Here is a 56,770-nt window from a genome sequence, read left to right as displayed (position 1 = left end):
AGCAGCACCGCGGAAAGGTAAGTGCAGAGCAGCGTCTGCTTCGAATCCGCGACCGCGCTGGCCGAGCCGAGCTCCCGTCCGGCACGTCGTTGCGCGGTCGACAGCACAGGCATCACCACGAGCGAGACCGCGGCAAGCACGATCCCGGCCGTCGAGTGCGCCGCTTCGCCGCCGCCGAAAAGGGACCACAGCGCATCGCCGGTGATGTAGGCGGCCAGCAGGAAGAACGACACCGCGATCACGCGCAGCGCAGCCCGCTCCCGCCGTTCCGGGTCCGCGCCGGAGAACTGCCACGCCACCGCGAGCGCGGAAAGCACCTCGGCCACCGAGTCCAGCCCGAACGCGACCAGGGCGGCCGACGACGCGACGGTCCCAGCGGCGACGGCGACCACTGCCTCGACCACGTTGTACGTGATCGTCCCGGCTACGAGCCACCGCACCCGCCGATGCAGCACCGCCCGCCGCGCTCCGGACGGGCCACCAGCGGCGCAACAACCCTCCACCGGCAGATCACCGCTGGTCACGACGTCACCGACCCGGCATCGTCGGCGCAACCGACCGCCAGCACCACCTGTGTCAGCTCGGTCAACGCGCGCGCGAGGTGCGGGTCCGCGATCGCGTAGCGGACCTGACGGCCCTCGTACGTCGCGACCACCAGCCCGCAGCCACGAAGGCACGCGAGGTGGTTCGAGACGTTCGACCGGCTGAGTTCCAGATGCTCGGCCAGCTGCGCCGGGTACGTGACCCCGTCGAGCACCGCCACGAGAATCCGGCAGCGCGTCGGGTCGGCCAGCGCGCGACCCAGCCGGGCGAGCGCCCGTTCCCGGGTTTCGGAGATCAGCATGGAGGCAATAGTACAGCCTTCACTGAATCATCAGGCAAGCCCTCGTAGACTGAACACGTGGACAACCTCCTCGGCGACTTCCTGCGCGCACGGCGTGAACTGGTCTCCCCCGGCGACGTCGGACTGCCCGACCGCGGGCGCCGCCGCGTCCGCGGACTGCGCCGGGAGGAGCTGGCGCTGCTGGCCGGGATCAGCAGCGACTATTACGTCCGGCTGGAGCAAGGCCGCGACCAGAATCCGTCCGCGCAGGTACTCGACGCACTCGCCCGCGCACTCCAGCTTGACGACCCCGCTCGCGCCCACCTCCATCAGCTCGCCGCGCCGTCGCGAAGCCGGGTCACGCCGCGGCCGCAGGTGCCCCCGAGCATCGTGGAGCTGATCGCCACGTGGGCGACGAACCCGGCGTACGTCCAGGACCGGCTCACCAACGTCCTCGCCGCAAACCCCATCGCCGCCGCGATTTCGCCGAACTACGCCGCCGGGCGCAACCTGCTCCGCGCAATCTTCCTGGACCCGGCCGAACGCGACCTCCGCCCCGACTGGAACCAGACGGCCGCCGACGGCGTCGCCGGTTTGCGCGCCGCGCTGGGCCCGGACGTCGGAGACCCCGCGGTGACCGAGCTCGTCGCGGACCTCTCCGCAAGCAGCGAGCACTTCCGCAACCTGTGGTCCCGCCACGACATCAAGCCGAGAACCGGCCACCGCGTCCGGTTCCGGCACCCCGGCGCCGGAGACCTCACGCTGCAGAGCGACAAACTGGACATCCCCGGCCCGGACGCGCTGCAGCTCGTGGTGTTCCACGCCGCACCGGACACCCGGGACGCGGACCTGCTCGCCGCGCTGGCCGAGCTGGTCCCGGTTCTCTGAACGGGGGCAACCTGACACGGGGGTTCGCCCTTGAGCCAGGCGCTTGAGTCCCGCCCCTTGAACTCCGCTACTTGAGTCCCGCAGCTTGGGTTCGCCGCTGACGTCCATCCTTGACGTCCGCCACTGAAGTCGGGCGCCGAAGTCGGGCGCCGAAGTCGGGCGGCGAAGTCGTCCTGGAGCCGGACATGGAGGTCCCGCACGGAAATCGGTCCTGGAGCCGGGCACGGAAGTCGGTCTTGGAGTAGGGCACGGAGGTCCCGCACGGAAACCGGTCCTCGAGCCGCACGGAAGTCCATGGCCGCAGGCTGCCTCTGGCAGCCTGCGGCTGCCCGAGGCCATCACCGGAGTCTGTCGCTGACGTCCGTCCCATACCTCTGTCGCCGGAGTCAGTCGGCCGGAGTCAGTTCGCCGGAGTCAGTTGGCCGGAATCGGCACCGAAATTCGTCGCGGCAGCCTGCCACCGGCAAGCCGCCGCCCGAGGCCGTCGCCGCAGTCCCTTGCTCGCGCCCGTAGGTGGAACGGTCACCGGGGCCTGCCACCGCAGTCCGGGAAAGAAGGGCCGTCGCCGCAGTCTGCCAATGGAGTCCGTCACCGGAGGCCGTAACCAGCGCCTGCGGACACGGAGTCCGTGGCCGAAACTCCTCACCGCAAGCGGGATCCGGGCCGGGGCGGGCCATCACAACCACACCCCGGCCCGGATCCGTCAACCAGCCGCCTCGAACTCGCGCACTGCGTCCAGTGCCGGGCCCATGGCGGCGTTCGCCTCGCGTTCGATCATGATTTCCACCAGTACCGGGCGGCGGGTGCGTTCCGCTTCCTTGCGGGCCCACTCCAGTGACGACCGGATGTCGCCCGGTTCCACGACCCTGGTGCCCGAGCAGCCGTACGCTTCCATGATCTTCACGTTGTCCGTGCCGTGGTCGTCGTAGTGGATGTCGACCTGGTAGTTCATGTCGTACGGCAGCTCCGACTGGCGGATCAGGCCCAGGTACTCGTTGTTCAGCATCACGAGCACGAACCCGACGTCGTACTGTGCGGCCACCGCCAGCTCCTCCACCAGGAACTGGAACGAATAGTCGCCCACGACGCCGACGACCTCCGCGTCCGGGCGGGCCTTCTTCACCCCGATCGCGGCCGGGATTTCCCAGCCGAGCGGGCCTGCCTGGCCGCACACCTGGTAGTGCCGCGGCAGGTGGGCGCGCTGGAACTGGCCGGACCAGATCTGGTACAGCCCGATCGCGGTGACGAAATACGTTTCCGGGCCGTAGAACTCGTTGAGCTCCTTGAACACCCGCGGGGCCTTGATCGGGGTGCTGTCGAAGTCCTCGCGGCGCGGCAGTTCCGCCTTCAGGTCGCCGAGCCGCTTGACCCACGCGCGGTCGCGGGCGGGGACCTCGCGCGCGGCTAGTGCGGACAGCAGCGCGTCCAGGAATTCGCGGGTGTCCGAGACGACGCCGAGGTCCGGGCCGAACACCTTGCCCAGCTGGGTGGGTTCGATGTCGACGTGGATGAACTTCCGGTCGCCGCGGTAGACCGACAGTTCGCCGGTGTGCCGGTCGCCGAAGCGGGCGCCCAGTGCGAGGACCAGGTCGGACTCCAGGAATGCCGCGTTGGCCCAGCGCTGTGACGTCTGGATCCCCGCCATCCCGGCGAACAGCTCGTGGTCCTCCGGGAAGCTGCCCTTGCCCATGAGCGTGACGCCGACCGGGACGCCCAGCCGTTCCGCGACCTCGCGCAGCCGGTCGCTCGCCTCGCCCAGCACGACGCCGCCACCGGCCAGAATCAGTGGGCGTTCGGCGGCCAGCAGCAGGTCCAGCGCCCGTTCGACGCGGGCCGGGGACGGCTTGACCGTGCTCACCGGCAGCGCCGAGTCGATGCTGGAGTCCCATTCGATTTCCTGCTTCTGGACGTCGATCGGCAGGTCGATGAGCACCGGGCCGGGCCGTCCGGAGCGCGCGATCCGGAATGCCTCGCGGAAGATCCACGGCAGCTGCGCGGCTTCCTTCACCTGCACGGCCCACTTCGTGACCGGACGGGCGATTTCGACGATGTCGACCGCCTGGAACGCTTCCTGGTGCAGCTTCGTCGTCGCGGCCTGGCCGGTGATGCACAGGATCGGGATCGAGTCGGCGTGTGCGGTGTAGAGGCCGGTGATCATGTTGGTCCCGGCCGGACCGGACGTGCCGATCGCGACCCCGACGTTGCCGGTGGTCCGCGCCCAGCCGTCGGCCATGTGCGTGGCGCCCTCTTCGTGGCGCACCACCAGGTGTTCGATACCGCTGCCCTGCAAGGCATCGTAAAGCGGCAGGATGGCGGCGCCGGGGCAGCCGAAGGCGACGTCGACGCCCTCGTCGGCCAGCACGTCGACGACTGCCTGCATAGCGGGGACTCGGGCCATGGTCAAACCTCCTGCGGCGATCGGCCGGACAGCTCTTCGACGACTTTCAGCAGCGCGGAATGATCCAGCGAGCCGTACCCCATCGCGCGCCCGGCCGCGATCAGCTGCGCGACGAGACCGGTGAGTGGCAACGCCACCTCGGACTGCCGGGCCGCGGCCAGTGCGATGCCCATGTCTTTGTGGTGCAGGTCGATCCGGAAGCCGGGCTGGAACTCCCGCGCGACCATCGACTTGCGCTTCAGCTCCAGGATCCGGCTGCCCGCGAGACCACCGGCCAGGACATCGAGGCCGGTACCAGCGTCCACTCCGGACGCTTCCAGCAGCACGATCGCTTCCGCGACCAGACCGTAGATCCCGCCGACCACCAGCTGGTTGGCCGCCTTCACGACCTGCCCCGCGCCGTGCGGGCCGACATGCACGATCGTCTTGCCGAGCACCTCGAAAACCGGTTCGGCAGCGGCGAAATCAGCCGCGTCGCCACCGACCATGATGGACAGCGTGGCCTGCTCGGCACCGGCCTGCCCACCGGACACCGGCGCGTCCAGCACGCGGATTCCCTTGGCCGCACCGGCTTTCGCGACCTCGATCGACGTCTCCGGCCGGATGGTGCTCATGTCCACCAGCAGCGTGCCGGACGCGACCGCGTCGAGCACCCCGCCGGGAGCGAGCACGACCTGCTCGACCTGTGGGTGGTCCGGCAGCATGGTGATCACGACGTCCGCTCCGGACACCGCGTCGGCGACCTCCTTCGCCGCGCGGCCACCGGCTGCCTCCAGTTTCGCCAGTGCGTCGGCGCTGAGGTCGAATCCGCTCACCTCGTGCCCGGCACCGGCCAGGTGCGCGGCCATCGGTGTGCCCATCACACCCAGCCCGATGAACCCGATCCTGCTCATCAGTTTCCCCTTCGCTCGTACGGCAGCCAGGCCAGTGAGTCCACTGTGGAACCGTCCGGTTTGTACTCGATACCCACCGGTCCGGCGTAGCCTGCCGCCTGCAGCTTCTCCAGATGTCCTTCGAGGTCCAGCTCCCCCGTGCCCGGCTGGTGCCGGCCCGGTGCGTCGGCGATCTGCACGTGCCCGGTGCGCGGGGTGTAGCGGGCGATGACGGAGCCGAGGTCTTCGCCGTTCACCGCCAGGTGATAGAGGTCCGCAAGGAGCCGTACGTTGCCGAGGCCGAGGTCGTCGAGGACGGCGACCGCGTCGGCCGCCGTCTTCAGCGGGTACGCGGCGGAGCCCGACAACGGTTCGAGCACCAGCTGCGCGCCGATGCCCGCGGCCGCCTTCGCTGCGGTGGCCAGGTGATTCCGGGCCAGATCGTCCTGTTCGGACGGTGCGACGCCGTCGATCCGGTTGCCGTACAACGCGTTGAAGCTGCGGCAGCCGAGCCGCTCGGCAATGCCGAGCGCAATGGTCAGGCTGGTCGCGAACTCCGCCTCGCGGCCGACCCACGACACGAGCCCGCGGTCGCCCGCCGCCATGTCCCCCGCGTAGAAGTTCAGCCCGGTGAGCCGGACCCCGGCCTGCTCGATCGACCGCACGAACCGCCCGACCTCGGCTCCGGCCGGGTCGGCGCTGTCGAAGGGCCACCAGAACTCCACCGAGGTGAAGCCCGCTGCCCGGGCGGCCTTGGCGCGCTCGAGCAGCGGGAGCTCGGTGAACAGGATCGACAGGTTGGCGGTGTAGGGCAGCGAGTGCCGCTCCCCGGCGGGACCGGTCATGGGTACGTCCGCTCCTTGCTTTTTCGCTTCGTGGAAGTTTTCTTCCGTAGTTCGAGAATAGCCGGGAGCGCGGGGGTGGGTCAACGGGGAGTTCGGGGTGGCCGGTACACGGGGGCCCCGTCCACCGGCGGCCGGAAGACCCGGCCACTGCCGGATGCCTGCTTCCGGGTGACAAAGGAAGCCGCCCGACACCGGGAAGCAGTGCCCGTTCGCGCTTTCTTGTTGCCCGGTGAGACGGTAATCCGAAAAACGGCAACGAAACCCGGCTACCGTCGGAAGAACTTCATCGACGAAGGGGGCGTGATCGGAATCGGCGGCTATACGTCGAACGCCGGACTGGGGCGCACGGTATCGCGAATGCTCCCCGCCGGTTGGTCGATCCGGCATTCCGATCCTTGGCTGCACGTCACGCGCGACGGCGAGATTTTGCCGGAGCAGGGCTGGAAACTCCACGTCTCCGCAACCCCGTCGAACGCCGCCGAAGTTGCCCGGCGCTGCGCCGCCGTCCTCTTCACCCGCGGCTGTTCCTTCAAATTCGCCGCGACTGCCGAAACTGTCCAAAGCCTCAATTCCCGGAACGCACAGCGCGGTTCTTCGGGAAAGTTCCTCACTGTCTACCCGGCCGCCGACGCGCTGGCCATTGCCACCGAACTCGATCAGGTCACCGACGGTCTTTCCGGCCCGAGAATCCTTTCCGACCGGCCATTGCGCACCGGCAGCCTGGTGCATTACCGATACGGTTCCTTCGTCCCCCGGATGCGCCTGACCGACCAGGGCGGCTACGAGCCGGTCCTGCTCGATCCGGACGGAAACCCGGTGCCGGACCGGCGCGAGGCCTGGTTCACCCCGCCGCCGTGGGCGCCGCCGCTCGGCATTCCCGCACCGGCCATGGAGGCACCCCGGCAGGTTCTCCTCGCCGACCGTTACCTGGTCCGTTCGGCAATCCGGCATTCGAACAAGGGCGGCGTCTTCCGCGCAACCGACACCGAAACCGGCGCCGACGTCATCGTCAAACAGGCCAGGGCGCACGTCGACGGGCTGGCCGACGGCAGCGACGTCCGCGACCTGTTGCGCGCCGAGGCAAGCATGCTCCAGAAACTCGCTGGTACCGGCGTCGCGCCCGGATTCGTCGACCTGTTCGACAACGCCGAGCACACCTTCCTCGTCGCGGAAGCCATCCCCGGACAGACCTTGCGCACCGCTCTCCGCGCGTGGCATCGGGAGCCGGCCTCACTCCGTACCAACGTCCTGCAGACCATCCGCACGCTGGCCCAGGTTCTCCAGACGGTGCACCGGCTCGGCATCGTCGTGCGCGACCTCTCGCCCGCCAACATCATCGTCTCCGGCGCCGATCTGAAGCTCGTCGACTGGGAGATGGCGGTCCGGCAAGGCTCGCGCGTAAGCGCCGTCGGCACGCCCGGCTACGCGGCGCCTGAGCAGGCCGGACCGGAACCGCTCTCGGCCACCGACGCCCTCGATCTCTACGCGTTCGGCGCGATCGTGTTCAGTGCCGCGGTCGGCACCGATCCGGTCCTGGCCAGCCAGGACGTCCCAGAACCGGCTCGGCAGCAACGACTGCAGCACTGGCTGGCGGCCGCCGCGGCAGAGTGTCCGCTCGCTGCCGAACTCGCCCCGCTGATCCACGCACTCACCGCCGACCGGCCCGCGGATCGCTGGCCGATCACCACAGTGCTGACCTGGCTCTCCTCCCCGGCGCCCGCGACGGCTGCGCCCAGCACCAGCGAAGCCGCCGACGACCTTGCCCAGCGCATGCTCGACGACGGCATCACCTTCCTGACCAGCACGATGGCCGCTCCCCGCGCACCCCGGCTCTGGGACACCGGCGACCAGGGAAACAAGACGGACCCGACCACGGTCTATTACGGCGCGGCGGGGGTTCTCGGCTTCCTCACCCAGGCGTTCGTCCACCTTGGTCGCGATGACCTCGAACCAGCGCTGCGAGCGACCAGTGAATGGATCGCCGCGCGGTGCGCCGCGGAACCGACGATCCTGCCCGGCCTGCATTGCGGACGGTCCGGCAGCGCACTGGCCCTGCTCGAATGCGCGGTAGCGCTGAACGACCCGCTGCTCATCGAGCACGCCTGCGAGCTCGCCGCGGAAATCCCTGCCGAGCACCACATTCCCGAGGTGTGCAGCGGGCTCGCCGGAGCGGGTACCGCGCAGCTCAGGTTCTGGCAGCTCACCGGCGACCACACCTTCCTCGACCTGGCCCGCCGCTGCGGCGAATCCCTCGTGCACCTCTCGAAGTCCAGCAAGTACGGCCGCGGATTGTGGCCGGTACCGGACGATTCCCGCGCGGCGAACCTGGTCTGCTACGGGTTCGCACACGGGACCGCCGGGATCTCCGCCTTCCTCCTCGATCTCGGGGCGGAAACCGGCGACGAGCAGTTCCTCACCGAGGCGTGCACGGGCGCGGATCTCTTGTGCGACAACGCACTCCGCCTCGGCGACCTGGTCACCTGGCCCACCGGACCGAGTACCGACGTACCGCAAAGCACCTGGTGCAACGGGGCTTCCGGGATCGGCAGCTTCCTCCTCCGGGCGTGGCTGGTGACCGGCTCGCCCCGCTACCTCGCCGACGCCGAAGGGGCAGCCCGTGCGGTACGGGCCGCGCAGTGGTCCCTGCCGCTGTCGAGCTGCCACGGAGTCGCCGGGAACACCGACTTCCTCCTCGACCTGGCCGCGGCCACCGGCGGCCCGGCCCCTGCCGCCGCGCTACCGGCGCTGACCTCGCGAAACACCGTCCAGAACGGCCTGCTGCTCCCGCCCGACGACAGTGGCGCCGCCGTGCATGCCGGTTACCAGACCGGCGCCACCGGAGTGCTCGCCACGCTGCTCCGGTTCGGGTACGGCAGCCCGCGCCTGTGGCACCCCAGGCTCCGCGGCGAAATCCGCCGTGCAGGAGAAGAAAGTTGAGGAGAACGCCCGTGACCGCAAGCGTGACCTGCGAAATCAACGACCTCGAGATGATCGAGGAAGAACTCACCGCCGAAGGCGTTCCTTGCGTGGTCAGCAAGGAAAGCGAGCGTCCGACGTGGCTGACTCCTGCCACCTGTTCGTTCATGCCGTGATTTCCCGCTGCCGGGGTGCCCGCTCCCGGGCGCCCCGGCAGCGCCGCGAACTCGCTTGACGCCACCCCGCCCGCGCACGCAGGGTGGGCAGGTGATCAATCGCCGGTCCGCGAGGAGTCGCTGATGCCCGACGTCCGGGGTTACTGCACGCTGTGCCGGTCGCGGTGCGGCGCCGTCTACACCATCGAGAGCGGTGCCCTGCGCGGCGTCCGGCCCGACCCAGCGCACCCGACCGGGACCGCGATGTGCCCGAAAGGCCGGGCCGCGCCGGAACTGGTCGCGTCCCCCGACCGGCTGCGGCGGCCGCTTCGGCGCACCACGCCCAGGTCCGACTCCGACCCGCGCTGGCGCGAGATCAGCTGGGACGAGGCAATGCGCGAGTTCGCCGGACGGCTCTCCGACATCCGCGCGACCAGCGGCGCCGAGTCCGTCGCGTTCGCGGTGACCTCGCCTAGCGGTACGCCGATGTCCGATTCGATCGACTGGGTCGAGCGCTTCATCCGCCTCTTCGGCAGCCCGAACACGCTCTACGCCACCGAGATCTGCAACTGGCACAAGGATTTCGCGCACGCCTTCACGTTCGGCTCGGCACTGCCCGCACCGGACTACGCGGGTACCGATTTCGCCGTGCTCTGGGGCCACAACCCGGCGAAATCGTGGCTCGCGCAGTCGGCCGCGCTGGCCGCCAGCGACGCGAAGCTCGCCGTGATCGATCCGCGTCGATCCACGAGCGCGGTGCAGGCCGACCACTGGCTGCGGGTCCGGCCGGGCACCGACGGCGCGCTCGCGCTCGGGGTCGCCCGGCTGCTGCTCGACCGCCGCGGCCACGACGAGGCCTTCGTCCGATCGTGGACCAACGCTCCGCTGCTCGTCCGCACCGACACCGGCCGCTTCCTGCGCGCCGCGGACCTCGACCCGGCTGCCACCGGATTCGTGGTGTGGGACGAGACTTCCGGACGACCTGAGCCGTACGACACCGCCTACCCAGCCACCTCGCCGGAGCGGTTCGCGCTCCACGGCAGGCGCCGCGTACCAACGCCGGATGGGCCGATCGAGTGCCTTCCCGCCTTCGAGTACTACACCGACGCCTGCCATGCCTGGCCACTCGACCGCACCGAGGCGGTGACCACCGTCGATGCCGCTGCGATCGAGGCCTTTGCAGCAGAGCTGGCCGCCGCGAAATCGGTGACGTACGCAGCTTGGTCGGGCGTCGGACAGCACGCGAACGCAACGCAAACCGAGCGCGCGATTGCCACCCTGTACGCGCTCACCGACAGTTTCGATACCCCCGGCGGCAACGTGGCTCTGCCGAAACTCCCGGTCGCCCCGGTCGCCGGGCAGCTGGCCCCCGAGCAGCGCGCGAAAGCCCTTGGCCTCGAAGAATTCCCGCTCGGACCGCCTGCCCAAGGCTGGATCACCGCGCGGAACTTTTCCCGGGCGGTCCTCGACGGAACGCCCTATCCGGTTCGGGCGCTGGTGTCGTTCGGCAGCAATCTCCTGATGTCCCAGCCGGATCCGCGCCGTACCGCGGAAGCCTTGCGCCATCTCGAATTCGCCGTGCACCTCGATCTGTTCGAGAATCCGACCGCCCGGTTCGCCGACCTGCTGCTCCCGGTCCAGACCCCGTGGGAACACGAGGCGTTCCGGGCGGGCTTCGAGATCAGCCAGGCCGCGCAGGAACGCGTCCAGCTGCGGCCGCGGATGGTCGAGCCGGTCGGTGAGTCGCGTTCCGACACCGAGGTCGTGTTCGACCTGGCTGCGCGGCTCGGGCTCGGCGCCGAATTCTTCGACGGCCGCATCGAGGACGGCTGGGACCACCAGCTCGCCCCGCTCGGGCTCACCACCGCCGACCTGCGCGAGCACCCGAGTGGCGTCGACCTGCCGTTGCAGACCGAGTATCGCAAGTACGCGCGCCTTGCCGAAGACGGCAAGGCAACCGGGTTCGCGACACCCACCCGGCGTGTCGAGCTGTACTCCGAACGACTCGCCGACCACGGGCAACCGCCGGTGCCGGTCGCCGTTCCCCCGGTCCGCGACCCCCAGCATCCCCTTGTCTTGACCTGCGCGAAGAACGGATATTTCTGCCACAGTCAGCACCGCGGGATTTCTTCACTACGGAAGCGGTTCCCCGAGCCGGTCGTCGAACTGAGCGCGGAACTCGCAGCCGAACGCGGGATTCAGGACGGCCAATGGGTCCGGATCACGACGGCACGGGCGAACGTCCGCATGCGGGCCAGGATCGATCCGGCCCTGCACCGGGATGTCGTGGTCGCGGAGTACGGCTGGTGGCAACCCGCGCCCGACCTCGCGCTCCCGGGGTCGGACGCGCTCGAAGACGGCGGGACGAACTACAACCTGCTGGTCGGCGACGACGAGCACGATCCGGTCAGCGGGTCCATCGCCTTGCGCTCCACGTCCTGCGAGGTCCGGCCGGACGAGCCGCCGCCGTGGTCCGGCCAGCGGGAGTTCGCCGTTGAAGACGCCAGGTTCGAGACCGCCGACATCCGTTCGGTACGGCTGCGCCCGATCGACGGCGGGCCGGTACCAGCGTTCCGCCCGGGCCAGCACATCACCGTCGCGTGGCCCAGCGAACCGGCGCTGACCCGCAGTTACTCGCTCATCGGACCGCCGGAAGACACCTACGCCATCGCCGTACGGAGGCTCGACGGCGGGCAGTTCTCCCCGATGGTGCACGACCGGCTGCAACCCGGTACCCGGCTGCTGGTCACTCCGCCGTCGGGTGGGTTCGCGCTCCCGGCTGCCCACACGCGGCCGATCGTGCTGTTCGCCGCGGGCATCGGGATCACGCCGTTTCTCGGCTACCTGGAGACGCTCGAACCCGGGTCAGCGCCGGAAATCGTGCTCCACCACGGCAGCCGCGACGGCTCCCGGCACGCGTTCCGCGACCGGATCGCCGAACTGACCGCGCGGCTCCCGTCCGTCCGAGTCGTCGACCACTACAGCCGTCCCGCGCCCGGTGACCGTTGCGATTACTCCGGACGGATCACCGCGGCCTGCGTCGAGGACGAGCTGATCCGCCGCCGCGCCCGCTTCTACCTCTGCGGGCCCGAAGCCATGCTCGACGAGCTCACCGCCGGTCTCGCCGAACGCGGCGTCCCCCGGTTCGACGTCTTCACCGAGAAGTTCCACGCCGCGCCCGCCCCGGTGGAGATCTCCCGCGACGCGACGGCGACTGTGCGGTTCGCCCGGTCCGGCCGCTCGCTCACCTGGCGGGCCTCCGACGGTGACCTGCTGCGTTTCGCCGAGGCGGCCGGGGTCGCGCTGCCCAGCGGCTGCCGGCTCGGCCAGTGCGAAAGCTGCGCGGTCCCGGTCCTCGGCGGCACCGTCGCGCACCTGGTCTCCGTCACCGGCGATCTGCCGCCTGACCAGTGTCTTACGTGCCAAGCAGTTCCGGTTTCCGACCTCGTGCTCGACGCGTGAGTCTCATCACCCGAAGCCGCCCAAACCCGTTCTGGGGGTGCGATTCCGGACATCCGGAAGGCATCATCGGCGGGTGAGTATCGACCAGACCTCCCGCGCCGTGTACGAGAACATCGTCGCCAAGAACCCGGCCGAACCGGAGTTCCACCAGGCCGTGTTCGAGGTGCTGGAGGCGATCCGGCCCGCGCTGCAGCGGGATCCGGGCCTGCGCGACGCGGCGATGCTGGAACGGCTCTGCGAACCCGAGCGGCAGCTGATGTTCCGGGTGGTCTGGACCGACGACGCGGGCAAGGTGCACGTCAACCGGGGGTTCCGGGTCGGGTTCAGCTCCGCGCTCGGACCGTACAAGGGCGGGCTGCGGTTCCGCAGCGACGTCACGCTCGGCACGGTGAAGTTCCTCGCCTTCGAGCAGATCTTCAAGAACGCGCTCACCGGCCTCGGCATCGGCGCGGGCAAGGGCGGGTCCGACTTCGACCCGGCCGGTCGCAGCGACAGCGAGATCATGCGGTTCTGCCAGTCGTTCATGACCGAGCTGTACCGGCACATCGGGCCGGAGACCGACGTCCCGGCCGGGGACATCGGCGTCGGCGGGCGGGAGATCGGGTACCTGTTCGGCCAGTACAAACGGCTCACGAACCGGTATGACGCAGGCACGCTCACCGGCAAGGACCCGCTGCTGGGCGGCATTCCGGCGCGGCCGGAGGCGACCGGGTACGGCACCGTGTACTTCCTCGAAGCCATGCTCGGTGCCCGCGACGACTCGCTCGCCGGGCGCACCGCCGTGGTGTCGGGCTCGGGCAACGTCGCCTACCACGCGATCGCGAAGCTGCGGGAGCTCGGCGCGAAGCCGGTCGCGTGCTCGGATTCCGGCGGTTACGTACACGATCCGCGCGGCCTCGACCTCGACGTGCTGCACGAGCTGAAGGTCGCGCGCCGCGGACGGCTCGCCGAGTACGTCGACCGGGTCCCGTCGGCCAGGTACATCACCGACGGCTCGCTGTGGGACGTGCCGTGCGACCTCGCGCTTCCCTGCGCCACGCAGAACGAACTCGACGAGCAGGCCGCGCTGCGGCTGGTGAAGAACAACGTCCGCGCTGTTGCGGAGGGCGCGAACATGCCGTGTACGCCGGGGTCGCTGCAGGTCTTGCGGGAGGCGGGCGTCGCCGTCGGGCCGGGTAAGGCGGCGAACGCCGGAGGGGTGGCGGTGTCGGCGCTCGAGATGCGCCAGAACGCGGCCCGCGACCAGTGGACGTTCGAGCGCACCGACCGGACCCTGCGCGAGATCATGACCGACATCCACACGACGTGCCTCGAAACCGCCGACGAGCACGGGGTCCCGGGCGATTACGTGAGTGGTGCGAACATCGCCGGGTTCCGGAAGGTCGTGGCGGCGATGGACGTGCTGGGGTATATCTGAGCCCGCCAGTGGTGTCCGACTTTCCGGAAGCTCTTTCCTCCGGCGCTGCGAGCGACTAGGAAAGAGCCTCATGAGCAAGGTCTTCAGCGCCCTCGCCGTTTCCGTCGACGGGTACATCAGCGGGCGGCGGCCGGACGGCGCCGACGAGGTCGGGAGCGGCCTCGGGGACGCCGGGGTGCTGTTCGACTGGTACTTCTCCGGCGACACCGACAGCAAAGTGCTCGGCGGGTTCAAGCTTTCCGAGGCCAGCGTGCGATTCTTCGACGCCGCCGCAGCGCGGGCCGGGGCGATCGTCGCCGGGCACACGACCTACGTGCACTCCAGCCATTTCCGGGACGGGGGTCCGCATCCGTACGCGCCGCTCTTCGTGGTCAGCCACCAGCCGGTCCCCGAGCTGAGTGGCACCCAGACGCACGTCAGCAGCGTCGAGGAAGCCGTCACCGCGGCCCGGGCGGTGGCGGGGGACAAGGACGTCGCGCTGATGGGCGGCGTGCTGGTCACCGAAGCGCTCAAGGCGGGACTCGTCGACGAGCTCATCCTCCACCAGATACCCATTCTGCTCGGCGGCGGGCGCAGGTACCTCAACGAACTCGACGACCACGTCGGACTCCGGCTGGTCGAGGCCGTTCCGGCGCCCGATGTCACGCACCTCCACTACGAAGTCCTGAGCTGAAGGGCACCCGAATGCTCGAACCGCACGTCCGCCGCGTACTCGACGGCACCTCCATCGCCCACCTCGCGACCGTGCTCCCGGACGGTTCGCCGCACGCGGTCCCGGTGTGGATCGGCTCGCACGGCGACCGCATCGTGTTCCTCACCGGACCCGGCAGCCGCAAAGCCCGTAACCTGCACCGGGACCCGCGGGTGGCCGTGTCGATCGCGCCGGCGGACAACCCGTTCGAGCCGGTGATCGTGCGCGGCCGGGTCGTCGAGTGGCTCGACGGTGACGCCGCCTGGGAAATCATCGATCAGCTGGCCGCGAAGTACATCGGCCAGCCTTACTCGCGGGACCTGGACCGGGTGGTCGGCGTGATCGAACCCGAACGGCAGACGGTCGGGATCACATAGTCACCAGTGGCCGCGTTCCCGGCGGCAGCTGCGCTACACCGCCGCCGAGGAACCGCACCACCGCCTCCTGCAGCGCCCGGACCGCGCGTGGCTGTTCGACATCGCGCCGGTACGCCAGCCGCACCACGCGGCTCAGACCCGGCGGGGTGAACTGCGTGCGGCGGAACCGGTCACCTACCACCGTGCTCGGCACCACCGCGAGACCCAGCCCGGCCTGTACGAGCTCCAGCACCGCGTCCATCTCGCCGCCTTCGATGGCGAACAGCGGGTCGAAACCCTCGGCGCGGCAAGCGTTCACGGTCGCCTCGCGCAGGTCGTAGCCCTGCCGGAACATCACCAGCGGCCGGTCCCGCAGCGCCTGGATCGGCATCCGGCCGCGGACCGGCGCCGGGGCGTCCTTCGGCGAGATCACCACCAGGTCCTCGACGAACAGCGCGCGGCTCTCCAGCCGGGAATCGTCGTGCACCCGGCTGTCCACGATCATCGCCAGGTCGAGCCCGCCTTCCGACAGCTCGGTCTGCAGATCCCGCGACCCGCTTTCGTGCAGGACCAGCTCGATCCCCGGGTAGTCGCGGCGGAACGCGGCCAGCATCGCAGGCAGCAAACCGGTGCACAGGCTCGGGGTCGCGCCGAGCCGCACCCGGCCACGGCCCAGCTCGTCCAGCTCGCGGATCGCCCGGTACGCGTTTTCCGTCTCGGCGAGGATCCGGCGCGCGATCGGCAGCAGCGTCTCCCCCGCCTCGGTGAGCGTGACATTGCCGCGGATCCGGTGGAACAGCCCCGCGCCGACGTCCCGTTCGAGCGCCCGGATTTGCTGTGACAGCGACGGTTGCGCCACCCGCATCTGCTCCGCGGCACGGGTGAAATGCCGCGTCTCGGCGACCGCCACGAAGTACGCCAGCTGCTGGAACTGCATGACCCGATCATAGGCTAATGCAATTGTCATGAGAGAAAGCATGTGTTTGCCCTCTCGTCAGCCGCGACCTACCGTCGAACCGTGGCAACTGCACCCGCTCCGGCCCGCCGCCGCCCGGCACTGCTGGTCTTCTGGCGTTCGACCATCGGCAAGAAGGTCGTGATGGCGGTCACCGGCCTGCTTTTCGTCGCGTTCCTGTTCGTGCACATGGCAGGCAACCTCAAGATCTTCTTCGGCCCGGAGGATTTCGACCACTACGCGGGCTGGCTGCGCACCATCGGCGAACCGGTGCTGCAGGAAACCTGGTTCCTGTGGGTGCAGCGCGCCGTGCTGGTGGTGGCGCTGGTGCTGCACGTCACCGCGGCGGTGCAACTGTCCAAACGCGACCGCCGGGCGCGGCCGGTGAAGTATGCGCACGGTCAGCGTCCGCGAGCCAGCTTCGCCACGCACACCATGCGCTGGGGCGGTGCCACGCTCGCGCTGTACATCGTGTGGCACATCCTCGATCTCACCGTCGGTGTGGCCAACCAGGATTTCCGCGCGGGGCAGCCGTACCACAACGTGGTGGCCGACTTCCAGGTCTGGTGGGTCAACGTCATCTACGTCGTCGCGCTGCTCATGCTCGGGCTGCACATCAACCACGGCTTCTGGAGCGCAGCGCAGACCCTCGGCATCACGAGCAAAACGCGTGACCGGGCCCTGAAGGCCGTGGGATCCGTGCTCGCCGTCGTGATCACCGGCGGTTTCCTGATCGTGCCGATCGCCGTGATGGCGGGATGGGTGGCCTGAGATGAGCGAGTACACGATCGGCGACCCGATTGCCGACGGCAAAGCACCGGACGGCCCGATCCAGGACCGCTGGGACAGCCGCCGCTTCAGCGCGAAACTGGTCAACCCGGCCAACCGGCGGCGGCACCGGATCATCGTGGTGGGCACCGGGCTCGCGGGCGCGTCGGCCGGGGCGACGCTCGCCGAGCAGGGTTACCACGTCGTCCAGTTCTGCTTCCAGGACTCGCCGCGGCGGGCGCATTCGGTCGCCGCGCAGGGCGGGATCAACGCGGCGAAGAACTATCGCAACGACGGCGATTCGGTGTACCGGCTCTTCTACGACACGGTGAAGGGCGGCGACTTCCGATCGCGCGAGTCCAATGTGTACCGGCTCGCGCAGGTGTCCACGCAGATCATCGACCAGGCGGTGGCGCAGGGCGTGCCGTTCGCGCGTGAGTACGGCGGGTTGCTCGACACGCGGTCTTTCGGCGGCGTGCAGGTGCAGCGCACGTTCTACGCCCGCGGCCAGACCGGGCAGCAGCTGCTGCTCGGCGCGTACCAGGCGCTCGCCCGGCAGATCGACGCCGGTGGCGTGGAAATGCATGCGCGCGCGGAAATGCTGGACCTGATCGTGTCCGGCGGCCGGGCCCGCGGGATCGTCGCGCGTGACCTGGTCACCGGCGAGGTCACCACGCATCTCGCCGACGCCGTCGTGCTCGCGACCGGCGGGTACGGCAACGTCTTCTACCTGTCCACCAACGCCAAAGGCTCCAATGCGACGGCGATCTGGCGGGCGCACAAGCGGGGCGCGTACTTCGCAAACCCGTGCTTCACGCAGATCCACCCGACGTGCATCCCGCGCTCCGGCGAGCACCAGTCGAAACTCACGCTGATGAGTGAATCGCTGCGCAACGACGGCCGGATCTGGGTCCCGAAACAGCCGCGCGATCCCCGTCCGCCACAGGAAATCCCGGAGGCCGGACGGGACTACTACCTCGAGCGGATGTACCCGAGCTTCGGCAACCTCGTGCCGCGGGACATCGCGTCGCGGGCGGCGAAGAACGTGTGCGACGCCGGGTTCGGCGTGGGTCCGGGTGGGCTGGGGGTGTACCTGGACTTCGCCGACGCCATCGCGCGGCTGGGCCGTCCGGCGGTGGAAGCCAAGTACGGCAACCTGTTCGAGATGTACGGGCGGATCACGGCGGAGAACCCGTACGAGGTCCCGATGCGGATCTATCCCGCCATCCACTACACGATGGGTGGCTTGTGGGTCGACTACGACCTGCAGAGCACCGTGCCCGGCCTGTTCGTGATCGGCGAGGCCAACTTCTCCGACCACGGCGCGAACCGGCTCGGCGCGTCCGCGCTGATGCAAGGCCTGGCGGACGGGTATTTCGTGCTGCCGCCGACGCTCAACGACTACATCGCGCGTGGCGGATTCGATCCGATCGACCAAGATGCGGTGACCGCCGCGGAAACCGCCGTGCAGGAACGGCTTTCGCGGCTCCTGTCGGTGCAGGGCAGCCGCAGTGTGGACTCGTTCCACCGCGAGCTGGGGCACCTCATGTGGGATCACTGTGGCATGTCCCGGACCGCGGAGGGGCTGCGGAAAGCCCTCGAACGGGTACCCGAGCTGCGGGCGGAATTCTGGCGTGACGTCCGCGTTCCCGGCACCGGCGCCGACCTCAACCAGGAGCTCGAGAAGGCCGGCCGGGTCGCCGATTTCCTCGAACTCGCCGAATTGCTGCTGCTCGACGCGCTGGTCCGCGAGGAATCGTGCGGCGGGCACTTCCGCGAGGAACACCAGACCGCCGACGGCGAAGCCCAGCGCGACGACGAGCACTTCACGCACGTCGCCGCTTGGGAGTACGGCGGCGGGAAACCCGTGCTGCACCACGAACTCCTGAACTTCGAGCACGTCCACCCCACCCAGCGGAGCTACACGTGAAACTCACCCTGCGCGTCTGGCGGCAGGCCGGTCCGGACGACGGCGGCAGGCTCGTCGAGTACCCGGTCGACGACGCGAGCCCGGACATGTCGTTCCTCGAACTGCTCGACGTCCTCAACCAGCACCTCATCGAGGACGGCGCCGAGCCGATCGCGTTCGACCACGACTGCCGCGAGGGCATCTGCGGCTCGTGTGGCGTGGTGATCAACGGCCGCTCACACGGCCCCGAGCAGACCACCACCTGCCAGCTGCACCTGCGCTCGTTCCGCGACGGCGACGTGCTCGACGTGGAACCGTGGCGCGCCAAGGGTTTCCCGGTGATCAAGGACCTGGTGGTGGACCGGTCGGCGTTCGACCGGATCATCGAGGCGGGCGGTTACGTCACCGCCCCGACCGGCAGCGCGCCGGACGCGCACGCGACGCCGGTCCCGAAACCGGCCGCCGACCTCGCCTTCGACAACGCGACCTGCATCGGCTGCGGCGCCTGCGTGGCCGCTTGCCCGAACGGGTCGGCGATGCTGTTCACGTCGGCGAAGGTGGCGCACCTCAACGCCCTGCCGCAGGGGCAGCCCGAACGCGCGCAACGCGTGCTGGACATGGTGGAGACGATGGACGCCGAGAACTTCGGCGGCTGCACCAATACCGGCGAATGCGTGGCGTCGTGCCCGAAGGGCATTCCGCTGGCGAGCATCGCGAACCTGAACCGCGAATTCCTGAAGGCGAGCCGCCGCTAAAACCGGTGGCACCGCGGGGCGGTACCTCGTTACCGTGCGGACGAACCCTGTCGTCCGGCCAAGGCGGTGCCGTTGTCCATCCGGTGAACTTCCCGACGCTGATCTGGTAGCGCGTTTTGCCGCGCTTCTTCGTGCTGCGGATTTTCTCACCGGAACAGGGATCCTTCTGTGCTCGAAAACTGGGCTGTCGTGCCCACCTGCCTGCCCCTCGTCCGCCGTCGCTGCCCCGCCTGCGGTACCGAGCGGTACCGCGCGAGCGGCAAATTTCGCGTCAACGCCCACCACAAGCTCCTCGACGCCTGGCTTCTCGTGCTCTGCACCGGATGCGGGGACACGGCCAAGCTCACGATCCTGGAGCGGGTGAACGTGCGTTCCGTGCGCCCGGACCTGCTGGATCGGTTGCAGGACAACGACCTCGGCCTCTTTTCCGAACTTCTCCAGGACCCGGTGGTACAACGCCGAAACCACGTCGCCCTCGATTGGACCGGGGCGTGGCGCCTCGACGTCGACCGGACAGCACGTCGAGAAGGGGATGCGATCGACGTCGCAGTCCACTTCAAGGCACGCATCCCGATCCGGCCGGTGCGCCTGATCGCCGAGGGCTGCGGCCTGTCCCGGGCCGAGGTCGGCCGGCTGCTCGCGGCGGGGAAGGTCGTGTCGGCGACCCGGCTGACCAGCAGGTTGTCCGGCGATTTCACCTTCACGCGCAAGCACTGAAAACCGGATGACGGAGTGAGCACCCACCGGCTAGCCTGCTGCCCATGGGTGCTTGTTACGCAACTTTCCGCTTCCGCCGCGCCTGAGCGCCGGAAGCTTCTCGCTCCGTCGCGCTCCTCGTGGTCCGTCCGGGCGGCCTTTGCCGTACCCGGGTCATTTCTTCCTGCCGCGGAGTGCTTTCACCCATGTCCGTCCACCCCTACGGTGGCCGCCACGAGCTCGGTCAGAACTTCCTGACCGATCCGGCCGCCATCGCCACCATCTGTGCCGCCGCTGCCCGCACGAAGGGTCCCCTCGTGGAACTCGCCGCGGGCGACGGGGCGCTCACCGTCCCGCTGAGCCGGTCCGGCCGTCCGATCACCGCCGTCGAACTCGACCCGCGCCGCGTACAGCGGCTGGCACAGCGGACAGCCCGCAATGTCTCCGTCGTGCACGGTGACCTGCTCACCCACCGGCTGCCCGCGGTCCCGCACACGGTGGTCGGCAACCTGCCGTTCCACCTCACCACCGCGGCGCTCCGCAGGCTGTTCCGGCAGCCGCACTGGGAACTCGCCGTGCTCCTGGTGCAATGGGAAGTCGCCCGGCGGCGGGCAGGCATCGGCGGAGCGTCGCAGATGACCGCGGCCTGGTGGCCGTGGTTCGACTTCACCGTGCCCGCCCGCGTACCCGCGCAGGCGTTCCGGCCGAAACCCGCCGTCGACGGAGGGATCCTCGTGATCACCCGGCGCACCGAACCCCTGGTCACCGAACGATCCGCGTACCAGGGGTTCGTGCGGGCCGTGTTCACCGGCCGCGGCCGAGGTCTCGGCGGAATCCTGCCCCGTACCGGCCGCCTCACCTCACGCTCGGCACACGCCTGGCTTGCCCGCGAACGCCTTTCGCCCCGGGCGCTTCCCCGCGAGCTCACCGCCACCCAGTGGGCCTCGCTCTGGGAACTGGTGCGCTAGCGCCGACATGTCCGGCGGGGACGCATCCAGGCGTTGCGTGCCGCCGCCTTCGGCCATGCCGTGCGCCTCGTCGACCACGGGGCGCACGGCCCGGTCGGCCGCCGTGATTTCCCGGGCGAGAACCGTAACCCGCCGAACAGGCCGGAGCGTGCTCGACCGCGGTCAGGCCTCGATGACCTGGGCCCGGTCCCACGCCGCCATCACGATCAAGGTTTTCGTCCCCGCCACGATTCCGGTGCCCCGGATGGCGTTGACCACCTTCTGCAGGTGGTCGACGTTCCGGACGCGGAACCGCACGAGCCCGTCGGGGTCGCCCGCGATCGTGAAGTACTGCCGGACCTCCGGCACCCTCCGCGCGATCTCTTCCAGCTCGCGCGTGTCCGTTCCGCCCGACAGCCGGATCTCCGTGAACGCGTCGAGCTCGCCGGTGTCCGAGTCTTTGATGATCGCCACGTACCCCTCGATGACCCCCTCGTTCTCGAGCCGTTCGATGCGCCTCGCGACGGGCGTGGCAGACAGTCCGACCCGCCTTGCGATCTCGCTGACCGGCATGCGCGCGTTCGTGCGCAGCACCGCGAGGATCTCCCGGTCGATGTCGTCCACCATGTCGCACTCCTTGGTCGAATCTCCTGCAGTACGCGTGATTCTAACGTCAACTATAGCGCGTCCGAGCATTGAGTGCGCTTTTCACGCGTTTCTCGCGCTTTCCGATTGCCTGCTCCGCCCCGTTTGGGAATGCTCCAGGCACCGCTGAGCCGAGGAGGAGCATGATCGCCGAGACGTCTTTCGCCACCCTTTGGTCGGTTCTCGACCAGACCGGGACGTTGCGGCCGGACGACCGGGTGCCCACCGGCGACGACGCGCTGGACCTGCGCGCGGCCTACCGCGACATGGTGCTGGCCCGCCGCATCGACACCGAGGCGATCGCCCTTCAGCGGCAGGGCGAACTGGGGCTGTGGCCCTCCCTGCTCGGGCAGGAGGCCGCGCAGGTCGGCGCGGGTTCGGCCGTGCGCCCGCAGGATGTCGTGTTCCCGACCTACCGGGAACACGCCGTGGCATGGTGTTCCGGCGTCGATCCGGTCCAGCTGCTGGGGCTGTTCCGCGGGACGACGATGGGTGGCTGGGACCCCCGGGAACGCAACTTCAACCTGTACACCCTCGTCATCGGCGCCCAGACCCTGCACGGCGTGGGCTACGCCATGGGCATCGTGCGGGACCGCGCCGTCGGTACCGGAGACCCGGATCGGGACCGTGCCGTCCTGGTGTTCCTCGGTGACGGCGCGCTGAGCGAAGGCGAGACGAACGAGGCCTTCGTCTGGGCAGCGGCGCAGCACCTGCCCGTGGTGTTCTTCTGCCAGAACAACCAGTGGGCCATCTCGGCCCCCTTCTCCGTGCAGAGCCGGGTCCCGGCCGCCGAGCGGGCGCGCGGCTTCGGCATGCCCGGCGTGCGGGTCGACGGCAACGACGTCATCGCGTGCCACGCCGTGACCCGCGAAGCGCTGGCGACTGCTCGTTCCGGGGGCGGGCCGACGCTGATCGAGGCCGTCACGTACCGGCGGAACCCGCACACGACGTCCGACGACGACGGTCGCTACCGCGCCGAGCAGGACAACCGCGAATGGGCGGCCAAGGACCCGATCGAACGGCTCCGGGCCTTGCTGTGCAACGAAAATTCCCCGCAACCGCTCGACCGCGCGTTCTTCTCGGACCTCGCCCGAGAAGAGGACGAACTCGCGGAGCGGCTGCGGTCCGGCTGCCGGGCGCTCCCGGTCCCGGAACCAGGCGACCCGTTCCGGTACACCCTCCGGGACCTCCCCCGCGACCTCGCTCGCCAGATGAACGAGCACCGTGCCTTCGTGGCCGGCGCGGAAGGGGGCCTTTCGTGAGCACCGCAATGGCACACGCCCTCAACGCCGGTCTGCGCACGGCAATGGAAGCCGACGACAAGGTCCTGCTGATCGGCGAGGACATCGGCAGCCTCGGCGGGGTCTTCCGGGTCACCGACGGCCTCCGGCAGGACTTCGGCGACGAGCGCGTCGTCACCGCGCCGCTCGGCGAGGCCGGGATCGTGGGCAGCGCGATCGGCCTGGCCATGGCCGGGTACCGGCCGGTGTGCGAGATCCAGTTCGACGGTTTCGTGTTCCCCGCGATGAACCAGATCGTCACGCAGCTCGCCAAGTACCGGCACCGATCCGAGGGCCGGGTGAGCCTGCCCGTCGTGATCCGGATCCCGGTCGGCGGCGGGATCGGCGCCATCGAGCACCACAGCGAGTCCCCGGAGGCGTACTTCGCCCACACCCCGGGGTTGCGGGTGCTGTGCCCGTCGAACTCCCAGGACGCCTACGACCTTCTGGGCCAGGCCATCCGCTGCGACGATCCGGTGCTCTTCCTCGAACCCAAGCGTTCGTACTGGGCCAAGAGCGACCTGGACCCGTCCGCCGCTCCCCCGGACCAGGACCGCGCCCGGATCGTCCGCCGCGGCGACGCGCTCACCCTCGTCACGTACGGCGCTCTCGTCCCGGTGGCGCTCCAGGCGGCCGATGTCCTTGCCGCGGAAGGCCGGGAGATCGAGGTGATCGACCTTCGTTCACTGTCTCCGATCGACGACCAGACCGTCGTTGCCTCGGTCCGCCGCACCGGCCGCCTGATCATCAGCCACGAGGCGTCCGGGTCCGGTGGGCTCGGCGGTGAACTCGCGGCGCGGGTGCAGGCGCAGGCGTTCTACGAACTGGAGGCTCCCATTCTGCGGGTCACCGGCTACGACACGCCTTATCCGGCCAGCCGCCTGGAAGAGAACTGGCTGCCGAACGTCGATCGCCTGCTCGAGGCGTCCGACGAAATCCTCAAGTACTGACGCCCGCAGGAGCAGACTCTCGTGACCGCAGTGACCTTCCAGCTCCCCGACGTCGGGGAGGGTCTCACCGAGGCCGACATCGTCGGATGGCATGTGGCCGTCGGCGATACCGTCGCCGTCAACCAGATCATCGTCGACATCGAAACCGCCAAGTCGGTCGTCGAACTCCCGTCCCCGTACGCCGGAGAAGTCGTCGAGCTTCTCGCGGCAGCCGGTGAGACCGTCGCGGTTGGTGCGCCGATCATCGCGATCCGGACCGCAGCACCTGAATCCGAGCCGAAACTGCTGGTCGGCTACGGCGTCCGGGAGACCGGCCCGCCACGGCGCCGCCGAGGCACGTCCGCTCCGGTCACCAGCAGCAACGGTGCCGAGCGGACCAAGCCCCGGGCCAAGCCACCGGTCCGCAAGCTGGCCAAGGACCTCGGCGTCGACCTGACGGCGATCATCCCCAGCGGCCCGGACGCGACGATCGTGCGCGCGGACGTGGTCGCCGCGGCCGACGGACCACCGGAACACGCGGTGGCGAACCGGATTCCGATCAAGGGCGTGCGCAAGCACACCGCCGCGGCGATGGTCTCCTCCGCCTTCACCGCCCCGCATGTCACCGAGTTCGTCACGCTCGACGTCACCAAGACCCTCGAACTGCGCGACACGATCGCCCGCCGGCGCGAATTCCGTGACGTCAAGCTGACGCCACTCGCCCTGATCGCCCGCGCCTACCTTCGCGCGCTGGCCCGGACCCCGATGGCCACCGCCCGCTGGGACGAGGAAGCGCAGGAGATCGTCGTACCCGCCGGGATCGCTCTAGGCATCGCCGCCGCCACTCCGCGCGGTCTGGTGGTGCCGAACATCAAGGACGCCCACACGCTCGACCTGCTCGGCCTCGCCACCGCGATCGACGACCTCGCCACCACGGCACGAGCCGGGAAGACCACGCCCGAAGCGATGTCCGGGGGCACGACGACCATCACCAACGTCGGCGTCTTCGGCGTCGACACCGGCACACCCATCCTCAACCCCGGCGAGACCGCGATCCTTGCGGTCGGTGCGATCCGCCGTCAGCCGTGGGTCGTGGAGGACGCGTCCGGGGAACGGATCGAGCCCCGGTCGGTCCTGCAGCTCGCGCTCTCCTTCGACCATCGGGTCCTCGACGGCCAGCAGGGTTCGGAACTGCTGGCCGGCACCGCGGCCCAGCTCACCGAGCCCGGGCTCGCGGTGCTGTGACACCGCGGGCCGTCAGCCCGGCAGCTGGCCCACCGCCTCGATCTCGACGACGTACCCGGGAGCCAGCTGCGACACCTCCACCGTCGCACGGGCGGGGAAGCCGTTCCGGAAGAACTCCCGGTACACCTTGTTGAACCCGTCGTAGTCCCGCGCGCGGTCGGTGAGGTAGCAGGTCGTCTTCACGATGTCGTCCAGCGACGAACCGGCCGCTTGCAGGATCGCCGACAGATACGTGAGGACGGCCCGGGTCTGCGCCTCGATCCCGTCGAGTGGCTCGCCGCTCGACTCGTCGATGCCGAGCTGCCCGGAGACGTAGACCAGCTGCCCGGTGACCACTGCCTGGGGATAGGGATAGCCTTCCCAGGCCGGGGCGTCTGCCGTGGTGACGACCTTCAGTGCCATGCCGTTTCCTTTCTGCTTCACGAGACCACGCCGCCGGGTTGCCATTCCCCGATCGGTTCGGCCTGCATTTCGGGTGCCGTGTGCTTTTTCGTGAGCGCACACGCAATGACCGAAACGACCACCGCGACGGCCAGGTAAAGCCCGACAAGATAAAGGGACTTGCTTTCCGCGAAAATCGCGACCGCGATGATCGGCGGCAGCGATCCGCCGATCACGGTGCCGAACTGGTACCCGAGCGAGACCCCGCTGTAGCGGACATTGGCCGGGAACGCCTCGGCGAAGAACAAGGCCATCGCCGCACTGTTCGCCCCCATCGGAATGGCGATCACCAGGAATCCCAGCAGCGAAAGGCCGAATTTCCCGGTACCGAGCAGCACGAGCCACGGGTAGATCAGCACCAGCATGCCGATCAGCCCGCCCATGAACACCTTCCGCGCGCCGACCCGGTCCACCAGCAGCCCCATCACCGGTTCCACCATCAGCAGCATCGCGGCGAACAACGTGCTCATCACGAGGATGTCGCCGCGAGTGAGGCCGAACGCCGAACTCTGCACGCCGGGCGCGAAGACGATGGCGACGTAGAAGACCGTGCCCAGCCCGACGTAGCCACCGGCCACGGCAATGATCTGGCCGGGGTTCTTGCGGATCGTGGCCAGCACCGGCGCCCGCGACGTGGCGTTCTTCTCCTGTACCTGCAGGAATTCCGGGCTCTCCTCGGCCTTCATGCGGATCACGATGCCGATGATCGCGAGGATTCCCCCGGCCAGGAACGGAATCCGCCAGCCCCAGCTGAGGAACACGTCCGACGGCAGCTGGTTCACCAGCAGCAGCGCGCCGCTCGACAGCAGCAGGCCGACCGGTGACGCCATCTGCACCACCGCACCGTAGAAACCACGGCGGTTCGGTTCGGCGTGCTCGATGGACAGCAGCACCGCGCCGCCCCATTCACCCCCGGCGGAAAGCCCCTGCACCAACCGGACGAGCACGAGAAGAATCGGTGCGGCGACGCCGATCGTCGAATAACTCGGCACCAGCCCGACCGCGGCGGTCCCGGCGCCCATCATCACGAGCGTGATCATGAGGGCCTGCCGCCTGCCGACCCGGTCCCCGATCGTGCCGAAAATGACGGCACCGAGCGGCCGGACCACATAAGCGATCCCGAAGGTGGACAACGACAGCAAAGTCGCGACCACCGGATCGCCGGTCTTGAAGAAGATGTGCGGGAAGATCAGCGCGGCCGCGGACCCGTAAAGAAAGAAGTCATACCATTCCAGGGAAGTCCCGACGAAACTTCCGATCAACGCTTTGTGCCGGGGTTCGACTTTCGACATGGACACTCCAGACAGTCGCCGGAAAGTGGATCATTGCAGTTTCCCCCCGGGGAAAACGCGAACCGGCGGATTCCCGGGCCGCCGGAGAAAAAGGGGAATGGCCGGTGTGCGACGACTGTAGGTCAGCGGCGGCGGCCGCTTTCCCAGTCGTTGCTCTATCGGCAACCTGCCCCCGGGCCGTCAGGGAAGACGGCTCAGCCACCTCGGCAGGTGCGGTTCGTCCGGGCGGGCAGGCTGGTGCCCGGACGCCCGGCGGATCTGACCGGACAGGTAGTCGCACGCCTGCTCGCACAACGCCGCGGCCAGCTGGACCTTGGGTCCCAGCTGCTCCGAGGACCCGGCCACCGCAATGGCCGCGATGACGTCCCCGAAGGAGCCGCGCACCGGAACCGCCACCGCCGTGAGGTGGTCGTCCCACTCGCGGTCGGAGACGGCGTACCCGAGGCGGCGGCACTCGCCGATCCGGCGCCACACGTCGTCGAGCGTTTGTGGCGTGTGCGCGGTGAACCGCTCCAGGGTGACGTCGTGCAGGAGCGAGGCTAGCTCGGCTTTCGAATAGTCCACCAGGAGCGCCTGACCGGCCGCCGACGCGTACACCGTCCACCGCGTGCCCGCCTCGGCGAACTTCTTCGCGTCCAGGCCTTCGCCCCAGATGGCCAGCACCCGGGTGCCGTCGCGGACGGTGAGGAACGCGGCGCATTCGAGCTTCGCAGACAGCCGCGACAAAACCGGGCTGCTGAGCCGGACCAGCTGGATGTCCGCGGCCCGGACCCCAAGCCCGTACAGCGCCCAGGTGGGCCGGAATCCGCGCCCCTCCGGCGCCCGCTCGACGAGCCCCAGCTCGACCAGCGCCCACAGCGTGCGGGACGCCTGGCTCTTGTCGCAGCCGACGATCTTCGCCACCTCGGTGGACCCGAGCCCGCGGCTGAGGTCGACGGTGCGCCGGGTCAGCGCTTCGAGCACGGCGATCCCCCGCCGCAGCGTGGAGGCGGTGCCTCCACCGCGGGGTGCTCCCTGCCGCCCGGACTGGTCGTCTTCCTGGCCCGGAGCGGAACCGGCGGTCATGTGTCCTCAGCTCGTCTCGTGCTGCTCAGCGCCGACGAGGTCACCGCCCGGATCGCGGGGCACCGCCAGCGTGCGCTCGACCCATGATGCCAGCTGCAGGCAGCCGATGTCAGCTCCGCGCCGGGCGACGACCTGCAGTCCGGCCCATCCCGACGGCCGCGCGGTGCGCCCGCACGGCACGCTCACCGCGGGCCAGCCGAGCAGGTTGAAGATCAGCAGCTGATCGAGCCGTTCGCTGACCGAGTTCGGCAGCACCCGGCCGTTGACCGCCGGTCGTTCCGCCACCGGCCAGCTTTCGAACGGCACGGTGCCGGTGAGCAGGAAGTCGTAGCCGTCGAGTGCCGAGACGACCTGGTGGTTGAGCCGTCCGCGTTGTTCGCGTGCCTGCAGGTATTCGGTGAGGTCGAGGTGCTCGCCGTACTGGATCATCGAGACCAGCGAGTTCTCCACGCGCTCGTCGTGCCGGTCGACGCCGCGCAGGTCCCAGGCCAGGTTCGCGGTGCAGATCCGGTCGAAGAGCTCCGCTTGCGAACCCAGTCCGAGGTCGATTTCGTCGACGCGGAGCCCGGCCGCTCTGAGCTGGTCGACGGCAGCGCGGATCGCTTCAGCCACCTCGGCGTCCACCTCGCCGTCGGGAAGAGCGAAGGCGACCGACAGCCGGTCCGGCCGGTCCGTCGGCTGCACTGCGGCCCACTCGGGCTGGTCCCAGCAGGTCAGCGGGTCGCGGTAGTCGAGCCGGGCGAGTCCGGTCATGGCGAGCGCGACGTCGTCGACGGTCCGGCCGAGCACGCCGTGGTGACTCCGCGCGGCCCAGGCGTCACTCGACGGCCACCGCGGGATGCGGCCGTACGTCGGCTTGAACCCGACGATGCCGCATAGCGCAGCAGGCAACCGCACCGATCCGGCGCCATCGCTGCCGTGCGCGACGCGGCAGACCCCAGCCGCGACGGCCGTCGCGGCCCCGCCGCTGGACCCGCCCGAACTGCGGACCGGGTCGTCCGGATGGCGAGCCGCCGGGCCGACACCAGACGTGTCGAGCCGGTGCGCGAACGGTGACGTAGTGGTCTTGCCGATGATGATCGCACCGGCGTCCCGCAACGCCGTGACAGTCACATTGTCTTGCGCGGGAACGTGATCCGCGTACAGGCGGCTTCCGTAGGTCGTGCGGAGGCCTTTGGTGTCTTCGGTGTCCTTGACCGGGAACGGCACGCCGTCGAGCGGCCGTGGCTGGCCGCTCCGGTACCGGCGCTCCGACTCCCTCGCCGCTTCGAGGGCGCCTTCGGGATCGAGAGTCACGAAAGCAGCGAGGGTGTCGTTGATCGCCTCCGCCCGCTTCAGCGCATCCTGCGTCACCTCGACTGGGGACAGCACCCCCGCTTTCATCCGGTCCAGCAGTTCGCGCACCGGAAGCGCGGCCGGGTCGGTCATCGGGCGGCCACTTCGCGAGCCAGCTCGCCGAGCATGCCGATGCTCCGGACGATCTCGTCGTGCTCGGCGTAGTCGAAGATCACGTCGACCTCGTCGACGCCGAGCTGCTCGAACCGCTTGAGCACCGGCAGGCAGTCGTCCGGCGAACCGAACACGCACGGGGTCAGCTCGGCGGTCGCGGCGAAGTTGTCGAGGAACTGCTCGCCGAACGTCGGGTCCGGCCGTCCCGCGCGGGCCAGCAGCTCGCGCCGGTGGGTCACGACACGGTTGATGTAGGGCACGACGCCGTAGGCGACCTGCTCGGCCACGCTGTCGAAATCGGCGCCGATGTGGCCGTTGACCAGCACACTCACCCGTTCCTCGCCGACCGCGCCGGGAATCGGGGTGCCGGATTTGAACGCGGTGTGGTACTTCTCGATCACGTTCTCGACCTCCTCCCAGGTGTTCGCCGCCGCACCCGTCATGTACGGGAGCTGGAGGCTGCCCGCGGTCTGCGCGCTCTGGTCGGTGACGCCGGTCCAGCCCAGCCGCGGATGCGGGGTCTGCAGCGGCCGCGGGCACAGGCCGACTTCCGGCAGCTGCCAGAACTTGCCGTCGAAGTCGAACTTCTCCTGGGTCCACGCCCGGATGATGAGCTCGAGTGCCTCGATCGAGCGGTCGTGTGCCTCATTGGCGTCGATGCCGTACGCGTCGAAGGTCAGCGGCGCATTTCCTTTGCCAACCCCGAACCGCAACCGGCCGCCGCTGATGATGTCGACCGCCGCCCACCGCTCGGCGACGTTGATCGGGTGGTGCAGCGGGAGGATCACCGCGCTGGGGACCAGCTCGATTCGCGAGGTCGCCTGCGCGATCGCGGCCATGATCGCGTCGATCGGGCCGGTCGAGTTGGTCGGGAACTTGAAATGCTGTTCCGAGACCCCGAACGAGGCCAGCCCGGCTTCCTCGGTCGCCACGGCTTCCGCGACGACCTCGGCGACCCGCTGCTGCGGAGTCGAGTCCGGGCGGACGAAACCCTGGATCATCACACCGATTTTCATCCGATTGCTCCTTGGGGCGCGGGGATGTTCTTCACTCGACGCTATGGGCTCACCGGGGTGACGCCGTCGCAGATTGCTCCATCTGCAAGGCCGTGCGCAGGTTTTCGTCGGTGGCGACGTCCACAATGGTCCGGGCGAGTGCGGTGGCGCCGTCGATCAGTGCGGTGTCCGCGGCGGATCCGACGCACGCCGTGGCGAACTCCGGTTCGTGATTCCCGGCAGCGCAATTCAGGCCGATCATGGGATGGATCGAGGGAACGTGCTGGGAGACGTTGCCCATGTCGGTCGAGATCGTGACACCTTCTTCGAAAGTGCGACCCAGTTCTGTGGCGCGTTTCCGGTAAAGCTGGAGAATGTCTTCACGGTGGATCATGTTCGAGTAGCGCGGCAGGTATTCGGTCAGTTCGAGATCGGCACCCGATGCCAGTGCGCCCGCCTCGAAGCAAGCCCGGACCCGCTCCATCACCTGGTCCAGCCGCTCTCGCGTGAGTGCCCGTGCCATGTATCGCAAGGACGTCCGATCAGGGATGATGTTCGGTGCAGTGCCGCCACCGGTGACGATGCCGTGCAGCCGGTCGGCCGGTTCGAGTTGCTGGCGGAGGAGGCCGAGGGAAACCTGCGCAATGGTGGCCGCGTCGGCAGCGTTGACGCCGTGGTGGGGAAATGCGGCGGCGTGGGCAGCGCGTCCGCGGTACGTGATGTCGAGCCCGGCCAGGGCGATTACGGTCGGCCGGGCGACGTCGCGGGGGCCGGGATGGGTCATGGCCGCGAAATGGATTCCGGCAAACGCTCCCCGGTCGAGGAGAAGCTGTTTTCCGCCACCGCTTTCCTCGGCCGGAGTACCGATCACCGACAGCCGGATGCCCAGCTCCGTGACATAGGGCAGCAGTCCGTTCGCGACGGCTACCGCACTTGCCGCGATGAGATTGTGCCCGCAGGCGTGGCCGATTCGCGGGAGGGCGTCGTATTCCGCCAGTATTGCCACGTGCAATGGTCCCGGACCGGCAGATCCGGCAATGGCAGTGGGAATTCCCCACGCATTGGTCGAGGTTTCGAGACCCAGTTTCGACAGCGTTGCCGCCGTCCAGCGCGAGGCGTTTTTCTCCTCGAAACCGAGTTCGGGATGCGCGTGGATCTGCCGCGCCAGGCCGATCACCTGGTCGGCATGCGCGGCAATCCTCGCTGCGACAAGGGATCCGACGCTCACCGGCGCGCCTCCCGGGCCGAGGTCAGCGCGTCGACGGCCAGGCCCAGGTCCACTGTGGAGTGTCCGGCCGCAGCCTGGAGCCTGATCCGCTCGGTGCCCTCCGGCACGACGGGATACCAGATTCCGGTCGCCAGCACGCCGTGCGCACGCAAGGTCTCGGCCCAGGCCTGCGTCCGGCCGACGTCGCGAGTCATCACCGGCACGATCGGATGCCTGCCGGGCAGGATCTCGAACCCCCGCTCGACCAGCCTGGCCCGCAGGTAGGCCGCATTGCCCTGGAGCCTTTTGACCAGCCGGGCGTTGCGCCGGAGAAGGTCAAGCGCGGCGAGGGAACCCGCGGCGACGTGCGGCGGTACGGCGTTCGAGAACAGGTACGGCCGGGACCGTTGCCGCAGCAGCTCGACCACCGCCTCGCTGGCAGCCACGAACCCGCCGCTGGCGCCGCCGAGGGCTTTGCCGAAGGTGCCGGTCGTGACGTCGGGCGGCGTGGCAAGGTCCAGATGTTCCGCACTCCCCCGGCCGGTCGCGCCGAGGACGCCGATGCCGTGCGAATCGTCGACGACCAGGATGGCGTCGTACGCCTCGGTCACCTTCGCCAGCTCGCGCAGCGGCGCGACGGAGCCGTCCATCGAGAAGACGCCGTCGGTGACCACTGCGGCGAGCGAGCCCTTCGGCCGCTGCTGCAACGCTTTTTCGACCGCGTCGACGTCCGCATGCGGGTAGCGAACGCGCTCGGCACGGCAGAGCCGGACGCCTTCGATGATGCTGGCGTGGTTGAGCTCGTCGGAGAGGACGAGGTCACCCGGTCCGAGGAGCGCGTCGAAGAGCCCGGAATTGGCGTCGAAGCAGGACGACAGGACGATTGCGGCCTCGGTGCCGACGAACTCGGCGATGGCCTGTTCGAGCTGCCGGTGCAGCTCGTGGGTACCGGAGATGAAGCGGACCGATGCCATCCCGAAACCGTGGTGCCGCAACGCTTCTATCGCCGCGTCGACCACGACCGGATCGTTCGCGAGCGACAGGTAGTCGTTGCTGCAGAGGTTGACGACCTCGCGGGCTCCGTCAATGCGGACGCGCGGGCCTTGCGCACCCCCGAGCGGCACCTCGGGCTTCAGCCGCCCGGCCTGTCGGAGACCCGCTATCTCGCCGAGCACCCGGCGCTGCATCGCCACTTCTCGTCCTGCGCACATGCCGAGGACGGTAGAAGCGCACGCCGGGCATCGGGCCGAGTCGTTGCTCCATCAGCAACGCCGGTCAGACCTTGCGGCCGACCACTCCCGCAACGCACTTCGCCGCGTCGCTGAGCGGCGTCAAGCGGGGACCGTCCTGCCACCATTCGTCGGCGACCGAGAGCCCCGGACCGGCCGTCGAGCCCGGCGGCAGGAGCTCGAGACCGGGCAGCATCGCCTCGATCTCGGCGCGGGTCCGGAACCGTCCGGCCCCGAGCGGCCCGGCGACGAGGATCTCCTCGATCCGCTTGGCGACCGCGGTGAGCTCCGGGACCTCGGGGTCGTAGAAATGGGCGAGCGCGACGAACGACCCAGGCGCGAGCGCGTCGATGTACTCGCGCATCACGTCGGCCGCGCCGTCGCCCTCGTAGTGGTGCATCGTGCCGATGTGCAGGAGCGCGACCGGCTGCGAGAAATCGATGTACTCGCGGACGGTTTCGTGCTGCAGCACGCCTTGCGGCTCGAAGATGTCGGCCTCGACCATGTGGGTGTAGTCGTTCTCGGCGAGCAGCGCGCGCCCGTGCGCGAGGACGACGGGGTCGTTGTCGACGTACACGACCCGCGCGTCACGGTGGTGGCGCTGCACGATCTGGTGGGTGTTCTCGGCGGTCGGCAGGCCGGACCCGCAGTCGAGGAACTGCCGGATCTCGGTCTGGCTGGCCAGCATCCGCAGCACGCGGTTGTGGAAACCGCGGTTCCCGCGCGCGATGTGCACCGCCTCGGGTACGGCGGTGCTGATCTTGTCCATGACCGCCCGGTCGACCTCGTAGTGGTGACTGCCGCCGAGGAAACCGTCGTAGATCCGCGCAATGCTGGGCCGGTTCGGGTCCACCCCCACGGGAACCTGGCTGGGCGACTGCGTGGACGACGGCGAGCCGGGCATGGGTACCTCGCGAACGGTTCAGGCGGTAGTGGCCCACTCACAGTAGTACCCCGGTGGCAGCCCGGCGGGTACGGTCGCCCGATCGGTCGCCGGGCCTCCCGATCAGGGCATGCCGCCGGAGAACCCGTGCTCGGCCAGCCGCTGCCGGATGTAGGCGTTGATCTGGTCCTCAAGGGAACCGCTGTCCGAACGCTCGTCGCTCTGGGTGTTGGCGGGCGGTGGAGCTGCGGGTTTCCGGTCCGCGGGCTTCCGCTCGGCGGGGGCCCGGTGCGCCGGGCTGCGCTTGGCGGGCTTCTCGGCATCCGCCGGACTGCCGCCGCCGCCCGCGCCGGTACCCCGGACTTCGCCGGTCGCCACCGGGGGCGGGGTGGTACTCGGTGTGGTGGGCGGCGGCGCCGAGGACGAGGGCACCGGCCCGGGAGGCGCCGGGGCAGGCCCGGCATCGACACTCGCCGCCGACGGCAGCCAAGCCCAGGCAGCGAACCCGGCACAGACGACCGCGGTGACTCCGGCGGCCACCGCATGCCGCGCCCGCAGCCCCTTCGGCGCGGGTCGGCCGGTGGTCTCCGGGTCCGTGTCGGCGGGGACTTCAGCGTCGGCGTTTTTCGGAGCCGTCCATGCCGCGACGGATTCCGGCTCGTGATCGGCTGCCGGCGGTGGAGATTCGGGGCTTTGTGCCTCGTCAGCCGGACGCGACCGGGCGACCAAGGCAGCAGCCTCGTCGGCGCCCGTCGGGACCGGCCACGCTGCAGTGGACGGGTCCGGTGCCGGCAGCACGGTTTCGTCGATCCGGGGGATCGGGCCGGTGTCGCATCGGCTCACGAGCTTTTCGACCGAATCGAGGTCACCGCTGCGGCCGGGCTCCGTGTCGGGCATACGGGCCTCCGCTCCGGTTGGTCCAGCGTCCGGAGGTGCCGGTACCGCCGGATGGCCCCAGGCTATGGACCGCCGCGGAGCCGGTCACCCGGTCCGGCCCGGTGTTGCCCGAATATTCCGCGATCATGCGCCTCCCGGCCCCGCACGGCGGGAAAAGCGCAGCTCAGCCGTGCCAGCGCCGCGGGGGCTGGTTCCCGTGCCCGTTCCACTGGTCCATGTACGAGCTGACCGCCGAGCTGAACGCGTCCTCCATCGGGTCGCGGGGACGGTTCCCCCGGGTTTCCTCGTCCTGCTCACCCCGTTGCTGGGCGCCGGTCGCGGGGCGGCTGGTCGCGCGGACGGTCGTGTCGCGGACTTCGCCCGTTGCGGCCGGTGGCGTCGGGGTCGCGCTGAGGGTGCTGACGGCCGGGGGTGCGGACGTCGACGTCCGGACCGGGCCCGGGGGCGGTTCCGCAGGCTGTCCGGTGGTGCCGCTCGACGAGGACGGCCACAGGGCCCATCCGCCCAGCCCCGCGCACACCAGCACGGCTGCACCGGCGAACATCGCGTACCGGCGGCGGTCCGGCGGCGTGGTCGAGGGCGGCGCGGTCAGCGGCGGGGCGGTCAGCAGCTCGTCGAGGGAAGCGTCGGGTTCGTCGGGCGCCGGGCCGCGGGCGGCCAGCTGGTCGACCGCCGTCGAACCGTCCAGGGCGCCGGCAAAGGCCGTAGCGGGGTCCACCGGACGCGGTGCGACCAGCGGCGGAGGTTCGCTGCCGTCGATACGGGGCATCGGTGCCGTCTCGGACAAACTCACCAGCTTCGCCACCGACTCGAGGTCGCCGGTGCCGCCGGGCTCCCCGTGAGCCATCCAGACCTCCACCTCGCCGGGGCTGCGCGTCCGCGGCACTTCCGGCGCGCCAGATCCTAGGGACCTGCCCGCCGCGCTGTAAACCCGGTCCGGCGGCGGACGGGAGGATCCTGCACGTGATCCAGTAGCGTGCAGCGTATGCCGACGCTCGGGAACACGGCCGAAGGACTGCTGGACGTCGGCGACGGACAGCGCGTTTACTGGTCCACCAGCGGAAATCCGGACGGCAAGCCGGTGCTGTGCGTGCACGGCGGTCCCGGCGGCGGAGGGCGTGACTCCGGGCGCAAGGGGTTCGACCCCGCCGAGTTCCACATCACCGTGTTCGACCAGCGCGGCTGTGGGCGGAGCACCCCCAACGTCGCGAATCCGGCGGTGAGTCTCGAACACAACACGACCGGCCACCTGATCGCCGACATGGAACGCCTCCGCACCCACCTCGGCGTCGAAAAGTGGCTGCTCTACGGCGGTTCCTGGGGCGCAACGCTCATCCTCGCCTACGCCCAGCGGTACCCGGAGCGCGTCAGTGAGATCATCCTCGTCGGCACCTTCACCAGCACCGTGGACGAGGTCGACTGGCTCTACCGCGGGGTCGGGCGCCTCCTTCCCGCCCGGTGGGAAGCCTTCCGCCAAGCCGCGCCCGACCCGGACGGCGACCTGCTCGCCGGGTACGCGCAGCTCCTCGCCAGCCCGGACCGTGCCGTCCGGCTCCGTGCGGCCCACGCCTGGGGCGCGTGGGAGGACGCCGTCATCTCCCACGAAACGCTGGGCCGTCCGGGCCAGTACAGCGACCGGCCCGACGACAATCTGGTCGCCTTCGCCCGCCTCTGCGCCCACTACTACGGCCACCACGCCTGGCTCGACGACGGCCGCCTCCTCCGCGAAATCCACCGCCTGCACGGCATTCCCGCCGTGCTGATCCACGGCCGCCACGACCTGGGTGCGCCGCTGCGTGCCGCGTGGCAGCTCGCCCAAGCCTGGCCGGACGCCGAGCTCATCGTGATCGACGACTCCGGCCACACCGGCAGCCCGGCGATGGGCGAAGCGGTCCGCGCCGCCATCGCCCGGTTCTCACCGGCCCAGGACCCGGTACCGGAGGCTCGTCCCGGTCTGTGACACCAGTTCCAGCGGCACCGCAGGTCCCGACGGGCGTTCGAACAGCTGCACCCCGGCACCGAGCAGAACCGGCATCACGATCACCGCGACCTCGTCCAGCAGGCCCGCCTCGATGCACGCGCGGGCGACGGTCGCGCCCAGCACGTTCACCGTCCGCTCCCCCGCCGCTGCCTGCGCCGCCTCGACGCCCTCCGCCAGCGACGCGCAAAACGTCACCCCAGGCACCGCAGGCGCAGGCTGCCGCGTGAGCACGACCTGCGGTCCCTCCCAGCCGCCCCCGAACGCCTGGCCCTCCGCCTCGGTGCCGCGATACGGGTCGTCGCCCGAGAAGGTCCGGCGGCCGACCAGCAGCGCGCCGGTCTCCGCGGCCAGCTCGTCCGCAGTGGGATCCGGTCCGGTGTACGGCGCCAGCCAGCCCATGTCCCCGCCGGGACCGGCGATGAACCCGTCGAGAGACATCGCGGCCGAGTAGAGCAGCTTGCCCATGTGCAACCACCTTCACGCCAGTACCGACCCGGAAATGCCTCGGTCAGGACAGCGTTTGCCGCCGTTCCCGCTGCCGCTGCGGGTCCGCGACCGGCGCCGCTGCCACGAGCCGCCGCGTGTAATCCTCCCGCGGCGCACCCAGCACCGCCGCAACCGGGCCCTCCTCGACCACCCGGCCGCGGTGCAGCACCGCGACCCGGTCCGCGACGCGCTCCACCACCGCCAGGTCGTGACTGATGAACAGGCATGCGAACGCCAGCTCCCGCTGCAGGTCCGCGAGCAGGTCGAGGACCGCCGCCTGCACCGACACGTCGAGCGCGCTGGTCGGCTCGTCCGCGATCAGCAGCCGCGGCCGCAACGCCAGCGCCCGCGCGATCCCCACCCGCTGGCGCTGCCCGCCGGACAGCTCGTGCGGATACCGGCCGATCCAGCCCGGATCGAGCCGGACCGCGGTGAGCAGCTCCGCGACCCGCTCGCGGTGGCCGCCGCGTTCGCCGTGCACCACCAGCGGTTCCGCGATGCTCGCTCCGATCGTCGCGCGCGGATTGAGCGCCGACGCGGGGTTCTGGAACACGATCCCGATCTGCCGCCGCACCTCCCGCCGCTCCCGCGCGGACGCCCGCGCCACGTCCACGCCGCCGACCCGCACCGTCCCGGCCGACGGGGTGACCAGCCCGGTCAGCACCGACGAGATCGTGCTCTTGCCGGAACCCGACTCGCCCACCAGGCCGAGCACCTCGTCCGCCCCGATCTCCAAGGTCACGCCATCGACGGCACGCACGGGCGGCGCACCACCGCCGACGCGGTAGGTCACCTCGAGATCCACCACCGACACGAGCGGTTCCGCCGGTGGTCGCGCCGCTGCTGGCGGCGTGGAACCCAGCGACAGCACCGAATCCAGCAGCTCACGGGTGTACTCCGCCCGCGGCTGCGCGAACAACCCGTCGACAGTGTTCTCCTCCACCACGCGCCCGGCACGCAGCACCACCACGCGGTCCGCGATGTCCGCGACCACGCCCATGTCGTGTGTCACCAGCAGAATCGCGGTACCCAGCCGGTCCCGCAGCGACCGCAGCAGCTGCAGAATCCCGGCCTGCACGGTCACGTCGAGCGCCGTCGTCGGCTCGTCCGCGACGAGCAACGCAGGCTCGTGGATCAACGCCATCGCGATCACCACCCGCTGCAGCTGCCCGCCGGACAGCTCGTGCGGATACGCCCGCAGGACCCGCCGCGCGTCCAGCTCGACGAGCTCCAGCAGCTCCCCGGCCCGCTCCCGCGCCGCCGCCCGCGACACTTTCCGGTGCGCCCGTACCGCATCCACGAGCTGGGTGCCGATCCGGAACACCGGGTTCAGCGCGCTCATCGGCTCCTGGAAGACCATGCCGATCTCGCCGCCGCGGACCGCGCGCCGCTCTCGATCGTCCACTGTGTACAGATCGCGCCCGGACAGCAGTGCCGAACCGGTGACCGTCGCCGTGTCCGGCAGCAGGCCGAGCAGCGACAACGCGGTGACCGACTTGCCCGACCCGGATTCCCCGACGAGCGCGACGACCTCGCCAGGGGCCACGTCGAACGCGACCTCCCGAACAGCTTCGACCTCCCCGAACCGGATCGAGACCGCGCGCAGGGACAGCAGGTGCTCGGACACGGGGTTACTTCGCCAAGCCCATCTGCAGGTAGTTCGGGTACGCCGGGAACTCGCCGATCACGAAGTCGCCGACCTTCGCGCCGTGCAGGAACGAGTTGCGCGTGTAGATCAGCGGGACCACCGGCGAGTCCTGCAGGATCCGCTTGTCCGCCTTGGCCCACAGCTTCCCCGCGGCGGTCGGATCGACGGTGCCCTGCGCCTGCGAAATCAGCTCGTCCACCTCGGGCACCGAATACCGCGACTCGTTGTACCCGCCGTTGCCGATCTCCGACGTGCCGAAGAGCGGCTGGATGTTGGCGTTGGCGCTCGGGAAGTCCGGCTGCCACGAGCCGAGCGTGAGGTCGTAGGTGCCCTCGTTGCCGGTGACCAGCGTGGTCCAGGCGTCGTCGTCGAGCGGGCGCAGCTTCGTGCGGATCCCGGCCCGCTCCAGCGCGGCCTGGATCGCCTGTGCCTTGTCCGAGTCGTTGTTCGCCGTGGACACCGGGAAGTCCAGATTGTCGAGCCCGTTCGGGAAACCCGCTTCGGCCAGCAGCTGCTTCGCCTTCGCGACGTCACCCGACGGCGGCGCCGGATACAGGTCGTACGTCTCACGTCCGGCGATGCCCTCGGTGATCAGCGTGGTGGCGATCGGACCGGCCAGGTCGGCGCTGCCCGCGGTGGCGACCTGGTAGGCCGTCTTGTCCACGGCGTACTGGAAAGCCTGCCGCACCTTGAGATTCGCCAGCGGGCCACGCTTGGTGTTGAGCGCCAGGTACGCCAGCGCACCCGACTTCGACGTCACGAGCTGGTTCTTCGCCGCCGGGTTGGTGCGGATCTGCGACAGCTGCGCGGGGTTCACGAATGCCGCTCCGAACGCAAAGGCGTCGTTGGACTTGCTCGCGAGCAGCCGCTGTGCGATCACGCCGGTGTCCTGGCCGAGCTGGATCACCACCTCGTCCGGCAGGCCCGTGCGCGCGAGGTCGGTTTTCGCGTCCCAGTTCGGGTTGCGGGTGAACTTCACCTGCACGCCCTTCTGGTACGACGCCACCTGGTACGGGCCGGACGCGACCGGCGTCGCGTCGTAGCTCGCGTCGGTGCCCTTGCCCTTCGGTACCGGCGCGAACGCGGGCATGCTCACGATCCACGGCCAGTCGCCGTACGGACGGGCCAGGTGGAACACGATCGTCTTCGGGTCCGGTGTCTCGATCGACGCCAGGTCACCACCCTTGAACGGACCTTGGTACGCGGCCCCGCCCGCCAGCAGCGTCTTGTGGTAGCTGAGCCCGCCGGCGAACGCAGCGTCGAACGACCGCTCGATGCCATACTTGATCTCGGCGCTGGTGATCGGCGTGCCGTCGACCATCTTCAAGCCGTCTTTCAGCGTGTACGTCCAGGTCTTGCCGTCCGCGCTCGCCCGGCCGGTGTCGGTGGCGAGGTCCGGTACCACGGTGGCCGGACTGTCCGCGGACGTCTTCCACGCGGTCAATCTCCGGTGGATCAACCCGGTCGTCGTGATCGCCAGGTTCTGGCTCTTCGCCGGGTCGAGGTGCTGCGACGTGGTGTCGGTGAGGATGTACAGCGTCCCGCCGGACGACACTGCCACCGCCTGCCCGCCGCCGGGCTGCTCGTTCGCATTGCACGCGGCCAGCAGTACCCCCGCTCCGGAAACCGTGGCCGTGAAGCCCAGCGCCTTCAGGAAATCCCTGCGATCCATGTTTTCCCTTTCTAAGCCGTGACCCGCGCACGCGGATCGAGCACCCCGTAGAGCACGTCCACCGCGAAGTTCGCGAGGACGACGAAGAAGGCGGCGAACAGGCTCACGCCCATCAGCACCGGAAGGTCCACCTGGTGCACCGCGTCCACGAGCAGCCCGCCGAGCCCCGGCAACGCGAACACCCGCTCGGTGATCACCGCACCGCCGAGCAATGCACCGAGGTCGATCGCGAACACCGTCACCACGGGCAGGAGCACGTTGCGCAGTGCGTACTTCCCGATCACTGTCCGCTCGGGCAGGCCGACCGCCCGCGCGGTACGGATGAAGTCTTCGCCGAGCACCTCGAGCATCTGGCCGCGTGAAAGGCGGGCGTACACCGCAGCGTTGATGAACGCCAGCACCAGCCACGGCAGCACCAGATGCCACGCCCAGCCGACCGGGCTCTGCGCGAACGGCACGTACCCGCTCACCGGGACCACGTCGAGAGTGAAGCCGAACAGCAGGATTCCCAGCAGCCCCACCAGATACGCCGGTGCGGACACCCCGGCGAGCGTCACAGTCATCGCGGCCCGGTCGGCGAACCGGCCGCGGCGCACGGCTGAGTACACGCCGGTCGCCACTCCGGCGGCCAGCCAGATCACCGACGCGCCGATCGCCAGCGAAACCGTGACCGGCAGCCGATCCCCGATCAGTGCGAGCACCGGTTCGCTCTGCTGGAAGGAGTACCCGAAGCACGGCGCGGAGCAGACGACCGCGGTCACCCCGGTCCCGAACGTGCGCCCGCCGAAGATGCCGCCGAGGAAATCGCCGTACTGCTGGATCCACGGCTTGTCGAAACCCATGAATTCCCGGGCCAGCGCAAGGCTTTCCGGCGTGCACGGCTTGCCGCAGGACATGAACGCCGGGTCCGTCGGCAGCAGGTAGAACACGGCGAACGTGGCGAAGCTGACCACGAGCAGGACACCGAGCATGCCGAGCAGCCGGACGCCTGCGAAACGCAGAGTGCGGTTCACCGGCGCACCGCCGTCTTCGGGTCGAGCGCGTCCCGCAGCCCGTCGCCGAGCATGTTGAACGCGAGTGTGGCGAGGAACAGCGCGGCGCCGGGGAAGATCAGGAACATCGGGTCGGTCTGGACCCAGTTGATGGCGTCGCTGATCGAGCGGCCCCAGCTCGGCGCTGGCGGCGGAATGCCGACGCCGAGGAACGACAGCGCGGCCTCCAGCCCGATGTTGGCCGGGATGGTCACGGTGGTCAGCACGATGATCGGCGCCCACAGGTTCGGCAGCAGCTCACGGCGGAACACGTGCACCCCGCCCGCGCCGAGAGCCCGTGCCGCGCGGACGAAGTCACGGCTGCGCAGGCTCAACGTCTGCGCCCGGACCACGCGGGCCACGCGCGGCCAGCCGAACAACCCGATCACCGCGATCAGCAGCAACGGCCGCGGGATCGCCGCCGGGGCGACCGCGCCGAGGGCGATCATGAAGATGAGCTGCGGAAACCCGAGGAGCACGTCGGTCACACGGCTCACGACGGTGTCCCACCAGCCGCCGACGTACCCCGCACTCGCCCCGAGCAGCACGCCCAGCAGCACCGACACGACGGTCGCGGCGAGCCCGATCAGGAACGACGTCCGCGCGCCGTACGCGACGACCGCGAACAGGTCGCGCCCGGTCAGCGGCTCGACGCCGAACCAGTGGCTGCCGCTGATCCCGCCGAGGAAGCCGGCGCCGGTGCCGTCGGCCGGATTCAGCAGGTCGGTGTGGTAGCTGTAGGGGTCCTGGCCTTCGAGCAGCGCCAGCAACGGCGCGGCGAGGGCGGTGACGATCACCAGCACGATGACGACCGCGCTGACCTGGGCCCAGCGGTCGTGCCGCAGCGCGCGCCACAGGTTCCGCGACGCCGGAGCGGCCGCCGGAACCGGGGCGCCGCCCGGCGACAGGATGTCGGACAACGGTTCCCTTGCTGATCAACAGGACGGGACGACGCGACTTTAGAGATGCCGAGGGAAATTCACCATCATGGCGTAGCGCTTTCCGGATGGTGGGACACTTCCGGCCGGTTGTTCCCGGCCCATGGTGCGCAAGGCGCCGGTACGATACCGGTGTTTCCGCGGCTTACCGGAGGACCAGGGCATGGAGCAGACGAGCGACGCCCTCGACGTGCTGGAGCGGGCGACCGCCGTGCTGGTGCGCAACTTCGAGATGCTGCGCCGCCGCACCGACGTGTACGCCGAACTGGACCAGGCGGAATACCTGATCCTGCGCACCCTCGACGACGTCGGCCCGGTCGACATCAGCACCCTGGCCGGCGCACTCGGCCTGGACCCGTCCACCGCAGGCAGGCAGGTGTCGGTCCTGCTCGGCAAGACACTGGTCGAACGCACGGCCCCGGACGACGACCGCCGCCGCGGCATCATCACCCCAACCGAGCGCGGACGGGAACTGATGGAACTCACGCGCTCCCGCCGCCGGGCGGCCGTCGCGGGCCTCCTGGACGGCTGGACCCCCGACGAAGTCCGCACCTTCGCCGGATTCCTCAACCGCTACAACGGCGCCGTCGCGCAGCGCTACCTGCGCAGCTAACCCTGCGCCAGACCCTCGTGCACAGCTCACGAACCTGCCGCAGCTGACGGTGACGACCGAGAACCCACGCACCCCCACCCGCGCCGTCGCAGGCCTCCTGGACGGCTGGACCCCCGACGAAGTCCGCACCTTCGCCGGGTTCCTCAACCGCTTACAACGGCGCCGTCGCGCAGCGCTAACTGCGCCAGACCCGCACGCGCGCTTCACAACGTTGCCCCAGCTGACGCTGATGCCCGCCAACGCACCGGACCGATTACAGCCGAGAGCTCACACCCCCGCCCGTTCCCGCCGCCGGGCAGCCGTCGCAGGACTCCTGGACGGCTGGACCCCCGACGAAGTCCGTGCCTTCGCCGGATTCCTCAACCGCTACAACGGCGCCGTCGCGCAGCGCTACCTGCGCAGCTAACCCTGCGCCAGACCCGCGTGCACCTCCCGCAGCGCGCGCTTCACGATCTTCCCGCTCGGGTTCTTCGGCAGCGCCTCCACGAACACCACGTACTTCGGGCACTTGTACCCCGCCAGGTGCTCCCGGGCATGCGCCAGCACCTGCTCCTCCGAGAGCGTCACGCCCTCGCGCGGCACCACCGCCGCGGTCACCGCCTCGATCCAGTGTGGGTGCGAGACGCCGAACACCGCGACCTCGGCGACGCCCTCCAGCAGGTACAACGCCTCCTCGACCTCGCGGCTCGCCACGTTCTCGCCGCCGGTCTTGATCATGTCTTTCTTCCGGTCGACCACCGAGAGGTACCCCTCCGCATCGAGCACGCCCAGGTCGCCCGAGTGGAACCAGCCACCCTGAAACGCGGCGGCGGTCTTCTCCTCGTCCTCGTAATAACCGAGCGTCGCGTGCGGGCTGCGGTGCACGATCTCACCGACCTCGCCGGGCGGCAGCTCGCGGCCGTCCTCGTCGACGATCCGCGTCTCCACATTCAGCGACGCGCGCCCGGCCGACCCCGCCTTCGGCAGCTGCTCGTGCGGCCGCAGGATGGTCGCCAGAGGAGCCATTTCCGTCTGCCCGTAGAAGTTCCAGAACTCGACGTCCGGCAACCGCCGCGCCAGCTCGCGCAGCACCTCCGCAGGCATCGGCGACGCGCCGTAGTAGCCCTTCCGCAGGCTCGACAAGTCAGTCTCGTCGAAGGCCGGATGCCGCAGCAGGGAGATCCACACCGTCGGCGGCGCGAACAGCTTCGTGGCGCGTTCGCGCTCCACCGCGGCCAGCAGCGCAGCCGGATCCGGGCCGGGCAGGATCACGCTCGTCGCGCCCAGGTACACGTCCACCGAGAAGAAGCAATCCAGCTGCGCACAGTGGTAGAGCGGCAGGGAATGCAGCTCGACGTCGTCGCCGGACATGCTGCCGTCGATCGCGCACGACACGTACTGCGCGATCAGCGAACGGCTCGACAGCATCACGCCCTTCGGCCGCGATTCGGTGCCGGACGTGTACATCAGCCGCAGCGGATCGTCGTCCGCCACCAGCACGGACGGGGCCGACTCGTCGCCCGGTCGGTCGATCCAGTCCGCGACGCTCTCCCAGCCGTCGCCGCTGCCGCCGATCCGCCCGCGCAGCACGTCGGTGCGGCCCGACCGCTCCAGCGCGTCCGCCGCGGTGGCCAGCAGCGCGTCCTCGGCGACCAGCCCGGACACCCCGGCGTGGCGCAGGATGAACGCGACCTCCTCCGCGCCGAGCATGAAGTTCACCGGCACCAGCACCACGCCGATCTTGGCCGTGGCGAACACGAGCACGACGTATTCCCAGCAGTTGTGGCTCAGCAACCCGAGCCGGTCGCCCTTCACCAGGCCGCGTTGGGCGAGCCGGTGCGCGCAGCGGTTGACCGCCGCGTCGAACTCCCGGTAGGTGGCGCGGCGCTCGCCGGAGACCACGGCGAGCTTGTCCGGCAGGCGCAATGCGGTACGCCGCAGGAGATCCCCGGCGGAATGCTGGCGGGCGTGCTGGATCGCTTCCGCCGTTTCGGCGCTGAACGGGCTCGGCATAGCCGGAGTCTCATCCACCGCGACGGAGTCCGCAACCAGTGTGGCCGTAGCTGCAACCGGTACGCTTCCGCACACACCTCGGGGGAGAGAAGTGGACGAGACCGAAGCACCGACGCTGGACCGGCCGGACATCACCGCGCGGCTGCCGCGGTACCGGCTCGTGCGCCAGCTCGCCCGCACCCGGATGAGCGAGGTCTTCGAGGCGCTCGACACCCAGAGCGGGCGGCCGGTCGCGCTGAAGGTCGTCGGCCCCGAGTTCATGGCGGTACCCGGGTTCCGCACCCGGTTCGAACGCGAGACCCGGATCGCCCGCGAGCTGGTGCACCCCAACGTCGTCCGGGCCGTGGACGCCGGGTTCACCGCCGACGGCGGCCTCGGCTACCTGGCCATGGAGTACGTACGGGGCACCAATCTGGCGCGCCTGCTGGACCGGGGGCCGCTGCCGTTCGCGCAGACCGTCGCGATCGGCCGCGGGATCGCCGCCGCGCTGGACGCAGCACACGCGCGGAGGCTCGTGCACCGCGACGTCAAGCCCGGCAACATCCTCCTCGACGACACCACCGGCCAGGCCTATCTCTGCGACTTCGGCATCGCGCGCCAGCTCGACCTCACCCAGCTCACCGCGACCGGCGCCTTCCTCGGCACGGTCAGCTACGCCGCGCCCGAACAGCGCGCCGGGAAACCGGCCGACGCAGCCGCCGACGTGTATTCGCTGGCCTGCGTGCTCTACGAATGCCTGGCCGGCGCGCCGCCGCACCACCACACGGATCTCGCGCACCCCGCGGTCAACGTGCTGCGCCGGTCCCTGAGCACCAACCCGGCCGCTCGGCATCCGACGTGCACCGCGCTCGTCGACGACCTCGTGGCCGCCACCGAAGCAGCTCAGCGCCGCCGACGGTGGGTGCGCGCGGGGATCCCGGCCGCGGCGGTGGTGGTCGTGGGGTTGCTCGTCGCATGGCTGACCACCGGTGGCCCGTCCGGGCTCGACGACGCCACGATCTCGAGGCTTCCTGCCGCCCTTCGGGCCGACTGCGCGACCGCGGATCCGCCCGCCCCCGGCGCGACCTCGACGTTCACGTGCCACTCCGCTGGACGTCCCGCAACCACCGCACTGTACGCCGACCCGAAGCAGGCTTCCGACGCCTACGCCACCGCATTGTCCCGAGCCGGAGTCTCCCGGGACCAAGGCGACTGCACGGCCGCGACCGGGGGCGAACATCGTTACCCGGCAACCGGTCCGGCGCTCGGCCGCGCGTTCTGCCAAGTCCGGGATGGACAGTCCATTGTGGTCTGGAAGGACGATGCCGCGCGAGCCGTGACCACCGCGACGGCGCCGGCGGCCGACGACGCCGGATTGCGCACCGCCTGGGCCGGATGGACCGGCGTACCGGCATTCCCGACCGCGGACGAGCAAGCGCTCGTGCAGATCGCCGCCGGAACCGGCTGCCACCGCGCTCCCCCGGCCGACCTCGGCGACTATTCCGGCGCGAGCGCGGGTGTCGCCTGCATCCCGCGCGGCACCGGCACACGAGCCGTGTCGTACTACCGCTTCGCCGACCCAGCCACCTTGCGCACCACCTTCGACGGCCTGGTCACCGCGGCGAAAGCACCGAGCGGCACGGCCTGTCCGGGCACGCCGTTCCTGGGTACCACCCGGTTCGACTGGCTGAGCGTCGACCTCGGGCAGGTGCTGTGCCACCCCGGTCCGCAGAGCACGGTCGCGATCGACTGGAGCCTGGAGTCCTTCGGCGTGCTCGGCCACGTCACCGGCACCACCGCGGACGCGACCGGCGGATGGTGGAAAGACTGGCACCTCGCGCCGCTGAGCCGGATCGTCACGCAGGTCAACACGCAGTCCTCCCCCGCGTTCCCGACGCAGGCGGAACGCACGCTGCTGGACCGGATCCCGGCCGCGTCACGAGTGAACTGCGTGCGGCCGTCCGCGGACCAGCGGTGGCAGGACCTCGGTGCGGTGCAGCCGGTGGCCGCCGTCGCGTGTGGCCGGACGAGCGGCGCCGAGCTGGTCGTGTACTACCAGCTGCCCGACGCCGCCACGATGAACCAGGTCTACAACAGCACGCAGACCACCGAGAAAGCGTGCACCGACCTGCCGGAGAAGTTCTCCGCCGACCGGCCGTACTCCCGCGGTGGCCGCACCGGCCGGCTTGCTTGCGGCACGGTCGATTCCGACGGCGAGCGCTATCTCAAGTGGACGGACGACCAGGCGGGCGTCCTCGCCGTCGCGCACCGCGGCTCCGATGCCTTCCCGATGATCGACTGGTGGAACCACGACGCCGGACCGGCCTGAGCGGGGATCAGCCTTGCACCGTCCCGCCGACCGACGCCGAACCGGTCACGTGCGAGTTGCCCGAGCCCGAGCCGCCGCTCGCGGTGCGCACGGACTCCTTGCCGTCGAACACCGAGTACATCTCGACCTGGCCGCTCGACCCGGAGTAGGTGATCTCCAGGGTCCACTGGTGCGGCTTGCCGTCGGCGGCCACGCTGAGCGACTGCCGCCACGGGAGCTTCACCTGCCCGGTCTGCTTGGTTTCGCCGTCGAGGGTGTAGGTGATCTGCTGGAGCGCGCCGGATCCGTCCGCGTTGAGCACGAGCGTGTGCGGCTGCCGGTCCGGGACCGGCTCCGAAACGGGCGCAGCCGAGGACGACGACGACGGCGGCGCGGGCTGGGGAGCCGGGGCGGGGCTGCTCGAACACGCGGTGAGCGCGGCCAGGAGTGCCACCGGGACGACGGCGGTCCGGGCAGTGGTACGAAGATCCATGCGGGAACCCTACTGGCCGGGCATCGGGACCGGTCCCTGATCGGAAGGATCCGCGTTGACCGATTTCCCCAGCAGCGAACCGGGTGCGCTGTTCGTGCGCGGGCTGGCCGGTACCGCGTCCGTGCTGCCCGCCGAGTACGCGCGGGTCGCCTTCGGCCGGGCACCCGGCCCGGACGGCGTGGTCGTGGGGGCCGACGACCCGCGGGTCAGCCGCGAGCACGGCGCGCTGACCCACCGGCACGGGCACTGGCTGCTCACCGCGAACGGGCACACGCCGATCGAGTTCTCCCGCACCCGGCTGCTGCACGCCGGTGACGAGCCGGAGGCGCTCCCGCCGGGCTACACGACGCTGCTCATCGCCGGCTCCGGCGGGCGCAAGCATCCGCTCGAGGTGTACGTGAACGCAGCCGACCACGACCGCCCGCTGCCGGTGACCGGCCCGACGCTGCCCGGGCACGTCTGGCCGCTCGGCGACACCGAAAAGCTGGTACTGGCCATCCTGGGCCAGCAGTACCTGCGCCGGGAGGCGAACGCGCAGCCGATGAGCCGCGACCACGTCACGGAGATCATGCGGGCGCTCCACCCGGACGCCGAATGGAACGTGCGCAAGGTCGACCGCGTGATCGCCGGGGTGCGGAAGCGGCTGGCTGCCGCACGCGTCCGCGGGCTGGTCCGGGAAGAGGTCCCCGAGCCCATCGCGAACTCGCTCAACCACAACCTGCTCGTCGAACTCACGGAGACGACCGCGTCACTGACCCGCCAGGACCTCGAACCGGTCGACGACCTCGACTAGCCGTCCTGATCCGGGAGGCCGGGGACGCGGCCGCCGATTCCTTGGTCCCGTCCGGACGGATTCTGGTCCGGGGGGGCGCGGTGAGCGGAGCTGGTGCGACCGCCGGTAGCGCGCTCCAGGTAGGCCAGCCGGTAGCAGGCGGGATCCGGCGCGCGGCTAGTCGGCCGTCCCCGGTTCACTCTGGTCGCGGTAGCGGGCAACGATGAAGACCGACACCGGAAACCGGTCGACGACCTCGACTAGCCGTCCTTCGCCCATACCCGTACGGCCACCGCGGTCGCGATTCCGGCCACGCCAAGCACAATCCCGGCGACCGGCAAGCCGGAAGCGATCAGTCCGAGCGCCGCGACCGCGAAGAGCGCGAGCTCCAGGATGAACCGGGTCGGTTCGGGGGCCCGCCGTTTCGCCCGTGGCGCGATCACGAGTCCCCAGATCACCGCGGCGAGCGCAGGCCACAGCACGGCGGCGAGGATGTCGAGCAGCACGCTGCCGCCCATCCGGGCGCCGGCCACCGCGAGCCCGGCCAGCAGCGCCAGCTCGGTGCAGAAGCGGACGACGAGCACCGCGCCGGGGAATCCGCGCAAGCCGGGTCGAGTCGTGGTCACCACCGGAGCGTAACCGGGCGGGTCCCGGTCAGCGCCGGGCGGCCATCCGCGACAAGGTCATCAGGATCGCGCCGAACACCACCAGCGCAGCCCCGAACACGGCGATCCGCGGGGTGCTGATGCCGGTTTTCGCCAGGGCCTGCGTGCTGTTCGCGGTGGCCTGCGGTGCCTTGCTCGTCGTCTGCGGAGCGGCCTGCGCGGTCTGCTTGGGGGTCGTTTGCGTGGTCTTCGGGGCGACCTTCGGCTTCACGTCCGCGACCTGGTTGACCCGGGCGGTCAGCGAATCGGCCTTCGAGGCGTCCGACAGGGATGCCGGTGGGTTCGCCTGCTTGCCGCCCGCCCAGACGAGACCGTCGATGGTCTTCGGCTTCGCCGGTGCTGACGTGGTGGGGCTGGTCTTGGTGGGGCTCGTCGAGGTGCTGCTCGGCGGAGTCGTGGTGGGCGCTGGTTTCGCCGAAGTCGATGAGGTCGGCGGGGTTGGCTTCGGCGTGGTGGTCTTCGGCGCAGGCGGGGCCTCGCTCTTCGGCGCCGCGCCCCCGGCCAGCTTGATCAGCTGCTCCATCGACCCGTTGAACGAATCCTGGTCACCGGGTTTGTTGCCGGAGTCCGAGTACTGCCAGATCGTGTAGTACCGCCAGCCGTCCGGCAGCGGGCCGGCGGTCTTCGCGTACCGGGCGATGAACAGCGGATGCGTCTCGCCGAACGCCTTCGAGTTGCCGGTGCAGGTCTTCCACCAGTCGGTGGTGGTGTAGAGCATCGGCCAGCGGGTCGTCTTCGCGTGCACGCGCTCGGAGAACGACCGGACCCACGCCACCATCGCGGACTGCGAAAGGCCGAAACAGGTCTGGCCGTACGGGTTGTATTCGATGTCCAGCATCGGCGGCATCGTGCGGCCGTCGGCGGACCAGCCACCGCCGTGCGCGACGAAGTAGTCGGCCTGGGTGGCGCCGTCGGAGATGTCCGGGCGCGCGAAGTGGTACGCGCCGCGGATCATGCCGACCTGGTAGGAACCGTTGTACTGCTGGGTGAAGTAAGGGTTGCGGTACCCGGTGCCTTCGGTCGCCTTCACGTACGCGAAGCGCGCGCCCGCGTTCCAGGCCGCCTGCCAGTCCACATTGCCCTGATGCCCGGACACGTCCATCCCCGGCACCTCGGCGGTCGCAGCCGCTGCCGGGGTCGCCTGCAGCGCCCCCAGCACACCGCCGACGACCACCGCCGCCGCGGCGACGACCGAACCCACCCGAGCCGCAATCCGCCCGGAGCCCGTCATCCCGTCACTCCCTCTTTTTCCGGCACGCCCTGCGGTGCGCCCGGCTGTCCGCATCTCTTCCCCGAGGGCGGTACCGGGTGACCTGGGCAGGGTCAGTGTGTGTGACAGGTGGGACGTGTGTAAACCGGCGGGGAGGATGGGGCTGGTGGGGTTTGGGAGGTTTGTCGAGGTCAGTGGGGTTTTCGGGCTGAGCCCGGCTGGGGGAAAGTCACCCATCGTGGGTGGGGTTCTGTGTCCGGGAGAACTGTTGCGTGGGGCACCCCGAAGCTGGATTGTGACGACGGTCTGAGGGGGCTTGGCAAGGCGGGAAAGATGCCTTGACAAGCCCCCTCAGACCGTGTTTCGGCTTCGGATCGGGGTGCAGGGCCGAGTCTGGCTGCCTGGGTCTCGGCGGGTGCGCGGGCGGCGGTTGGGCGGTGGGGGGAAGTCCGTGAAGGGAACCATGAGGGAATCAGATTCCGTGATGGTTCCCTTCACGGACTTCGGCGGCGGCTGAACCACCCAGGACCGGGGGTCCGCGGCCGGAGGTCCGTGGGTGGATCAGGATTTCCTCACCAACCATGTGGCGGTCGCCGGGAACTCTTCACCGGGTGGCTCCTGCGGCTCTCACCTGCGCATTTTTCGCGCGGTTCGGTAATCGGGCGCGCACGCTGAGTCAGACCGGCGCGCCGGTTCGCAACATCTTGGCAACCGTCTTGACACCGGCTGTGGTCCGGACCACTCTGCTGAACATTGGTCTACACCATTCGCATCACCGGCTCCTGGGCCGGGGCACCGAAAGGACAAGACACGTGAAGCGCTGGCTCAAGCTGGCGGCGGGGGCCGCCGCCATCACGCTCGCGACTGCCGGGTGTGCCGGTTCCGGCGGGAGTGACGACGCATCGGGCGCTGGGGGCGCGCAGCAGGGTGGCACGCTGACGGTCTGGCTCATGACCGGTTCCGCGCCCGACGGCCTCACCGCCGGGCTCAACAAGGAGTTCGAGGCGGCCCATCCCGGCGTCAAGGTCGACTACCAGATCCAGCAGTGGAACGGCATCCAGCAGAAGCTCACCACTGCGCTGGCCAGCAACACTCCCCCGGACGTCATCGAGGTCGGGAACACCCAGACGCCTGCGTTCGCCGCGCAAGGCGTGCTGCAGGATCTTTCCGGCGACGTCGGAAACCTCAACGGCGCCCAGTGGCTGGCCGGGCTCAAGGCGTCCGGGCAGTACGACGGCAAGACCTACGGCGTGCCCTTCTACGCCGCCAACCGGGAAGTCCTCTACCGCAAGGACATGTTCGAGCAGGCCGGGATCACCCAGCCACCCACCTCCGACCAGGAATGGCTCGACGCGATCGCCAAGCTCAAGGCGAAGTTCGGCAGCGACCCTCAGTTCCAGCCGCTCTACCTGCCCGGCCAGAACTGGTACGCGCTGCTGTCGTTCATCTGGGACAACGGCGGCGACGTCGCCAAGGCCGAGGGCAAGAGCTTCAAGTCCACGCTCGACACCCCGCAAGCCAAGGCGGGACTGGAGTTCTACAAGAAGCTCGTCGACGCGTCCGGGACCACCGCGCCCAAGGACAACGACGAAGCCAACCCGCAGCAGGCGGGCATCTACGGCGGCGGCAAGGTCGCGATGTTCATCGACACCCCGGGTGCCGTCGCCACGGCGGCCAAGACCGATCCCGGCATCACCGCGAAGACCGGTGCCTTCCCGATTCCGTCGAAGAACGCGGGCCAGAGCGCGCCGGTGTTCCTCGGTGGTTCGAACCTGGTCGTCCCGGTCAACAGCAAGCAGCAGGACCTCGCCAAGGAGTACTTGAAGCTCCTCAGCAGCACGAAGTACATGACCCAGATGGCCGCCGGCGGGTACGTGCCCGGCACCTCCACCGACGTCAGCGCACTCGAAAAGGACCCGCTCGGCTCCGTGATGGCGAAGGCGTCGAAGAACGGCCGTGCGGTGCCGACCAGCCCGAAGTGGGGTGAGGTCGAATCCGGCCAGAACCCCTTGAAGGACATGCTGACCGCCTACCTGACCGGGAAGAAGACCCTCGATCAGGCCACCGCCGACGCGAACGCCGCCCTCGACAAGATCATCGGCGGATGACGACGACGAAGGACGTACCGGTGCCGGCGGGGACCACCCCGCCGGCACCGGCGCGCGGCGCCAAGGGGAAGCGGGTCCGCTCCGAACGGCTCACCCCTTATCTTCTGCTGCTGCCCGCGCTCGCCGCGGTGCTGGTCCTGCTCGGCTGGCCCACCATCCAGATGCTCGGGATCAGCCTGCGGCAGCTGGACCTGCGCGAGCTCGTCACCGGCAAAATGGTGTGGATCGGGCTCGAGAACTACACCGGCGTGCTGTCCGACCCCGAGTTCTGGACCGTCGCAGTCCGCACGATCCTCTTCACCGCCGCGCTCGTCGCCGCGACCCTGCTGGTGGCCCTGCTCATCGCGGTGCTGATGCGGCATCTGCACCCGGCGCTGCGGATCTGCGTGCAGATCGCGCTGGTGCTCGCGTGGGCGGTCCCGGTGATCGCGACGACCACGGTGTTCCAGTGGATTTTCGACCAGCAGTACGGAATCCTCAACAAAACGCTCGACAAACTGGGGATGCATTCGTTCATCGGCTACTCGTGGTTCTCCAGCGGAACCAGCACCCTCGTGGTGATCGGGCTCCTGGTGCTGTGGCAGGCCGTGCCGTTCGTGGCCTTCACGCTCTACGCGGGCCTGATCGGCGTACCGCGCGAGCAGTACGAGGCGGCGGGCATCGACGGCGCCAGCGCGTGGCAGACCTTCCGCGCGGTCAGCTGGCCCGCGATCCGGCCGATCCTGACCATGGTCACGTTCCTGTCGGTGCTCTGGGACTTCAACATGTTCGCCCAGGTCTGGGCCATCCGCCAAGGCGGGCCGGACGGCACGAGCACCACACTCGCGATCCTGCAGTACCTCAAGGGCATCGCGGGCAGCCACTTCGGGTCGGCCGCGGCGATCGCCACGATCATGCTGGTGCTGCTCCTGCTGGTCACCGCCCGCTACGTGCAGCTGCTGGTCCGGACGAAGGACGGGGAGATCGCATGAGGAAGTCCCTGCCCGCGCGGATTTCGCTCTCGGCCGCCGGGATCGTGGTCACGCTGCTGTTCCTCTTCCCGACGTACTGGATGTTCACCACGGCGCTCAAGACGCCCGGCGAGATCCTGTCGCCCGAATACGACCTGATCCCGAGCTCGGCGACGCTGGCGAACTTCGCGTCCGCGCTCACCAAACCCGGGTTCGTGACCTACCTGAGCAACAGCCTCATCGTCACGCTCGGCGCGGTGCTCGCGGCACTGGTCGTCGGGGTGCTGGCGGCGATCCCGCTCGCGCGATTCCGCTTCCGCGGCCGCAAGGGGTTCCTGCTGCTGATCCTGGTCGCGCAGCTGGCCCCGCTGTCGGCGCTGTTCATCCCGATGTACCTGCTCATGCGGGACCTCGGCCTGCTCAACACCCTTCCGTCGCTGCTGCTGGTGTACTTCGCGACGTCGCTGCCGTTCACCGTGTGGATGCTGTACGGCTTCGTCAACGGTATCCCGTACGACCTCGAAGAAGCCGCGATGATCGACGGCTGCAGCCGGGTCGGCGCCTTCCGCCGGGTCACGCTGCCCCTGCTCGGACCCGGCCTGGTGACCACGTCGGTGTTCAGCTTCATCACCGCGTGGAACGAGTTCCTGTTCGCCCTGGTGTTCATGCGGGACCAGGGAAAGCAGACGCTGCCGGTGTGGCTGTCGTCGTTCCGCACGGCATTTTCCGTGGACTGGGGCGGGGTGATGGCCGCGTCGGTGGTCTACGCGATCCCGGCGCTGATCTTCTTCCTGATCGTGCAACGGAAACTCGTGTCCGGCATGACCGCGGGCGCGGTGAAGGGCTAGCGCCACCGGACTTACGGCTCGGCGATGCTGCGCGTGAAGGCGACCCGGTCGAGGCCTGGGCCGTCGTAGTCCGCGAGCACTTCCGACTCCGTGAAACCGAGCCGCGCGTGGAAGGCGCGGGACCCGGCGTTTCCCGGGCTGGTGATGCATTTCACCTTCCGCACACCGCAATCCCGCATCCGAGCGAAGAACCACGTGTACAGCGTCCGGCCGAGACCTTGCCCGTGCAGCGCCGGGTCGACGCCCACGAAGTGGATGTACGCCGTATCGGGGTCGGTCTGCGAGCGGAAGCCGAGCAGGAACGCGGCGAGGGTCCCGTCCGGGCGTTCGGCGAGCCGGCTGGCCGGGGTGAAGTGCTGGAAGTACAGGCGGGGTACCAAAAGCGCCCGCTCCTGCGCACCCGCCGCACCCTTCAGCCCGCCCCACCAAGGTTCCAGCACGCTGAGCACACGGGCATGGTCGGCTTCGGTCGGCTGGCGGAAAGTCAGGTCGGCACTCATGTCCGCAGCCTCTCGTCTCCGCGCGCGACAGGCAACTCGGTTACCGGCGCGGGTCGACGTGCATCTTCGGCGCTCCGACCGGCCGCTCCCCTGCCAAGACGGCCGCGACCTCGTCCAGCCCGACCGTCGCCGCCACCAGCGGACGCGGGTCGACGTCTCCGGCCGCGTACGCGTCGATCGCCGCGGCCAGGCCGGGGGAACCGCTCAGCACGCCGACCGCGGTGAGGTCCTTCAACGCCAACGTCCGGGTGTCGAGCGGGCTGGGACGGCCGGACAGTCCGATGTAGACGATCCGGCCCCCGGGTTCCACGAGCTCCGCGGCAAGCGCGGGTGCCGCCGGGTCGTTGGTCGCGTCGACGACGGCGTCGAACGGCGGCTCCGGTGCGCGCCTCTCGGCGGGAAATCCCAGGCTGCGTGCGAACTCCAGCGACCATGACGTGGTACCGACGAGATGAACCTCGCTCCCCGCGGCCCGCAGGAAAAGCGCGGTGAGCAACCCGATGGTGCCGGGCCCGAGCACCAGCACCCGCTCCCCCGCGGCCGCCCGCGCCGCCCGGCACGCGTTACCCCCGGGTTCGACCAGCGCGCCGGCCACGGGGTCCAGTCCGGCGGGCAGTTCGTGCAGGGACCGCACCGGTACCGCCAGCCGCTCCGCAAGTGCGCCCGCCCGGCCGCCGCGGATCCCGACCTCCTCCCGGTCCGCGCATACGTGCTGGTGCCCGGCCCGGCAGCGGCGGCAGTGCCCGCAGCCGAGCATCGTGTCCCCGGTGACGCGCCGCCCGGCCCACGCCGGATGCACCCCGGGTCCGACCGCGGAAACCGTGCCGCACCACTCGTGCCCGAGCCGCATCGGATAACGCGCATGCCCGTCGGCGAGGTACTGCATTTCACCGCTGAAGAACTCGACGTCCGTCCCGCACACCCCGGCCCGCTCGACGTCGACGACAACCTCGCTGACCCCGGCCACCGGTTCCGGCACCTCCGCCGGCCCGCCTTCCCCCGGCCCGGTCACCACGAACGCCCGCATGCGCCCGATCGTAGCCGCGCTCAGCCGGTCACGCGCTCACGCAAGAACGCCGCGGTCGCCGGATCCGCCGGGTAGAACGACTCGATCACCAGCTCCGCCACCGTCACGTCGAGCGGGGTACCGAACGTCGCCACCGTGCTGAAGAACGTCAGCTCCACCTCGCCGAGCCGGTACCGCAGCGGCACGAAAATGTCCCCCGGACCCGGGATCTCGACCTCCGGCACGGGATCGGCACACGGGTACCCGCGCAGTTCCGCCAGCAACGCGGCCAGCTCGCCGTCGGCCGTCTGCTCCACCTGGCGGCGCAACCGGCCCAGCAGATGCGCCCGCCATTCGCCCAGGTTGAGCACGTTCGGCGCCATGCCTTCCGGGTGCAGCGTCGCTCGCAGAACGTTCACCGGACCCGTCAGCAACTCCGGTGCGACACCCTCGGTGAGCACCGCCAGGCTGAGGTTGGCGTCGACCAGGTTCCATGCGCGGTCGACCACCGCCGCCGGGTACGGATCGTGTCCGGCGAGCAGGCGGCGGACGGCCTCGCGGACCACGGCCATCTCCGGCGCGCCGAGGTCCGACTCGCCGTACGCGGGCGCATACCCCGCGGCGAGCAGCAGGCGGTTGCGTTCGCGCAGCGGGATGTCGAGGTGCTCGCTCAGCCGCAGCACCATGTCGCGGCTCGGCTTCGACCGTCCGGTCTCGACGAAGCTCAAGTGCCGCGTGGAGATGTCCGCCGAGATCGCGAGGTCGAGCTGGCTGATGCGGCGGCGGTCGCGCCATTCCCGCAGCAGCTCGCCGACCGGGGCCTTCACCGTGGTGGTCACGCGCCCGACGCTACGTCCTCGGGCGCACCGGAGCCATTACCCCTGAGGTAACGGCGCGTGGACCACCAGCGCTTCGCCGAGCGGTTTGCGCTCCAGGTCCGGGACCTCGCAGTCCGGCGCGGGATATCCCACCGGGAACAGGATGTACGGGCGTTCGGTGGCCGGCCGGGCGAAGACCTCGTTCAGGAACCCCATCGGGTTGGGCGTATGCGTGAGCGTCGCGAGGCCCATCGTGTGGAGCGCGGTGATGAACATGCCACACGCGATGCCGACGCTTTCGTTGACGTAGTAGTTCTTCCGCACCGACCCGTCCGGAAGCGG

General features: G+C 69.9%; 53 protein-coding genes (2 of these 53 cut by a window edge). 23 read left to right on the top strand and 30 right to left on the bottom strand.

Annotated features, from left to right (window positions below):
* Positions 1-524, bottom strand: partial view of a cation efflux transmembrane domain-containing protein gene (locus OO71_RS02275; RefSeq protein ID WP_033287899.1) — the 5' portion only. The gene continues 124 nt to the left of window position 1, outside the view; the window shows 524 of its 648 coding nt (coding positions 1-524); its start codon is at positions 522-524; its stop codon lies beyond the left edge, outside the window.
* Positions 521-844, bottom strand: a complete 324-nt coding sequence (gene cmtR, locus OO71_RS02270; RefSeq protein WP_033287898.1) for a Cd(II)/Pb(II)-sensing metalloregulatory transcriptional regulator CmtR — start codon at positions 842-844, stop codon at positions 521-523. Before cmtR ends, OO71_RS02275 begins: the two co-directional genes overlap by 4 nt.
* A 57-nt stretch (positions 845-901) precedes the next feature.
* Here cmtR and OO71_RS02265 point away from each other — a divergent pair, with 57 nt between their 5' ends.
* Complete coding sequence (locus OO71_RS02265; protein WP_033287897.1) at positions 902-1,711, top strand: helix-turn-helix transcriptional regulator; 810 nt, start codon at positions 902-904, stop codon at positions 1,709-1,711.
* A 703-nt stretch (positions 1,712-2,414) separates the two neighbouring features.
* Here OO71_RS02265 and gcl read toward each other — a convergent pair.
* The 3 genes from gcl to OO71_RS02250 are packed head-to-tail and all read right to left on the bottom strand — an operon-like array spanning position 2,415 to position 5,826.
* Positions 2,415-4,109, bottom strand: a complete 1,695-nt coding sequence (gcl, locus tag OO71_RS02260; protein ID WP_084144651.1) for a glyoxylate carboligase — start codon at positions 4,107-4,109, stop codon at positions 2,415-2,417.
* Positions 4,110-4,111: 2 nt separating this feature from the next.
* Positions 4,112-5,002 carry a 2-hydroxy-3-oxopropionate reductase gene (locus tag OO71_RS02255; RefSeq protein ID WP_033287895.1) on the bottom strand — a complete coding sequence of 297 codons (891 nt, stop codon included), beginning with the start codon at positions 5,000-5,002 and terminating at the stop codon, positions 4,112-4,114.
* Positions 5,002-5,826 carry a hydroxypyruvate isomerase family protein gene (locus OO71_RS02250; RefSeq protein WP_033287894.1) on the bottom strand — a complete coding sequence of 275 codons (825 nt, stop codon included), beginning with the start codon at positions 5,824-5,826 and terminating at the stop codon, positions 5,002-5,004. The genes OO71_RS02255 and OO71_RS02250 overlap by 1 nt, the downstream gene beginning before the upstream one ends.
* A gap of 300 nt (positions 5,827-6,126) precedes the next feature.
* Here OO71_RS02250 and lanL point away from each other — a divergent pair, with 300 nt between their 5' ends.
* From lanL to OO71_RS02225, 6 genes are all read left to right on the top strand, one after another.
* A complete protein-coding gene (gene lanL, locus OO71_RS02245) occupies positions 6,127-8,763 on the top strand; it encodes a class IV lanthionine synthetase LanL (RefSeq protein ID WP_156096123.1) in 2,637 nt (878 codons plus the stop codon).
* 11 nt (positions 8,764-8,774) lie between these two features.
* Positions 8,775-8,918 carry a hypothetical protein gene (locus OO71_RS49835; RefSeq protein ID WP_156096122.1) on the top strand — a complete coding sequence of 48 codons (144 nt, stop codon included), beginning with the start codon at positions 8,775-8,777 and terminating at the stop codon, positions 8,916-8,918.
* A gap of 123 nt (positions 8,919-9,041) precedes the next feature.
* On the top strand, positions 9,042-12,359 hold the full coding sequence (locus OO71_RS02240) for a molybdopterin-dependent oxidoreductase (RefSeq protein WP_033287893.1): 3,318 nt from the start codon (positions 9,042-9,044) through the stop codon (positions 12,357-12,359).
* Positions 12,360-12,432: 73 nt separating this feature from the next.
* Positions 12,433-13,776, top strand: a complete 1,344-nt coding sequence (gene gdhA / locus OO71_RS02235; protein WP_033287892.1) for an NADP-specific glutamate dehydrogenase — start codon at positions 12,433-12,435, stop codon at positions 13,774-13,776.
* A gap of 70 nt (positions 13,777-13,846) precedes the next feature.
* Positions 13,847-14,449, top strand: coding sequence for a dihydrofolate reductase family protein (locus OO71_RS02230; RefSeq protein WP_033287891.1), 603 nt, complete (start codon positions 13,847-13,849; stop codon positions 14,447-14,449).
* An 11-nt stretch (positions 14,450-14,460) separates the two neighbouring features.
* Positions 14,461-14,844: a PPOX class F420-dependent oxidoreductase gene (locus OO71_RS02225; protein WP_033287890.1), complete on the top strand. Its 384-nt coding sequence runs from the start codon at positions 14,461-14,463 to the stop codon at positions 14,842-14,844.
* On the opposite strand, the gene OO71_RS02220 is transcribed toward OO71_RS02225, so the two are convergent.
* Positions 14,837-15,760, bottom strand: a complete 924-nt coding sequence (locus OO71_RS02220; RefSeq protein WP_033287889.1) for a LysR family transcriptional regulator — start codon at positions 15,758-15,760, stop codon at positions 14,837-14,839. The genes OO71_RS02225 and OO71_RS02220 overlap by 8 nt on opposite strands.
* 81 nt (positions 15,761-15,841) lie before the next feature.
* Here OO71_RS02220 and OO71_RS02215 point away from each other — a divergent pair, with 81 nt between their 5' ends.
* The 5 genes from OO71_RS02215 (at position 15,842) to erm (ending at position 20,874) form a co-directional block, all read left to right on the top strand.
* Positions 15,842-16,549, top strand: a complete 708-nt coding sequence (locus OO71_RS02215) for a succinate dehydrogenase cytochrome b subunit (RefSeq protein WP_245633542.1) — start codon at positions 15,842-15,844, stop codon at positions 16,547-16,549.
* Between the two features lies 1 nt (position 16,550).
* Complete coding sequence (locus OO71_RS02210; RefSeq protein WP_033287888.1) at positions 16,551-18,476, top strand: fumarate reductase/succinate dehydrogenase flavoprotein subunit; 1,926 nt, start codon at positions 16,551-16,553, stop codon at positions 18,474-18,476.
* Positions 18,473-19,210 (top strand): succinate dehydrogenase/fumarate reductase iron-sulfur subunit, encoded by a 738-nt coding sequence (locus tag OO71_RS02205; RefSeq protein WP_033287887.1) that lies wholly within the window; start codon positions 18,473-18,475, stop codon positions 19,208-19,210. Before OO71_RS02210 ends, OO71_RS02205 begins: the two co-directional genes overlap by 4 nt.
* A 168-nt stretch (positions 19,211-19,378) precedes the next feature.
* The gene (locus tag OO71_RS02200) at positions 19,379-19,927 is read left to right on the top strand and encodes a DUF1062 domain-containing protein (RefSeq protein ID WP_033287886.1); all 549 of its coding nucleotides are present in this window, start codon (positions 19,379-19,381) and stop codon (positions 19,925-19,927) included.
* Between the two features lie 185 nt (positions 19,928-20,112).
* Entirely contained in the window at positions 20,113-20,874 is a 762-nt protein-coding gene (gene erm, locus OO71_RS02195; RefSeq protein WP_033287885.1) for a 23S ribosomal RNA methyltransferase Erm, read from the top strand.
* A gap of 162 nt (positions 20,875-21,036) precedes the next feature.
* On the opposite strand, the gene OO71_RS02190 is transcribed toward erm, so the two are convergent.
* Positions 21,037-21,480, bottom strand: a complete 444-nt coding sequence (locus OO71_RS02190; RefSeq protein WP_033287884.1) for an Lrp/AsnC family transcriptional regulator — start codon at positions 21,478-21,480, stop codon at positions 21,037-21,039.
* A 161-nt stretch (positions 21,481-21,641) separates the two neighbouring features.
* Here OO71_RS02190 and OO71_RS02185 point away from each other — a divergent pair, with 161 nt between their 5' ends.
* The 3 genes from OO71_RS02185 to OO71_RS02175 are packed head-to-tail and all read left to right on the top strand — an operon-like array spanning position 21,642 to position 24,952.
* Entirely contained in the window at positions 21,642-22,760 is a 1,119-nt protein-coding gene (locus tag OO71_RS02185; RefSeq protein ID WP_033287883.1) for a thiamine pyrophosphate-dependent enzyme, read from the top strand.
* On the top strand, positions 22,757-23,728 hold the full coding sequence (locus OO71_RS02180) for an alpha-ketoacid dehydrogenase subunit beta (protein WP_245633541.1): 972 nt from the start codon (positions 22,757-22,759) through the stop codon (positions 23,726-23,728). Before OO71_RS02185 ends, OO71_RS02180 begins: the two co-directional genes overlap by 4 nt.
* Positions 23,729-23,749: 21 nt before the next feature.
* A complete protein-coding gene (locus OO71_RS02175; RefSeq protein WP_033287882.1) occupies positions 23,750-24,952 on the top strand; it encodes a dihydrolipoamide acetyltransferase family protein in 1,203 nt (400 codons plus the stop codon).
* Between the two features lie 12 nt (positions 24,953-24,964).
* Here OO71_RS02175 and OO71_RS02170 read toward each other — a convergent pair whose 3' ends face one another.
* The 10 genes from OO71_RS02170 to OO71_RS02125 all read right to left on the bottom strand — a co-directional run bounded on the left by OO71_RS02170 (position 24,965) and on the right by OO71_RS02125 (position 35,257).
* On the bottom strand, positions 24,965-25,354 hold the full coding sequence (locus tag OO71_RS02170) for a RidA family protein (RefSeq protein WP_033287881.1): 390 nt from the start codon (positions 25,352-25,354) through the stop codon (positions 24,965-24,967).
* 17 nt (positions 25,355-25,371) lie between these two features.
* Positions 25,372-26,685 carry an MFS transporter gene (locus OO71_RS02165; RefSeq protein ID WP_051790926.1) on the bottom strand — a complete coding sequence of 438 codons (1,314 nt, stop codon included), beginning with the start codon at positions 26,683-26,685 and terminating at the stop codon, positions 25,372-25,374.
* Positions 26,686-26,865: 180 nt separating this feature from the next.
* The gene (locus OO71_RS02160) at positions 26,866-27,750 is read right to left on the bottom strand and encodes an IclR family transcriptional regulator (RefSeq protein ID WP_033287880.1); all 885 of its coding nucleotides are present in this window, start codon (positions 27,748-27,750) and stop codon (positions 26,866-26,868) included.
* Positions 27,751-27,756: 6 nt separating this feature from the next.
* Positions 27,757-29,178: an amidase gene (locus OO71_RS02155; RefSeq protein ID WP_033287879.1), complete on the bottom strand. Its 1,422-nt coding sequence runs from the start codon at positions 29,176-29,178 to the stop codon at positions 27,757-27,759.
* Entirely contained in the window at positions 29,175-30,215 is a 1,041-nt protein-coding gene (locus OO71_RS02150) for an LLM class flavin-dependent oxidoreductase (RefSeq protein ID WP_033287878.1), read from the bottom strand. The genes OO71_RS02155 and OO71_RS02150 overlap by 4 nt, the downstream gene beginning before the upstream one ends.
* A gap of 49 nt (positions 30,216-30,264) precedes the next feature.
* Positions 30,265-31,422 (bottom strand): M20 family metallopeptidase, encoded by a 1,158-nt coding sequence (locus OO71_RS02145; RefSeq protein WP_051790925.1) that lies wholly within the window; start codon positions 31,420-31,422, stop codon positions 30,265-30,267.
* Complete coding sequence (locus OO71_RS02140; protein ID WP_245633540.1) at positions 31,419-32,612, bottom strand: glycine C-acetyltransferase; 1,194 nt, start codon at positions 32,610-32,612, stop codon at positions 31,419-31,421. Before OO71_RS02140 ends, OO71_RS02145 begins: the two co-directional genes overlap by 4 nt.
* Before the next feature lie 64 nt (positions 32,613-32,676).
* The gene (locus OO71_RS02135) at positions 32,677-33,534 is read right to left on the bottom strand and encodes an SAM-dependent methyltransferase (RefSeq protein ID WP_033287877.1); all 858 of its coding nucleotides are present in this window, start codon (positions 33,532-33,534) and stop codon (positions 32,677-32,679) included.
* A 102-nt stretch (positions 33,535-33,636) separates the two neighbouring features.
* Complete coding sequence (locus OO71_RS02130; protein WP_033287876.1) at positions 33,637-34,410, bottom strand: hypothetical protein; 774 nt, start codon at positions 34,408-34,410, stop codon at positions 33,637-33,639.
* A 163-nt stretch (positions 34,411-34,573) separates the two neighbouring features.
* Positions 34,574-35,257 (bottom strand): hypothetical protein, encoded by a 684-nt coding sequence (locus tag OO71_RS02125; RefSeq protein WP_211260422.1) that lies wholly within the window; start codon positions 35,255-35,257, stop codon positions 34,574-34,576.
* 138 nt (positions 35,258-35,395) lie between these two features.
* Here OO71_RS02125 and pip point away from each other — a divergent pair, with 138 nt between their 5' ends.
* Entirely contained in the window at positions 35,396-36,370 is a 975-nt protein-coding gene (gene pip / locus OO71_RS02120) for a prolyl aminopeptidase (protein WP_051790924.1), read from the top strand.
* Here pip and OO71_RS02115 read toward each other — a convergent pair.
* Genes OO71_RS02115 through OO71_RS02095 form a run of 5 tightly spaced genes read right to left on the bottom strand, consistent with a single transcriptional unit; the run spans position 36,326 to position 42,148 of the window.
* Positions 36,326-36,856: a dihydrofolate reductase family protein gene (locus tag OO71_RS02115; protein WP_033287874.1), complete on the bottom strand. Its 531-nt coding sequence runs from the start codon at positions 36,854-36,856 to the stop codon at positions 36,326-36,328. The genes pip and OO71_RS02115 overlap by 45 nt on opposite strands.
* Positions 36,857-36,899: 43 nt before the next feature.
* A complete protein-coding gene (locus tag OO71_RS02110; protein ID WP_033287873.1) occupies positions 36,900-38,504 on the bottom strand; it encodes a dipeptide ABC transporter ATP-binding protein in 1,605 nt (534 codons plus the stop codon).
* A 4-nt stretch (positions 38,505-38,508) separates the two neighbouring features.
* Positions 38,509-40,197: an ABC transporter substrate-binding protein gene (locus tag OO71_RS02105; RefSeq protein ID WP_033287872.1), complete on the bottom strand. Its 1,689-nt coding sequence runs from the start codon at positions 40,195-40,197 to the stop codon at positions 38,509-38,511.
* 11 nt (positions 40,198-40,208) lie between these two features.
* On the bottom strand, positions 40,209-41,210 hold the full coding sequence (locus tag OO71_RS02100) for an ABC transporter permease (protein ID WP_033287871.1): 1,002 nt from the start codon (positions 41,208-41,210) through the stop codon (positions 40,209-40,211).
* Positions 41,207-42,148, bottom strand: a complete 942-nt coding sequence (locus tag OO71_RS02095) for an ABC transporter permease (protein ID WP_033287870.1) — start codon at positions 42,146-42,148, stop codon at positions 41,207-41,209. The genes OO71_RS02100 and OO71_RS02095 overlap by 4 nt, the downstream gene beginning before the upstream one ends.
* A 181-nt stretch (positions 42,149-42,329) precedes the next feature.
* On the opposite strand from OO71_RS02095, the gene OO71_RS02090 reads away from it, so the two are divergent.
* Both OO71_RS02090 and OO71_RS02085 read left to right on the top strand, forming a co-directional pair.
* Positions 42,330-42,779, top strand: coding sequence for a MarR family winged helix-turn-helix transcriptional regulator (locus OO71_RS02090; RefSeq protein WP_033288033.1), 450 nt, complete (start codon positions 42,330-42,332; stop codon positions 42,777-42,779).
* 49 nt (positions 42,780-42,828) lie between these two features.
* A complete protein-coding gene (locus tag OO71_RS02085) occupies positions 42,829-43,185 on the top strand; it encodes a hypothetical protein (protein WP_033287869.1) in 357 nt (118 codons plus the stop codon).
* On the opposite strand, the gene OO71_RS02080 is transcribed toward OO71_RS02085, so the two are convergent.
* Positions 43,182-44,771 carry an acyl-CoA synthetase gene (locus OO71_RS02080; RefSeq protein ID WP_033287868.1) on the bottom strand — a complete coding sequence of 530 codons (1,590 nt, stop codon included), beginning with the start codon at positions 44,769-44,771 and terminating at the stop codon, positions 43,182-43,184. The two genes, OO71_RS02085 and OO71_RS02080, sit on opposite strands and share 4 nt — an antisense overlap.
* A 91-nt stretch (positions 44,772-44,862) precedes the next feature.
* Between OO71_RS02080 and OO71_RS46945 the strand changes: the two genes are divergently transcribed.
* Positions 44,863-47,079, top strand: coding sequence for a serine/threonine-protein kinase (locus OO71_RS46945; protein ID WP_051790922.1), 2,217 nt, complete (start codon positions 44,863-44,865; stop codon positions 47,077-47,079).
* A gap of 7 nt (positions 47,080-47,086) precedes the next feature.
* Here the strand turns inward: OO71_RS46945 and OO71_RS02070 are convergent, their stop codons facing one another.
* Positions 47,087-47,551, bottom strand: coding sequence for a hypothetical protein (locus OO71_RS02070; RefSeq protein WP_033287867.1), 465 nt, complete (start codon positions 47,549-47,551; stop codon positions 47,087-47,089).
* A gap of 55 nt (positions 47,552-47,606) precedes the next feature.
* Between OO71_RS02070 and OO71_RS02065 the strand changes: the two genes are divergently transcribed.
* A complete protein-coding gene (locus OO71_RS02065) occupies positions 47,607-48,344 on the top strand; it encodes an FHA domain-containing protein (protein WP_033287866.1) in 738 nt (245 codons plus the stop codon).
* Between the two features lie 239 nt (positions 48,345-48,583).
* Here the strand turns inward: OO71_RS02065 and OO71_RS02060 are convergent, their stop codons facing one another.
* Both OO71_RS02060 and OO71_RS53200 read right to left on the bottom strand, forming a co-directional pair.
* Positions 48,584-48,949 (bottom strand): YrdB family protein, encoded by a 366-nt coding sequence (locus OO71_RS02060; RefSeq protein ID WP_033288031.1) that lies wholly within the window; start codon positions 48,947-48,949, stop codon positions 48,584-48,586.
* Positions 48,950-48,977: 28 nt separating this feature from the next.
* Positions 48,978-50,219 (bottom strand): lysozyme, encoded by a 1,242-nt coding sequence (locus OO71_RS53200; protein WP_033287865.1) that lies wholly within the window; start codon positions 50,217-50,219, stop codon positions 48,978-48,980.
* A 791-nt stretch (positions 50,220-51,010) separates the two neighbouring features.
* Here OO71_RS53200 and OO71_RS02050 point away from each other — a divergent pair.
* The 3 genes from OO71_RS02050 to OO71_RS02040 are packed head-to-tail and all read left to right on the top strand — an operon-like array spanning position 51,011 to position 54,104.
* A complete protein-coding gene (locus tag OO71_RS02050) occupies positions 51,011-52,306 on the top strand; it encodes a sugar ABC transporter substrate-binding protein (protein ID WP_033287864.1) in 1,296 nt (431 codons plus the stop codon).
* Positions 52,303-53,277 (top strand): carbohydrate ABC transporter permease, encoded by a 975-nt coding sequence (locus OO71_RS02045; RefSeq protein WP_033287863.1) that lies wholly within the window; start codon positions 52,303-52,305, stop codon positions 53,275-53,277. Before OO71_RS02050 ends, OO71_RS02045 begins: the two co-directional genes overlap by 4 nt.
* Positions 53,274-54,104, top strand: coding sequence for a carbohydrate ABC transporter permease (locus tag OO71_RS02040; RefSeq protein ID WP_033287862.1), 831 nt, complete (start codon positions 53,274-53,276; stop codon positions 54,102-54,104). Before OO71_RS02045 ends, OO71_RS02040 begins: the two co-directional genes overlap by 4 nt.
* An 11-nt stretch (positions 54,105-54,115) precedes the next feature.
* On the opposite strand, the gene OO71_RS02035 is transcribed toward OO71_RS02040, so the two are convergent.
* The 4 genes in view from OO71_RS02035 to OO71_RS02020 are tightly spaced (at most 40 nt apart) and all read right to left on the bottom strand, a layout consistent with a single transcriptional unit that may run on beyond the window.
* Positions 54,116-54,604 (bottom strand): GNAT family N-acetyltransferase, encoded by a 489-nt coding sequence (locus OO71_RS02035; RefSeq protein WP_033287861.1) that lies wholly within the window; start codon positions 54,602-54,604, stop codon positions 54,116-54,118.
* Positions 54,605-54,644: 40 nt separating this feature from the next.
* Positions 54,645-55,631 (bottom strand): zinc-dependent alcohol dehydrogenase, encoded by a 987-nt coding sequence (locus tag OO71_RS02030; RefSeq protein WP_033287860.1) that lies wholly within the window; start codon positions 55,629-55,631, stop codon positions 54,645-54,647.
* A 20-nt stretch (positions 55,632-55,651) separates the two neighbouring features.
* Positions 55,652-56,449, bottom strand: a complete 798-nt coding sequence (locus tag OO71_RS02025) for a helix-turn-helix domain-containing protein (RefSeq protein WP_033287859.1) — start codon at positions 56,447-56,449, stop codon at positions 55,652-55,654.
* 36 nt (positions 56,450-56,485) lie between these two features.
* Positions 56,486-56,770, bottom strand: partial view of a nitroreductase family protein gene (locus OO71_RS02020; protein ID WP_033287858.1) — the final stretch only. 405 nt of this gene lie beyond the right edge of the window; the window shows 285 of its 690 coding nt (coding positions 406-690); the start codon falls outside the window, past its right edge — the gene reads right to left on this strand; it ends in the stop codon at positions 56,486-56,488.

Source organism: Amycolatopsis jejuensis (assembly GCF_000717335.1).
GTDB lineage: Bacteria > Actinomycetota > Actinomycetes > Mycobacteriales > Pseudonocardiaceae > Amycolatopsis > Amycolatopsis jejuensis.
The sequence above is the reverse complement of the archived record's forward strand: the minus strand, read 5'-3'. Positions and strand labels throughout refer to the sequence as shown.

What these genes read in the sequence shown, in the direction of transcription:
- OO71_RS02165 (WP_051790926.1), bottom strand. Translation starts at nt 26,685, where the DNA reads ATGTCGAAAGTCGAACCCCGGCACAAAGCGTTGATCGGAAGTTTCGTC.
- OO71_RS02160 (WP_033287880.1), bottom strand. Translation starts at nt 27,750, where the DNA reads ATGACCGCCGGTTCCGCTCCGGGCCAGGAAGACGACCAGTCCGGGCGG.
- OO71_RS02135 (WP_033287877.1), bottom strand. Translation starts at nt 33,534, where the DNA reads ATGCCCGGCTCGCCGTCGTCCACGCAGTCGCCCAGCCAGGTTCCCGTG.
- OO71_RS02150 (WP_033287878.1), bottom strand. Translation starts at nt 30,215, where the DNA reads ATGAAAATCGGTGTGATGATCCAGGGTTTCGTCCGCCCGGACTCGACT.
- OO71_RS02090 (WP_033288033.1), top strand. Translation starts at nt 42,330, where the DNA reads ATGGAGCAGACGAGCGACGCCCTCGACGTGCTGGAGCGGGCGACCGCC.
- OO71_RS02105 (WP_033287872.1), bottom strand. Translation starts at nt 40,197, where the DNA reads ATGGATCGCAGGGATTTCCTGAAGGCGCTGGGCTTCACGGCCACGGTT.
- OO71_RS02250 (WP_033287894.1), bottom strand. Translation starts at nt 5,826, where the DNA reads ATGACCGGTCCCGCCGGGGAGCGGCACTCGCTGCCCTACACCGCCAAC.
- OO71_RS02115 (WP_033287874.1), bottom strand. Translation starts at nt 36,856, where the DNA reads ATGGGCAAGCTGCTCTACTCGGCCGCGATGTCTCTCGACGGGTTCATC.
- OO71_RS02125 (WP_211260422.1), bottom strand. Translation starts at nt 35,257, where the DNA reads ATGGCTCACGGGGAGCCCGGCGGCACCGGCGACCTCGAGTCGGTGGCG.
- OO71_RS02030 (WP_033287860.1), bottom strand. Translation starts at nt 55,631, where the DNA reads ATGCGGGCGTTCGTGGTGACCGGGCCGGGGGAAGGCGGGCCGGCGGAG.
- OO71_RS02220 (WP_033287889.1), bottom strand. Translation starts at nt 15,760, where the DNA reads ATGCAGTTCCAGCAGCTGGCGTACTTCGTGGCGGTCGCCGAGACGCGG.
- erm (WP_033287885.1), top strand. Translation starts at nt 20,113, where the DNA reads ATGTCCGTCCACCCCTACGGTGGCCGCCACGAGCTCGGTCAGAACTTC.
- pip (WP_051790924.1), top strand. Translation starts at nt 35,396, where the DNA reads ATGCCGACGCTCGGGAACACGGCCGAAGGACTGCTGGACGTCGGCGAC.
- OO71_RS02190 (WP_033287884.1), bottom strand. Translation starts at nt 21,480, where the DNA reads ATGGTGGACGACATCGACCGGGAGATCCTCGCGGTGCTGCGCACGAAC.
- OO71_RS02240 (WP_033287893.1), top strand. Translation starts at nt 9,042, where the DNA reads ATGCCCGACGTCCGGGGTTACTGCACGCTGTGCCGGTCGCGGTGCGGC.
- OO71_RS02255 (WP_033287895.1), bottom strand. Translation starts at nt 5,002, where the DNA reads ATGAGCAGGATCGGGTTCATCGGGCTGGGTGTGATGGGCACACCGATG.
- OO71_RS02140 (WP_245633540.1), bottom strand. Translation starts at nt 32,612, where the DNA reads ATGTGCGCAGGACGAGAAGTGGCGATGCAGCGCCGGGTGCTCGGCGAG.
- OO71_RS02045 (WP_033287863.1), top strand. Translation starts at nt 52,303, where the DNA reads ATGACGACGACGAAGGACGTACCGGTGCCGGCGGGGACCACCCCGCCG.
- OO71_RS02185 (WP_033287883.1), top strand. Translation starts at nt 21,642, where the DNA reads ATGATCGCCGAGACGTCTTTCGCCACCCTTTGGTCGGTTCTCGACCAG.
- OO71_RS53200 (WP_033287865.1), bottom strand. Translation starts at nt 50,219, where the DNA reads ATGACGGGCTCCGGGCGGATTGCGGCTCGGGTGGGTTCGGTCGTCGCC.
- OO71_RS02035 (WP_033287861.1), bottom strand. Translation starts at nt 54,604, where the DNA reads ATGAGTGCCGACCTGACTTTCCGCCAGCCGACCGAAGCCGACCATGCC.
- OO71_RS02080 (WP_033287868.1), bottom strand. Translation starts at nt 44,771, where the DNA reads ATGCCGAGCCCGTTCAGCGCCGAAACGGCGGAAGCGATCCAGCACGCC.
- gcl (WP_084144651.1), bottom strand. Translation starts at nt 4,109, where the DNA reads ATGGCCCGAGTCCCCGCTATGCAGGCAGTCGTCGACGTGCTGGCCGAC.
- OO71_RS02040 (WP_033287862.1), top strand. Translation starts at nt 53,274, where the DNA reads ATGAGGAAGTCCCTGCCCGCGCGGATTTCGCTCTCGGCCGCCGGGATC.
- OO71_RS02130 (WP_033287876.1), bottom strand. Translation starts at nt 34,410, where the DNA reads ATGCCCGACACGGAGCCCGGCCGCAGCGGTGACCTCGATTCGGTCGAA.
- OO71_RS02155 (WP_033287879.1), bottom strand. Translation starts at nt 29,178, where the DNA reads ATGACCGACCCGGCCGCGCTTCCGGTGCGCGAACTGCTGGACCGGATG.
- OO71_RS02070 (WP_033287867.1), bottom strand. Translation starts at nt 47,551, where the DNA reads ATGGATCTTCGTACCACTGCCCGGACCGCCGTCGTCCCGGTGGCACTC.
- OO71_RS02225 (WP_033287890.1), top strand. Translation starts at nt 14,461, where the DNA reads ATGCTCGAACCGCACGTCCGCCGCGTACTCGACGGCACCTCCATCGCC.
- cmtR (WP_033287898.1), bottom strand. Translation starts at nt 844, where the DNA reads ATGCTGATCTCCGAAACCCGGGAACGGGCGCTCGCCCGGCTGGGTCGC.
- OO71_RS02230 (WP_033287891.1), top strand. Translation starts at nt 13,847, where the DNA reads ATGAGCAAGGTCTTCAGCGCCCTCGCCGTTTCCGTCGACGGGTACATC.
- OO71_RS02170 (WP_033287881.1), bottom strand. Translation starts at nt 25,354, where the DNA reads ATGGCACTGAAGGTCGTCACCACGGCAGACGCCCCGGCCTGGGAAGGC.
- OO71_RS02210 (WP_033287888.1), top strand. Translation starts at nt 16,551, where the DNA reads ATGAGCGAGTACACGATCGGCGACCCGATTGCCGACGGCAAAGCACCG.